Raw genomic sequence first — 49,641 nt, 5'->3', positions numbered from 1 at the left:
TCAAGTAACCAATGACTAAGCATAAAAATACCCTCATAATCAAAAGATGATAAGGGTATTGTGAAGCAACCAAAAGATCGGTCAACCGATCAAAAATACCTTAACTGATCGGTGTTAGCTACTACGGTTGGATTAACCGTGGTTTTAGCCCTGACAACATAAAAGCCTCCTGCTGTATCAATTGATTCAAGATACGATAACTTAAAATAACCTCTATCCGCTAAAAACAAGGTGTCGACTAACGATTTAGCATCAGGTAAAAAATCATATTCAGCTTGGCTATCAGGACTCACTGAGATTTCTTCGGGATAACCTTGAAGCACATCCCAACTCACATGAACCTCTATTGCCGCAGGACTTATTTTAGTAAAGCGACCTTTAAAGGTATCTTTTAAACTATCGTGCGCTGCGAACGAACTTCCATCTTGCAATACGATGCGTTTAAAGTCAGAAAGAGTGGCGTCTGTACCGAGTATTTGTTGCTGCCATTCATTTAACGCCACATCGACCAGTGATTTCATCAATAGGCTGAATTCAGGCTTACTCAGTTGATTGTGAAACGGTTTATATTGAACATCAGTTTCCGTCAACTTCACAAAATAGCGATGTAAATCTGTCACGGTGTTTACCGATTTATCGCCTAGAGCCGTTATTAACGACATGACTAATTCGAAAGGTTTTATTATTCGTTTACGGCTACAAAAACGGCTTGTTTTACCTATTTCGTTAATATTAAAATCGTTAAGCACTTTCGTTATTTTGTTTAACTCAGTATTATGTTTATTCATGCTCTGCTTTTGGGATAGATAGTGGTTTGGCGATTACTATCAGATCAAATTCAGAGCATGTTTTCAAGTTTTATTCCTTAAGATCCAACCTATGAGCATTTGCTATGTGGCTCTCAACCGCTGTGGGCACTACGACATTACCAGGCTTCAAATTGTAGAAACCCGTTACAGCAATGTGACGGGTTTTTTGCTGTCTGGGATTTAATAAATAGCCAAGAGCGCATACCGAACTCAGTAGTGAAACAAAACAGCTCGAAGGCGAGCCCCGCGGAAGGCCGCCCCGACACAAAGATAGTGTAGCATTTCACTGTGGCTCTCTACCGCTGTGGGCACTACGACATCCTACTGCGTAGCGCACCGACCTCAAATAGTAGAAAGCCCGAATCTAAAGATTCAGGCTTTTTTACGTCTGCAGAAAAGTAAAATGTGTACAATTAATGCACACTCATCTACTCCTAGAATGTAGCTCGGGCGAGCAAAGCGACTCCCGACGTTAAAATCATAATAAAACCCCCCCAATATCTCTGCACGCCAATAAGTGTGTAGCATTTGCTATGTTACTTTCTACCGCTGTGGGCACCACGACATCCTAATGCGTAGCGCACCGACTTCAAATTGTAGAGAGCCCGAATCTAACGATTCGTTCTTTTTACGTCTGCAAAAAAGTAAAATTCGCGTAATTAACACACACTCATCAACACCTATTACATAGGTCGGGCGAAGCGAATCCCGACGTTAAAAACACCTAAGAATCCTATAAACTAAATCGATAATTAACAATATATTTTAAAGTCTCTATTTCTAAATTTTATATAATAATACTGATAACAAATATAATTTTGCTTTGTTACTGGGTTTGATTTAGGATCAAATCAGTTTAAAACCAAGAACTAATAGCCTGTGTATAGATTATTAATTAGCGCCATATCCATTTTATTTTGTTTCTCTGCGTCGGCAGTTGAAGTAACTGATCTATATCAAGATATTTTAAAAGTGGATGATAAAACACGAGACACTCGATTAGCAGCGAGCCGTAAAGCTTTACTCAATGTTTTAGTGAAAGTAAGCGGTGATGAAACTGCGGATCAAAACAAACTAGCGCAGCAACGCACTAAAGATATTTCTGATTATATGCTTAAGTTTGAATATGACGAGAGAGCAAATGGACAATTGAAACTCGTTGTTAAATTTGAAGCTCGAAAGATCAATGCGTTAATCAAAGAGTTAAACTTACCTTTATGGGGAGTACAACGCCCATTAGTCGCAATATGGTTAGGTATTGAAGACAATTGGCGCAGAGAATTAGTAACACAAGAAAGTTACCCGCAGTTAGAACAGCTCATTTATGACAAAGCTGGACGCCGAGGTTTACCTGTCGTTGTGCCATTACTTGATTTACAAGATAGACGTTTAGTAGGTATTCCTGAGGTATGGGGTAACTTTTCAGAACCAGTAGAAGAGGCCTCTAGACGCTACAGTGCTGAGCGAAGTATTACAGCAAGAATGTATAAAGAAGCAGATAGCGAAAATTGGATTTTAGATTGGCGTTTTACTAATGATGATCAATTTGATTCAAATAGATTAACGGGCGATAAGCAGCAAATAGTGAGCCAAATGATCGATACCCTAGCACGAGGCCTTGCAAGCGAGTACGCTATTGATCCAAATGCTTATTATGAACAAGCCGCGGCCACGCTAACATTAAAAGGCACGCAAAGTTTTGTTGATATTGAATTAGCAAAGCAAAGATTATTGAACTTAAGCGTTGTTACGCAAGTTAAAATTGTTCGTAAAACACCAGAATTTGTAGAATTTAAACTAAACCACACTGGTAATCTAAGCGATCTTAAAAAAGGCTTAGGGCTCGACTCCTCATTTAAAGATTATGAGGATCCACGCGCTTTTTATCATGTTGTCGATAAAAATAGCCTAGAGTATCAATGGGTAACGCCATAATGATAATGTCTGAGCCGATGCAAATGGCATTACCGGTTACCTTACCGGATGACGAAACATTTGCATCGTACTTTGGTGGGGAAGATTCGTTAGAGGTTAACCATTTAAAAGATAGCTTTTCGAAGTTAGCTAAAAAGTTTCAGTATACTTATTTATGTGGGTTAGGTGATTCGGGTAAGTCTCACCTTTTGTATGCAACCTGCATTAAAGCTCAAGAGCGTGGCTTATCTAATATGCTGCTGTCTATGCGCGAAGTAGTTGATTTTGGACCTATGGTATTAGACGGCTTGGAAGCGCTTGATGTTCTATGTATCGATGATGTGCATTTAGTTGCAGGAAATGATGCATGGGAAAAAGCACTATTTAACTTTTTTAACCGATTTAACGAACCCGGTAAAATGTTAGTAGTAACTGCCGATTTACTTCCAAGTATGCTTAATATTACGCTGCCCGACTTAGAATCCCGTTTAACGTGGGGTACAACTTTTCAAATTCGCTCTATGAGTGATGACGATAAAGCCCAAGCACTAGTTAAGCGCGCTCATATGCGTGGCCTTGAATTAAGTGATGAGTGTGCACGCTTTTTATTAACGCGTTTAAGCCGTGATATGCGTGCTTTATTAGATGTACTCGACAAATTAGATCATGCATCGATGGCCGCACAACGAAAATTAACTATTCCTTTTATAAAATCAACGTTAAAGCTGTAGTAGGTCTAGAATCTAGACCCTGCTTTCAGTTATCATAAGCTATTATCAGAGCGTGTTTACCTTTCCTGATTGGAATTTGTTATACTGAAGAGTGTTTTAATCACGTTGCAAAGTTTGTACCATAGTATTTGTATACAAAACTAGAGCAACAAAAAAATAAGCCACCCACAGTAAAGCACTTCAGGCAGCATGTATTTGGTCTTTATTTAGCGTTATAGCATGATGATGTAGGAAACTACATCGCAGTGCTTAGCCTTGTTTAATAACCAATAACACTGTTGTAAAGCAATCTTGAAAGGCCAACACGCTCTTAAGCAATCACCTTCTGTGAAAGATCAGGTATCGAATGAACTTAGAAAACATATTAGCGCAAGCACTTGAGGCGGTAGCCAGTGCCAGTGAAATAGCGCAGTTAGAAGATATCAGGGTTAATTACCTTGGTAAAAAAGGCGAAATCACTAGCTTACTTAAAACGTTAGGTAAAATAGCACCTGAAGAACGTAAAGAAGCAGGCCAAGTTATAAACCAAGCTAAACAAGATGTACAAGCTGCTATTAACGAAAAGCGTGAGTTGCTAGCAAGTAAAGCACTTGAAGAAAAACTAGCTGCTGAAACTATAGATGTAACTCTACCAGGGCGTGTTATGCCTACTGGCGGTTTACACCCAGTTACGCGCACTATTGAGCGCATAGAAAGCTTTTTTGGTGAGTTAGGATTTGAAGTTAAATCAGGTCCAGAAATCGAAGATGATTTCCATAACTTCGATGCGCTAAATATTCCTGAGCATCATCCTGCTCGTGCTGACCACGATACCTTTTATTTCAATCCTAAATTAGTACTTCGTACACAAACAAGTGGCGTGCAAATTCGTACTATGGAAACTGAGCAGCCACCACTACGCATTATTTCTCCTGGTCGTGTATACCGTAACGACTACGACCAAACACATACACCTATGTTTCATCAGGTTGAAGGGTTAATGGTTGATACGGATGTTAGCTTTACTGAGCTTAAAGGTATTTTGCATGACTTTTTACGTAACTTCTTTGAAGAAGATATGGAAATTCGTTTTCGTCCTTCATTCTTCCCATTCACAGAACCTTCAGCTGAAGTAGATGTTATGGGTAAAGACGGTAAGTGGTTAGAAGTACTAGGCTGTGGCATGGTACATCCAAACGTACTTAAGTCTGTGGGTATTGACCCAGAAAAATACACCGGCTTTGCTTTTGGTATGGGTGTAGAGCGCTTAACTATGTTGCGCTATGGCGTAAACGATTTACGTGCATTTTTCGAAAATGACTTAAAATTCCTAAACCAGTTCCGTTAAGAGTGAAATAATAAAATGAAATTTAGTGAAAAGTGGTTAAGAGAGTGGGTTAATCCTGCTATTGATACGCAAGCTCTTTCGGAACAGCTTTCAATGGCTGGTCTAGAAGTTGATGGCGTTGAGCCTGCTGCTGCCAAATTTAATGGCGTAGTTGTTGGTGAAGTTGTTGAATGTGGACAACACCCTGATGCAGATAAACTGCGTGTTACCAAAATTAACGTAGGTGGCGATGAGCTACTTGATATCGTGTGTGGTGCACCAAATTGTCGTTTAGGTATTAAAGTTGCTGTTGCAACTGTGGGCGCTGTACTGCCTGGTGACTTTAAAATTAAAAAAGCCAAACTACGCGGCCAACCTTCAAACGGAATGCTATGTGCTTTTGTTGAGCTAGGTATTAGCGAAGAAGGCGACGGCATTATGGAATTGCCAAGCGATGCACCAGTAGGCACTGATTTACGTGATTACCTAGGTCTTGACGATAACATTATTGGTGTTGATTTAACGCCAAACCGTGGTGACTGTTTAGGTATTAAAGGCCTTGCACGTGAAGTAGGTGTTTTAAACAGCATTGACGTAAATGTATTAGATATCCCTACGGTTACTCCAACAATTGATGACAAAGTATCAATTGAGCTAGTTAATGAAAATGCATGTCCTCGTTACCTTGGTCGTGTGATAAAAGGCATTAATCTTGATGCAGAAACACCGCTTTGGATGGTTGAAAAGCTACGTCGTAGTGGCGTACGTTCAATCGACCCAGTAGTTGATGTTACAAACTATGTATTACTTGAACTTGGTCATCCAATGCACGCGTTTGATTTAAATGCGATTGAAGGTGGTATTAAAGTACGTAGTGCAGCCGCAGGTGAAGAGCTTGTTTTATTAGACGGTAACACCGCTAAATTGAACGAGACAACACTTGTGATAGCCGATCATAACAAAGCGCTAGCAATAGCAGGTGTTTTTGGTGGTGAGCAATCAGGCGTTACAGATAAAACATCTGACATATTACTTGAAAGCGCGTTCTTTAATCCTGTTGCAATCGCAGGGCAAGCACGTAGTTACGGTTTACACACTGATGCTTCACACCGTTATGAACGCGGTGTTGATTTTGCTTTGCAACATGATGCAATGGAACGTGCAACAGCACTTCTACTTGAGATTGTAGGTGGTCAAGCAGGCCCAGTAGTTGAAGCTGTCGCAGCTGACAAACTTCCAAAAGTGACTGAAGTACGTCTTCGTCGTGCACGTTTAGACCGTGTTATTGGTCATCATATTGAAGATGCTAAAGTAACTGATATTCTTACGCGTTTAGGTCTTGATGTTAAAGTAGAAAATGAAAGCTGGAGTGCGGACGTACCAAGCTACCGTTTTGATATTCGCATCGAAGAAGATTTAATTGAAGAAGTAGCACGTGTTTACGGTTACAACAGCATTCCTAACGTTGCACCAACTGCAAAACTTAAAATGACCACGCATAACGAAGCAACTATTGCGCTTAGCAAGTTCCGCAATACGCTCGTTACTCGTGGTTACCAAGAAGCTATTACATACAGTTTTGTAGACCCTAAAGCACAAGCTATTTTACACCCAGAGTGTAAAGCTATGGTATTGCCGCACCCTATTTCAATTGAAATGTCTGCAATGCGCGTAAGTTTAATGCCGGGTTTATTAGCGTCTTTGGCGTATAACCAAAATCGTCAACAGCCTCGTATTCGTTTATTCGAACATGGGCTTAAGTTTATAAGCGACGAAAGTGCAGAAAACGGTGTTTACCAAGTACCGGTTATTGGTGGTGTTATTACGGGTCTTGTAAATGGTGAGCATTGGGTTGAAGAAAAACGTAACGTTGATTTTTACGACCTAAAGGGCGATGTTGAAGCTTTACTTGCTATTACCAATGACGTAACTCGTTTTGAAATTAAAGCGGAGCAGTCAGATGGACTTCACCCTGGTCAGTCAGCAGTAATATATGTTGATGGCAAAAAGGTTGGTTTTTTTGGTGCTTTACATCCTCAAGCTCAAAAGTCGTTAGATATCAACAACGCAACTTTTGTTTTTGAAATTGAAATGTCAGCAATAGAAAAAAGAAATTTACCGCAAGCAGAAGGGGTGTCTAAATTCCCTTCAAATCGCCGCGACATCGCGATTTTAGTGGCAGACAGCGTTAAATCTGGTGACATTTTAAGCGTGATCGAAAAAGTTGGCGGAAATCAATTGGTTGACCTAAACTTATTCGATGTGTATAAGGGCAAAGGTATTGAGCCAAATTATAAGAGTTTGGCGATTGCTCTAACACTGCAAGCGGTTGATAGAACACTCGAAGAGAAAGATATCAATCTAGTAGTTGATAACGTGGTGGCCGAATTGGCCGAACAGTTTAATGCATCGTTGAGGGACTAGATATGGCGCTTACTAAAGCCGACATAGCTGAACACCTATTTGAAAAGCTCGGGATCAATAAAAAAGATGCCAAAGATTTAGTTGAAGCGTTTTTTGAAGAAATCCGCTCAGCGCTAGAAAAAGGCGAGCAGGTTAAGCTCTCTGGATTTGGTAACTTTGATCTTCGAGACAAAAAAGAAAGACCAGGCCGCAACCCGAAAACAGGCGAAGATATTCCTATTTCGGCACGTCGCGTGGTGACTTTTCGACCAGGTCAAAAGCTTAAAACCCGCGTAGAAGTGGGCACAAGCAAAGCAAAATAAAAAAAGGCAGCGTAAGCTGCCTTTTTATTTGCCTGAATAACCTAGTTATTATATTATACCAACCTGCATAAATCTTTGATCAATTTAACGGATTAAATTGCACTATAACGTCGTTAAAAATTTTTATTTACGACTGCATGGATGCAGGAGGTAGGAGGTAGAGCAATGCAGGGAGCAATTGCCGAGAACAACTAGATACAAAAATTTTTGCCTAGTTCTAGCGTAATTTCCTTAACGTTAAATAGAACCCATACATAAGCAGATTGGTATTAGGTTATTTTTGCGATTATAAATTAAAATTCTCGAGGCGATACAAAATCACCTGCCATTATTTGCTGAAATGTTTGCTCTGCAAGTACATCTAGGCCGTCTAAACTTTTACCATTTGTTATTAATTGCTGCTCAATTTCAAACCCATCAATATTTTCAATTCCCGACATTTGCGCTACTTTAGAAAATATATAAGCGTGCTTAAATTTATCATGTTTATAAAAAAGACTAATAAGTGATGTATACACTTCAGGGTTAGGTACGTTATCTTTTTTATTAAGTTCTAAAGTTTTATAAAGCAAATCTATGGTTTTTTCATCATCAAATTTAATATAGTAAGATGCTAGAAAAAACTGCATTTCGGCACTTTGCGTTACACTTTTGTCATTTCCTATAGCTAATAATTTAGTCAGTGCGCTCTGGTTATTATTTCGTGACCATTGGTAGTAGAGCAAACCGGGATGGTTTGTATTTTGGGTATCTTGATATAACCGAGTCATTTCTTTAATGCTCGTTAATTGACCGTCAATACGTGACGTTTTTTTAGCTTTTAACTTAATATGCTCTATTTTAGCAGCCACAGTTATGCATTGGTTATAAGATTCAAAGTTCTTGAGTAATTGGTATTTATTTTCATCAGTAGGGTCTTTGTATTCTATGTAACGTTTAATAATTACATCAGCGCGTTCATCCTTGCAGTGACTGTCTTTGTTTAAGTCGCTACAAAAGCCAGGTGTTTCTTTACACACTTTTGCGAGTGTCAACGGTTCTTCACACCCTGTCAACGTAAGCAAACCCAATAGTATACTTGCTTTTTTAAGCATCCCTTAACCCCAAATGAATATTTACTTTGTTATTCTAACGCAATCATTTAACGCCTAACAGTAGAGAATAACTTCAGATTAAATTAGAATAGCCCTGCCGAAGTGCATTACTCTCAAAATATAGTGCATTTTTAAAGGCTATCCGTTCAAAATGATAAACTTAGGTAAATAAAATGACCTCATCTCACGAGTTAGAATACACAAATAGTTGGCAAGAGCGCCAAGATTACGCAGAAAGCATGCAACCAATCATTGGTAAGCTTTACCGTAATCGTGGTATTGAAATCGCTGTATATGGCCGTCCTCTCGTAAATGCCAGTACTATCGATATTATCAAATCTCACAAAACTGTTGCTCAGTTTGAAGGCACTAAATTACGTTTACGCGAAAGCTTCCCATTTTTAGAAGCTATCAGCAAAATGGAATTAAACTCTGCACGTATTGATATTGGTAAACTTGCATATAGCTATTTGTTTACAGAAGCAGCTAAAGGCCGCTCAGTAGAAGAATTTGTAAAAGATGAACTTGCAGAAATAGCTGACTTACCAGCGAAAGAACCACGCGATGTTGTATTGTATGGTTTTGGTCGTATTGGTCGTTTACTAGCGCGTTTATTAATTGAAAAATCAGGTCCATATGCAGATTTACGTTTGCGCGCTATTGTTGTGCGTGGCGGTAAAGATGGCGACCTAGAAAAGCGTGCTAGCTTACTGCGTCGTGATTCAATTCATGGTCCGTTCAATGGTTCAATCACTATTGATAAAGAGCGTAATGCAATTAAAGCTAACGGTAGCTACATTCAAGTTATTTACGCCAACTCTCCTAGCGAAATTGATTACACTCAATACGGTATCGACAATGCATTAATTGTTGATAACACCGGTATTTGGAAAGACGAAGCGGGCCTTGGCCAGCATCTAGAGTGTAAAGGCGCTACAAAAGTATTATTAACAGCTCCTGCAAAAGGTAATATCAAAAACATCGTATATGGTGTTAACAACAAAGATATTTTACCTGAAGATAAAATTGTTTGTGCAGCAAGCTGTACAACTAATGCAATTACACCAACGCTTAAAGCATTAAACGATAAGTTTGGTATTAATAATGGTCATGTTGAAACTGTACACTCGTACACCAACGATCAAAACCTTATTGATAACTACCACAAAGCAGAGCGTCGTGGCCGTGCCGCAGCACTTAACATGGTAATTACTGAAACAGGTGCTGCAAAAGCGGTTTCAAAAGCATTACCAGAGCTTGAAGGCAAATTAACAGGTAACGCAATCCGCGTACCTACACCTAATGTTTCGCTAGCTATTTTGAACCTTAATTTAGCAACAAGCACATCGGTTGAAGAGCTAAACGCATTTTTACGCGATACAGCACTTCATTCAGACTTACGTGACCAAATTGATTACACCGCATCAACGGAAATTGTATCTACCGATTTAGTAGGTAGCCGTTACGCAGGTGTTGTTGATTCACAAGCAACGATTGTTGAAGATAACCGTATTGTTTTATATGTATGGTACGACAATGAGTTTGGTTATAGCTGCCAAGTAGTTCGTTGTATGCGCGATATGGCCGAAGTGTCATTCCCAAGCTTACCCCGCTAATTTATTTGCAGTGACTTAAAAGCCAGCATGTTGCTGGCTTTTTTGGTCGTGTATTATTTTTAAAGCGTATGCCTTGTGATAGGCTTTAATTAAGAAAATGTACATTCGTTTTACTATTTACAAAATAATGTCAGGTCTGTGAATTAATAAGCAGATAAACTTATTCAACCTAAAGGTTTTTTCATGAAAATCAGCAGCAATTTCGACAGTGGTAATATCAAAGTTATTGAAGCCACCGATCCTTTAAATATTCAATTAGAAATTAATAAAGATCACCAGTCTGAATTTTATCAGTGGTTTCACTTTCGTCTTGAAACAACACCTTACCAATTGCATAAGTTAAATATTAATGAGCTTGATAAATCAGCTTACCCAGATGGTTGGGAAGGGTATCAAGCCGTTGCATCATATGACCGTCAAACATGGTTTCGTGTACCATCAAGCTATGAAAATGGTACATTAAGCTTTGAAATTGAACCAGAGTGCGGCAGCGTGTATTTTGCTTACTTTGCACCATACAGCTACGACCGCCATTTAGATTTATTGTCTTGGGCACAAAGCCAAGGCGCTTGCCAATTAATCACGCTTGGTGAAACACTAGATGGCCGCGATATGAGTGTGCTTAAAATTGGTGAGCCAAGTGAAGATAAGAAAAACATCTGGATCACAGCACGTCAACATCCAGGTGAAACAATGGCGCAGTGGTATGTAGAAGGGCTATTGCACAAATTACTTGATGACGAAGATCCACATGCAGCTGCATTATTGTCAAAAGCAGTATTTTACGTTGTACCAAATATGAACCCTGACGGCAGCGCACGCGGACATCTGCGTACTAACGCTAAAGGCGTTAACTTAAACCGTGAATGGCAGACACCAAGCATGGAAAATAGCCCTGAAGTTTACTTAGTACTTAATAAAATGCGTGAAGCTGGCCTAGATATGCACCTTGATATACACGGTGATGAAGCTATCCCGTATAACTTTGTGGCAGGCAGTGAAGGTATTCCAAGTTACGATGCTCGTCTTAAAGGCCTAGAAGATAGCTTTAAAGCAGCGCTTTTAACTATTACTCCAGAGTTTCAAGATGAACATGGCTATCCAAAAGATGAGCCAGGCCAAGCTAACCTTACAGTAGGCTCATCAGCTACAGCTGAAGAATTTAAAGCATTAACGTACACAATTGAAATGCCATTTAAAGATAACAACGATTTACCAGATCCAGACTATGGCTGGTCGGACCGTCGTTCATATCAGTTTGGTCAAGATACATTAGCGGCTATTGTTAATGTTGTTGATAATTTAAGATAAAACGTTTATTTGAAGGGTATCAATAGTTTTGATGCCCTTTTTACTTTTAGTAAAACCCCTTTTACAAAAAATAATAATCATATAGCAACTTCATTCCAAAACGTTTTTAACGTTTCTTCGCCGCGTATCATCACCGTATCGGTACAAATCAATCTACTTTTCTTTAAATACTGCTGATGTAGTGCCTTACAGTAGCTACGTAATTAGATGTTTTGAAAATTAAGTGTTAACAAAGTTGGGGTACTTAAGTTAAGATTAATTAAATAATGAGTCGGGACGGGAAAGGTAAAACCTTATTTCGTGAAACTTATGTTGCGTAGTAGCTAAAGCAGAGTCTCGTAATTAAAAATAATAAATATAACTATAGAGGATATCCATGGAAGCTTTTGTAAGCGCTGTTAATGATGTTGTTTGGAGTAATGCACTCATCTATTTATGCCTAGGCGCAGGCTTGTTTTATTCAGTGTTAACTCGATTTGCTCAAGTTAGACATTTTAAAGAAATGTGTAAGCTATTATTTAGCCCAAACACGTCTGATAAAGGTATCTCATCTTTTCAAGCCCTTGCAGTATCGTTATCTGGACGAGTAGGTGTTGGTAATATCGCAGGTGTTGCAGCAGCTATCGGTTTTGGTGGTCCAGGTGCTATTTTTTGGATGTGGGTTGTTGCTTTTCTAGGAGCAAGTACCGCATACGCAGAATCTACTTTAGGCCAAATTTATAAAACAGAAGAAAACGGGCAATATCGTGGCGGGCCAGCATATTATTTTGACCGTTGTTTAGGGCAAAAATGGTTAGCTGTTTTATTTGCTGTTTCGGCAATTATTGCCTGTGGTGTTTTTCTGCCAGGCGTACAAGCAAATGCGGTAGGTAATGCGTTTACCCAAGTGTTTGGCGATGGCAATATGGTCACTACTAGCTTTGGTGACGTAGGTAGCTTTAAGTTAGTTGCACTGGCAATTATACTTATTGTTTTAGCATTTATTATTTTTGGCGGTATAAAGCGTATTGCGAATTTTACGCAAATAGTAGTGCCATTTATGGCGCTTGGTTACATAGTATTGGCACTAATCGTTGTATTTTTAAACTTAGATAAAGTGGGCGATATATTTTATCTAATTATTAGTGATGCATTTACTGCGCAGGCCGGTTTTGGTGCTGCTATTGGTTGGGGCGTCAAACGTGGTATATATTCTAATGAAGCAGGCCAAGGTACTGGGCCTCATGCAGCAGCTGCTGCAGAAGTAGACCATCCTGCTCAACAGGGGTTAGTACAAGCTTTCTCTGTTTATGTTGATACCATCTTTGTGTGTACAGCAACAGCGTTGATGATTTTAATAACGCAGCAATACAATGTTGTGGGTGAGTTACCAGCAGGGCAGTTTATTGTACAAAATGTTGATGCAGCCACTGAAGTAGGCTCAGCAGCCTTTACTCAAATGGCTTTATTTAGTGTATTTGGCAGTTTTGGACAAGCATTTGTGGGTATTGCATTGTTCTTCTTTGCCTTTACTACAATACTTGCTTATTACTTTATTGCAGAAACTAATATTGCTTACTTAAATCGTTACTTTAAAGGCAGTATCCCGCTTGTTATCGTGAAATTTGTGATTATGTTTATGGTTGCATACGGCATGGTCAACAATTCAGGTTATATTTGGACTATTGGTGATATTGGCGTTGGCTTAATGGCTTGGATTAACATATTAGGTATTTTAGCTATTTTCTTCGTAGCTAAGCCTGCTTTATTATGTTTAAGTGATTATGAAGAACAGAAGAAAAAGGGCGGAAAAATCATATTTGACCCAGTTAAATTAGGTATTAAAAATGCCACTTTTTGGGAAAAACGCCTAGCAAAACAGTCAAAAGACGCTGAGTAATTAAACTTAGTGAGTAACTTGGATGTTTATCGTTTCTAAATCACTTATTGGTTTAAATTCAAAAAAGACAACGAGAAATAAAACAAGTACAATAAAGGCGCCGAAAGGCGCTTTTTTTATGCGTAGTATGGAGAGAAGTATGGCGATTATTCGTTGCCCAAAATGTGCAAAATCAATTTCAGATAAACATAAACAATGTCCGCATTGCGAAAGTAACATTGCAGAGCTAAACGACGAGCAAGTTTTACAGCTTCAACGCGAACAGCGAATTAAAAAAAAGCAGATGTTTCTAAATCACTCCTTTTTGGCGCTTATCTTATTTTTAGGTGGTTTTTTCTGTTTGTACTTTTTACAACCGCAAGAAGAAACGCTTCAGTGGTATGCTTATACTGCCGCAATTGGCGTAGGTTGTATTTGGTATATTATAAACCGTATTATTTTAGTGACTCTAAAAAAGAAAAAATGACATGAATATCGACAATCTTGTACAAAATATTACTCCCGAATTATTCGAACGCTTGCAATACGGTGCTTCTACTGGCAAATGGCCAGACGGCACCGTTTTATCAGATGAGCAAAAGCAACAAACAGTGCAGTTGGTTATGTTGTATCAAGCAAAGGTGGCTCAATCTAATGAGCAATTTACGATTGGTGCTAATGGTGAAATGATCCAAAAGACAAAAGCTCAACTACAAAAAGAATTCAAATCAGACAACGAAATAGCTAGGTTTAGTGAACATGATCTTTAAGCACCTTTTTACACCGAAGTGGAAACACCCTAAGCAACAAGTACGTCTTGATGCTATCGAAAAATTAGACATTGAACGTGATGCAACCATATTAAACACGTTAGCACTTGAAGATAGCTCAGCTGAAATACGCCGCAAAGCACTACAAAAAGTAAACGATTTACCACTTTGGTGGAAAGCGTATAAACAAGATCAGGCATTAAAAGATATAGCAGAGCTGCAAATATCAAATGCTGTTTTAAATAGCGAAAGTGCACTAACACCGCAAATTAAAAATGAATATATTGAGCGCTTTGCGCCAGTAAAAACACTAGAAAAGTTAGCGTTTGCAGAAAAAGAGCTGCAAGTACGCGTTAAATTATTAAAACGTTTAGCAAATCCAAAACTAGTAGAAAAAGCATTTAAAGAAGGTAGCGAAGAGCTACAAACTCAATTAGTTGAACTTGTTATTACTCATCAATTAATTAAGCCATTAGTAAAACATGCGAAGGGTGGAGCAAAAGCAGCACTTGAAACGCATATTGAAAATGAACGTCTAGCAATAGAAAAGCCACTTGAAGTAGAGGGTGCAACACGTATTATTTTAGCGAAGTTAAATGCCTTGCGTGAAAAAACAGACTTTGGTGTTGTTAATCCACAAGCAGGCGAGCTAATGGCTCAATGGCAAGCACTTGAGCTTAAATGGTTAAGTGATGACCGTGTTAAGTTGCTTGATGAAAAATATACTTCGATTACCACTAAGTTAAATGCACACATTGAACAGCTACAAGCGGTACACGATAAAGAGCAGCAACAATTAGCGCGACAACAGCGCCAATTATTAGCACTTGCAACGCTTGAAGCGTTAAGCGAAGAAATTGAAAATGCCTTACAACTTGGTCTTGAAACACCAGAGCAAATCCAACAAGATTGGCTTGATGCAAAAGTAGCGCAAGCTAAGCACGCTATTAGCGAAACAGAGCTTGCTAATAACACGCAATCAAAACTTGCTGTAAGTAAGTTAGAAAAGTTATTTACTCAAGTTGCTAAGCTACCTGAGCTAACCGCTGCCATTAAAGAGTACAAGCTCGCTTTTACAGCATTGTGTGAAATTAAACCAGCAGAAGACTTAGCGCAGTACGATGCTACTTTAACTGAGTTTAATAATGGCTTTAAAGCAGCGCGTAATCATTTAAATATTTTAGATGGTGCACTGCAAAGTACGTTTAAAACACAGCTAAACGCGCATAAAAAGCAATTTTTAGCACCAATGAATGAACTCGTTAAGCCGCTTGAAAAAAACCAAAGCCAAGCAAAACGTAAAGCACGTGATGTTAAACGCCTAATTGAAGAAGGCCGTTTTAACGTTGCTTTTGGCGTATTTAAAGGGTTTGAAGAATTATTTAATACCCTTACTGAACAATACCAACAGCCACTTGTAAATATAAAAGCAGAGCTTGAAGCGCAACTTGCAGACGCTAAAGATTGGCAAAAATACGCTGCAGCACCAAAGCGTGAAGCTTTATTAGAAGAAGTAAGCGCATTAGTAAGTGAAGAGTGTACTGACCCACAACAACGTGCTGAGCAGGTAAAAGCACTACGTAAACGTTGGAATGAGTTAGGTCGTTTAGATACAGACGAAGAGAAGCAACAAGGCACTCAGTTTGATGAAAAAATCGAGCTGTTATTTGCACCTTGTCGTAGTTACTTCGCAGAGCAAGAAGTACAACGCGAAGCATCTAAAGCACAACGCGAAAGTATTATTAGCGATATGCATGCACTTCATTTACAGCCTACTGCTGAGGATGATTTTGATTGGAAGCAATATGAAAGCCAATACAATCGTTTGAACAAAGCTTGGCGCAGTGTAGGTAAAGTTGATCCTAAAACATACCGTACATTAAACGATCGTTATAAAAATGAGCAACAGCAAGTACTGGCTTTATTAAATGCATTTCATAAAAGTAATGCTGCACTTAAAAATGAGTTAGTAGAAAAAGCAGAGCAGCTGTCACACAGTGATGATTTAGCCGCTGCATGCCAAGAGTTGAAGCAAATGCAGCAACAATGGCAAACCATTGGTTTTGCAGGTTTAAAAGCTGAAAATGCGTTATGGCAAAAGTTTCGTCAGTTTAACGATGAAACATTTACTAAACGTAGTAGTGAATTTGAGCAGCAAAAACTTGAGCAAAACGAGTCGGATAAACAAGCCGTTGCAGAACTTACTGAGCTTGAAGCAGCACTTAGCGATGTAAATCAAAGAGCGCAACTACACGACCTAGAAACAAAAGTGAAAGGGTATGCACAGTTTAGATCGTTAGTGCCAAAAGTGACTAAGCTACTAGCGGCCATTGAAGATAAACTTGCATTGCTTACAAGCAAATCAGAGCAAGCTAATTTAGATGCATTAATTACAGCACTTGAGAACAATGAAGCGTTACCAAGTCAGTACCAAGCACCGCTTAAAACAACATTAAATACTGAACAGCTTATTACGCGCATGGAAATACTAGCGAACGTAAGTTCAACCGATAAGTCACTTAGAATGGCAGAACAAGTAGCCATGTTAGATGACAAGCATCGTGGTGAACATGCTGATTTAAACTATTATTTAAAACAGTTACTAGCGCTCAGTGGCGGTTCAGTTGAACCTGACACACTAATGCGACTTAAAGCGATACTTGCAGCTTAATACACTAGGGCGTGTTGACCTTTCGTGGTTGAATTTGCAGCAGACTGTTTGGTATTTAGGCAAGGCAGAGTCTATGTAGTGTGGTTATTCCCCATAAATAGGCGATAACGCAGCATAAATGCCAAACATGCGCTGCCCTTTGGGTTCTTTCTAGGGTCGATTAACTCTTTGTTGCTCGGTTTTGACTTAGCCCGCTAGGTTACAAACCTCACGCCGCGATTAAATCGACCCTAGATTGAACAAATTTCAATCCACAAAGGTCAACACGCCCTAGAACCAGTTTAATATATACTGGTTAGTATTTTAATAAGCCGCTTTAATAGCGGCTTTTTTATAAGCATCATTACTTCATTATAAATAAAAGGGTTCTCATGAGAATTTTAGTTATTATTGCAGCGTTATTTTTAACTGCCTGTAATACCACGCAAGGCATATCAGTATATTCATTTACTAACTCTGAGGTTGAGTCTGTACTTAGTAAACAATTACCAAAGTTAAGTGAGAAAGTAAGCTTAATGGGTTTGCCAGTTCAGTTTGATGTAAACGACTTAAGTGTGAATATTGGACCCGATAACCGCGATGTTGTTGTGCTTGGCGCAGATTCAAGCGCTGAAATTAATGCATTTGCACTAAAGTATCCAGTGCGTTTACAGCTTCAAATTGAAGGCAGCCCATTTTATGATAGTGAGAAAAATGCGGTGTTTTTACGTAATATTAAATTACTTGATTCGAGTGTAGATGCTGGTGGTTTTAAAGGTAATTTAGGCGCACTTGATAGCCAAGCAATGGAAGTGATTAATGCTTTTTTAGCGGTTAACCCTGTTTATACTCTAAATATGGATGACCCTAAAATAATGCTACTCAGTAAACTTCCACTTGATATGAAAATAAGCGAAGGTGCAATTAAGCTAGTACCTCGTCTATAAGTAGATCGACCTACTTAAAATATACGTACTTATTAGCCTGACTCTCAGGCTAATAAGGTTTTAATATTATGGCAGCTCCTCGAACTGTTCCCACCTCTCGACTTTCTCGCTTTGCTAAATTAGGCTCACTAGCAACAGGTGTTGCAACCAATATGCTAGTTGATGGTGCTAAGAGTGCATTAACGGGCAAAGGTTGGGATAACAAAAGTTTATTACTACAACCTAAAAACATTGAAAAGCTCGCCATACAGTTATCTCATTTACGTGGCGCTGCAATGAAGCTAGGGCAATTACTCTCAATGGATGCCGGTGACTTACTCAGTCCTGAATTAGCTCAATTACTTGCTTTACTGCGCTCAGATGCCAACCCAATGCCTCATAAGCAACTTGTAGCGGTATTAAAAGAGCAATGGGGAGATGACTGGCTAGCGCGTTTTTCTCATATTGAATTAAGACCTTTTGCTGCGGCTTCTATTGGGCAAGTACATTTAGCTTATAAGGAGAATGGTGAGCAACTGGCTGTTAAAATTCAATATCCTGGTATTGCAAAAAGTGTTGTGAGCGATGTCGACAATGTTATTTCGTTATTAACGCTTTCTCGATTATTGCCAAAAGATCTTAATATTAAACCGCTTATTAGTGAAGCCAAAGCGCAGTTATTGGCCGAAGCTGATTATACGAGAGAAGCGCAATATTTAATACGTTATAAAAATTCATTAGCAACTAACCCCCATTTTAAAGTGCCTAACGTATATCCAGAGCATAGTACGCAGCAAGTGCTTACCATGGAATATATAAAGGCTGAGCCGATTGAGAGTATTACAGAGCTACCTAATAGCCAGAAAAGTTTTGTTGCAGCACAGCTAATTGATTTGTTTTTTAAAGAGATGTTTGAATTTAAACTCATTCAAACAGACCCTAACTTTGCCAATTTTCATTATCAGCTTGATACACAAAAAATTGTTTTATTTGATTTTGGTGCAACGCGAGAAATATCATCTGAGCTTAGCCACGCTTATTTAGCCTTATTTAAAGCGGGCAGTGAAAACAACCGAGAAGGAGTGCTTAGAGCGGCTTTACACATTGGTTATTTTAAAAATGACTTAGTTGATGAGTATAAAAATAACGTTATCGATTTATTTTTAATGGCATGCGAGCCACTAAGATCAAATGACGAGTTTGATTTTAAAAACAGCGAACTAGCGCTCAAAATTAAAAATGCAGGGCTTGCCCTTAGTGCGCAATCTCAGAAATGGCATACACCGCCCGTTGATGCGCTATTTATTCACCGAAAACTTGCAGGACTTTACTTAATAGCCGCAAGGCTAGGTGCAAAAATAGATGTAAAAACGCTATTTCAGCACTATTTATATCGTTCTAATTTACACGTAAGTGCATTTTAAGTAATGAGTGCACTTAGTTTAAAAAATTGCCATAATGCTCGCGATATTTCGCGAGGTGCATTTATGATAAAACAATTTTTAAACGATCCTAAGTTATTGCTCAATGCAGTAGGTGAGGGCATATATGGTTTTGACCTATCGGGTAATGCTGTGTTTGTTAATCCTGCCGCTGAGCGCATGACTGGTTGGCGAGCAGAGGATTTATTAGGTAAAAAAATACATCAATATCATCACCATACTCATGCAGATGGTACGCCTTATCCTGCGGATGAATGCCAAATATATTGCACCATGTTTGATGGAAAACGTCGTGAAGTTAAAAATGAAATTTTTTGGCGTAAAGACGGCAGTTCGTTTGCAGTAGAATATACTTCTACACCGGTTTATCGAAATGATCAATTAATTGGTGCAGTAGCAGTATTTCGCGATATATCACAGCAGCAACACACACAAAATGCACTGCAAGAGGCACTTGAGCAAGTAAAGCATTTAAGTGAGCAGCTAAAAGATGAAAACAACTACTTAATTGCAGAGCTTAACGAAGACTGGCAAGACTCAGGGCTAGTTGGACAAAGCCATATTTTTCAAACCATGTTAGATCAAATAAAGCTGGTAAGTGAAACCGACAGTACAGTGCTTATACTTGGCGAAAATGGCACAGGTAAAGAGCTAGTAGCCCGTAACTTGTATCGGTTAAGTAAACGTAGCGAGCAAGCTTTTATAAAAGTAAATTGCGCTGCATTTACACCGAGCTTGCTAGAATCGGAATTGTTTGGCCATGAAAAAGGTGCGTTTACAGGTGCAAATGAGCGTCGTAAAGGGCGCTTTGAACTTGCTGATAAAGGCACCTTGTTTTTAGATGAGATAGCAGAGCTGCCGCTTGAGGCGCAAAGTAAATTACTCAGAGTACTACAAGAGCAAGAGTTTGAACGCGTAGGCGGCAGTAACACACTAAAAGTAAATATTAGAGTGGTTGCCGCGACTAATCGCGATTTATGGGGAATGGTACAAAAGGGCACGTTTAGAATTGATTTGTATTATCGGCTTAATGTATTTCCTATAAAAGTGCCTGCTTTAAAAGATCGAAAAGAAGATATTCCTTATTTATGCACTAATTTAATTACACAATTAAATAAACGACTGGGCAAACATTTAAAAGGGCTAAGTAAAAAAGCAATTACACAACTGCAAGCCTACGATTGGCCTGGCAACATTAGAGAGCTGCAAAATGTGCTTGAACGCGAAGCTATTTTATCTAATCAGGCTGTACTACAGCTAAGCCAACCTTTACAAGCAGGTGGTGAAGTAGTTATTAACCCTTCGCTTACGCTCGATGAAGCACAAAAGCAGCATATAATCTCTGTTCTCGCGTTATCGCACTGGCAAATATCGGGAGATAAAGGGGCTGCCGTTAAACTGGGTTTGCCTGAGAGTACACTGCGCTCAAAAATGCGAAAACTGGGTATAAATAAAGATTAGCGAGAATTCGTTATATATCGCGTAATTCGCTTTATATCGCGATTGTTGTTTTTGTTTATTTTAATAAGCATATAAATATCAATAAGGTAACTTAAGTTTCAGTTTGGTCTGAAAGTTGCAGTAGTTTGCTTAACACCGTCATAATAAAGCAAGTACTATGAAGTTTGATATTAAAGAAGAAGACATGATCATTAAGCCCTACAACAACGAAGGGCCAATTTATATCCGCGAGCAAAAAGGTTTTTTTCAGCGCATACGCCGTAATTTAGGCTGGTTGTTAATGCTAACTTTTGTTGCAATACCGTGGATCCAATACAACGGACAACAAGCTGTATTGCTTGACGTGGCAACACAAACATTTACTATTTTTGGTTTAACACTCCTTCCTCAAGATTTTATGATTTTAGCGCTGCTGTTTATGGCGGGTGCCTTTGCGTTGTTTTTTGTAACTAACTGGCTTGGTCGGGTTTGGTGTGGGTATACGTGCCCTCAAACAATATGGATGCTCATGTTTTCGTGGGTAGAGCAGCGTATAGAGGGCACGCGAAATCAGCGAATAAAGCTAGATAAATCAGAGTGGACGCTAAGTACTTGGCGTAAAAAAATAACTAAACACAGCGCATGGATTGTTATTTCTATTTTAACTGCCACCTCGTTTATGGCGTATTTTATTCCGGCTAAAAGTTTGTATATGGAGATGATCACGTTTGAATGGTCAGGTATTACAAGTTTTTGGGTGTTTTTATTCGCTTTTTGTACTTATGGAAATGCAGGGTTTTTACGCGAAAAAATGTGCACAATTGCATGCCCATATTCTCGTTTTCAGGCTGTTATGTTTGATAAAGATACGTTGCTTGTTACATATGACAGTAAGCGAGGTGAAAGCCGTGGTCCGCGTAAACGTAAAGCCGATCCAAAAGAGCTTAACCTAGGTGACTGCGTAGACTGTAACTTGTGTGTAGACGTATGCCCTGCAGGTATAGACATTCGAAATGGAATGCAATATGAATGTATAAATTGTGGTTTATGTATAGACGCTTGCGACGATACCATGGATAAATTTGGTTACGAAAAAGGCTTAATTAAATACGCGAGTGAAAAACAAATGGAAGGGGGGAAAACCAATCCATTTAGGTTAAAACTAGTAGGATATGGCGCATTAACGGCTTTGTTAATAATATCTATGTTTGCATGGATGCTGCAACGTACCCCTATAGAAGCTTCAGTATTACGCGACAGAAATGCGCTCTACAGAGTGAACTACGAAGGCTTAGTAGAAAACCCTTACACACTTACTATTATTAATAAAACCCAACAAGCACTGCATTACAGCATCGCTATAGAGGGTTTACCTGGTGCAATACTCTCAAGCCCACGCTCTACACTTGTTCAACCGGGTGTTATGAAAAGCGTACCAGTGACCGTAACAGCCGATGGTTACGATATTGAGCGTAAAGTGAGTAAGCTACAGTTTATTGTAACGGCGCAAGAAGACGCCAGTATTACCATAACCAAAGACAGTCAGTTTTATAAAAACTAAGATTGATAAAGCTTCATAAAAATACAAAAAATGCCCAAGTAGATATTCTCCTTGGGCATTTTTTATGTGCGGTTTTATATGCAGTTTCTATTGCGTATTTGCACCTATATATTTCAGTGCGCTTGTTATAACGGCGACTTGTGCCAAAATACATTCTTCATCTGTGGCTGTTGGGCTATCTGGGTACACTTCAGTGGTTGTTACGTATGGTGCATCAGTAAAGCCCATACATAAACCTAACTCTCGAGCGGCATAGTTAATCACACCAAATTGCTCTTGAGGTACGCCGATTAGCTGGTTATTTTCATCGCTCGGTGCAATATGGGTTACCTTTGCAACGCTTTCAATAATCACTTTTTGAAACTCTGGCTCAGGCTTTTTGGTGTCTGCAACTAAATAAAACCCATCAGGTATGTTCCAGTTAGTGTTAGTAGTGCCTTCACGCGCAGCAAGTGCGGGTCTAAATTCACTGTTATCACTATCTGTCGTTTCGTGTAAATCAATATGAGCGATTAAGTCAGTACCTAATGTTTTTACAAACGCCATAATAGCGGCTGATTCTTGAGCTGGGCTACCCTCGTAAAATGAGCGATTAGGATCAATAGCATCTGGGTTCCAACGGTTTATAGTCTCGTAACCCCAAGGGCTAATGCAGGGGGCAACAATAATATTAAACAGTTCGCAATACTGCATAGCCGATGTTTTAGCAAACCTAAGTGCGCCATGTACGCCACTTGTTTCGTAGCCATGTACACCACCGGTGATTAAAACAGTTGGTTTATTAGCATTAAAGTTAGGCGTTTTTAATATATATAATGGGTAAGTACCTGCGGCGTAATTAAGCTCGCCGTATTGCTCTATATCTAAGGTGTTTTTAAGATCATTAATTAGCGTTACGACTTCGTTTTGGTAACTACGTTTAATGTTTTGGCGTGCTAACCACTGGGCTTTATCGTTGTTATTCCATTTTTTGCCAGGTGTGCCAATCGGGTATGTGCTGTTAGTCATAATAAACCTTTATATCAATTATTATTAGCCCTCATAAAAATTAGGAGGGCAATTACAATTGGTAAAATTATTTAATAAAGGCATAGCTTAACGCTGAGTAAATTAGCGTGCAAATTAAAACGTTAAAGTCATATTTTTAATAGCGCGTGTTTGCTGTGCCTTAATATAGCTTTGGTTTGCATATTCACCTGAAATACTACCGAATCGATCGCGTTTAATATTAATTGTTAAATTACATGCTTTATTTTTATTTACTTGCGAGCTGTTAAACATATCTAAGCTTTGTAAATTTATTTCAAGGCGAGATGAATTAAGCGCAAAAAATGTTGACTGCAAAAGTGTTTCATTATTATTGGTAGTGCAACTACTGCTAAGTTCTACTTGGCTTGTACTGTTAGGATCAGTGCCATCTAATAGAACTGTAAGAGTGCTATTAATACCAAAATTTTGATCATTACTCGGGGTTAAAATAATAAAATTTAAAGGCAGTTCTGCGCTTGAATTAGCATTTATACCATCGTCTCGTATAAATAATATATCAAACTGCTGATTATCGTCTGTTGCATTTATATAAGCTTGGTAATCAACGTCTAAAAAATCGGTATCTTTTGTAAGTACAATGGCAGTGTTATTAACAACAGCCCTTAATGAGTCGCTCTCGCTTAAAACAATATTAGAGCCATTCGCATCTCCCGCATTTAGTTCTGCGTTAACACGCGTGCGGTTGCCGTCAGAAACCAGTTCAAAGCCAGCCCATATACCTTTTGTTTTTACTAAATCAGACTCTGTTTCTGATGTGCAAGCGCATAATGCGAAAATTAAAGCCGTTGTGGTAATGCATTTTTTAAGCATGTTAGCTCCTTTAAGCCACTTAATTAGGCAGTAAGTAATTGTTTAATTAAGAATAGTTTTTACAATTATTTGCAGTGGCCAGTTTGTATTTGTGCATTGTTACATAACAAGGCGTCTGTAAATGTTTAAATTTGTTAATGGTTGTAAATAAAACATTAAAACCTAAGTTTAAAAACCAATCCACTATTTAAATTGCTTACTAAATGAATACTAACTTAGCGCTAAATGTATTATAAAAGAGTGTGTTACAATCAATTAAAGTATATTTTCATATAGAGTATTATGGCGCAGTATATTGCTACTCCAAGTTGGCTAGGCCGTTTTTTTACCCGTATTAAACACGTAAGTATTGAACATGAGCACCTTGTTGTGCATTTTAGACGTGCTCCCGCACGAACATTTTTAATTAAAGACTTTTATAATTACTCAACACTTAAAAACCGTTTATTTAGTGCCAAAATTAATTTGTGCGACAGCAGCAATACATCAATTAGCTTTTTAAACAAAGCACAGGCTAATACTTTAAATACTGCCATTAATACGCAGTTTTCGGCCATGCTTGAGCAAAAGGTAAATAACGCCAAAACTTTGCTAAAGCGTTATGCTTTAGATGAGTTTTTACGTGATAGTTCACTAAATACACTTAATAACGATGTATTTTCACTTGTTAAACAGTACGCTCAAAGTACAAATACATGGCAACAACACTTATCGCCAAGTAGTCTTAAATTTTTAAATATACTGAGCACCACACCCAATTCCCTTGATGCTATTGCACAGTTGCGCCATAAATATGAAAAAAAACAACTGATACTTAAAAATGATTTTTTTAATCAAGTAGAGTCAAATCCATTAACAACAGAGCAGCGTTTAGCAGTAATACGCGATAACGACAAAAACTTAGTATTAGCGGCAGCAGGCACAGGTAAAACATCGGTGATGGTCGCAAAGTCGCTAGATTTAATAGCGTGTGATATTGCAAAACCCGAGCAAATTTTGGTGCTGGCCTATAATAAAACAGCAGCTAATGAGCTTAAAGAGCGCTTTATTAAACGCGCAACACATGCAAAATTACATACCAAAGCACCCACTATTTTAACGTTTCATGCGCTTGGGCTTAAACTATTACAAAGCGCTAAAAAGCCTGTTGAGTTGTCAAAATTTGCAACAGACCCAGTTCAATTAAATAGTTGGTTAACGGTATGGGTAAGTAAAAAAATACAAACCGAGCCACAATTTTTAAAAGTATTTGTAGATTTACTCCATGAGCCAATTGATATATTTAGCTTTAAAGATAATGCACAGTACGAGCGATACATACGCGATAACGAATACCGCAGCCTTGCGGGTCATAAAGTAAAAAGTTATCAGGAGGTGTTAATTTCAAACTGGCTGCATTTAAACAGCGTGCCGCATAGCTATGAGGTGAATTATCACTTTGCCCAAGGCACCGAGCTAAATAGGCAATATAAGCCTGATTTTTATATACCTCACTATGATATTTACTTAGAGCACTTTGGCATTGATAGGCAAGGTAATACACGTGCCGATATAGATAAAAAACATTATAACGAGCAAGTTGCATTTAAGCGCAAACTGCATAAACAAAATGGCACCACCTTACTTGAGACCTTTCATTACAACTGGGTAGAAGGAAAGCTAGAGCAAACCCTCGCAAAGCAATTAAAGCAGCATAATGTTGAATTAACACCTTTAAGTAACGACGAAATATTTCATACTTTAAATAACTCAGGGCAGTTACAGCAAGGCATTGATAAGTACATAAAATGTTTACAAGCTATTCGAGTGGAGCAACTAAATAATAAGCAAATAGCACAGCGCATTAAGCAAAGTGGTATTAAAAATTACCAGCAATATGCAAACTTGTTAGTGCAAATTCATGATGCTTATATAAATGAACTAAACGCGCAAAGTGCCATTGATTTTGACGACATGATTATTCAAGCAACAAAGGCGATAGTAAGCGGAGATTTTAATATTGTGTGGAGCCACATTCTAGTTGATGAGTTTCAAGATATATCAAGCGCGCGTATGGCTTTCATAAATGCCATATTAAAACATGGTAACGGAATACGCTTTACTGCGGTTGGTGATGACTGGCAAGCAATTTATCGGTTCTCGGGTGGTAATTTAGCGCTTACTACACGCTTTAATGAATTAGTGGGCAGCCACTCACTTACTATGTTGCAAAAAACATTTAGATATAACAATAGTATTAGTGAAGTAGCAGGGCGTTTTGTAATGCAAAACCCTGAGCAATATAAAAAGCAGATCAGCACACATACACAAGTAACCACACCACAAGTTATTTTATTAGACGATTTATACCAAGGTACTAAATCGATAGAAATAAAAGTACAACAGAGCATAAGCACTATTCAAAAAAATGATGCATCAGCGAGCATTGCCATACTTAGTCGATATAGATACATGTTAAATAGCGTGCAGCAGCATTTAAAAGATAAAAAGCATACAAACTCTCTTTATTTTTGGACATTGCATAGTGCCAAAGGGCTTGAAGCCGATTACTGTATTATTATTGGTTTTGAACAAGGTAAATTAGGGTTTCCGAGCGACAATCAAAATAACTTGCTGATTGAGTCGTTATTACCAAAGCAAGATGAATTCACTCACTCAGAAGAAAGGCGTTTGCTTTATGTAGGTATTACACGCGCTAAACATAAAGCGTATTTAATTGCCGACCCTTATGCATGCTCCGCATTTATAAAAGAATTAATAAATGATGATTACCCCATTCAAATTGGTTCCGCATTATTTAATAAGCCGCAACTAAAGCAAAGAGAATGTAGTACGTGCAGTGACGGGTTAATAGTGCCCAAAACGGGCCAATATGGTGATTATTATAGTTGTACTAACACGCAAATTTGCGAAACTAAATTGCGAGTGTGCAAAAGCTGTAGTAGCCCATCGGTAGATAAAAACACATACTCACAATGCGTGAATACAGAATGTAAAACGCAGCACCCAATTTGTGAAAAGTGTGGGCGCGAAATGCGTAAACGTAAATCTAAGCACGGTGAATTTTTAGGGTGCAGTGGTTTTGCTATTAAAGAAGACAACTGTAAAAACACACGAAAAATAAGTGCTTAACGGCTAATAAGCAGGTTTACACCTGTCTATTTTATAGAACAATGTAAATAAAAATTACATTCATTTTATTGATTTTAACAAGCTATCAATGTCTAATAGAATAATGAGCTTTAACTGTTGTTTATTATGCATTTTTTCAATAGATTCTTTTTATTAAACGACCACTATTCAGCCCCTGGTCAGGTTGCTAATTGGCGAATAAGTGCACTGCGCATTATTCTATCATTAGTAATGGTGTTATGTTTATCTGTGGCGTGTCACACGTACACAAGCGCTATTGAATTTAACTTAATTCATATTGTTGTATTAACAAGCAGCTTTCTTGCTACTGCATGCGGTTTACTTATAGCAAGTAAGCGTTTTTATCACTTTAGCGCTCATGCACTTTTAATCGCTATTGTGGCCGCTAGCGTGTCAATGAACTTATTTTTAACAGACTTAGAGCTTGCAAAAGTGGGCTCTATGTATATGTATTCTTGTCCGATAATTGCACTTATGCTGCTTGGTTATAGAACAGCCTTAGCTTATGGCATATTAAATATTGTGCCGTTTTATATGATCATAAATAGCGTTGATGTATCGGGTTTGACTGGCATAGCGCAACAACTTCCCGACGCGGACTTATACATTACAGGGCTTATATTTTTATTTTTTAACATATGTATTCCCCTTGCTGTAGCACGCACAATTGTGGCTGCTAAGCGTTTAAACAAAACAATGATAAGCGCTAATACACACCTTAAAGACAAAAATGAGCTTTATCGAAGCTTATTCACCGAATCAAATAAAGCCAAAATTATTGTTGACGAAAACCTTGTCATTACTGATTTTAATCAACATGCTATTGATATGTTTGGTATAAAAAAAGAATTAAAAGAAGAATGCGTTAACCTCTCACATTTATTTCCTACTTTAGCTTTTGACGATCCAAATGCGCAAAATAAAATTGTGAAGTACAAAAAAAGCTATTTTAAAGCCAGTTATCAGCAAATAACAATGAGCACAAACTACCGTGTATACGACTTTTACGATTGCACGCAAGAACAGCTCATTAAGCAAAGCTTGTCGATGATGGAGCTAGAAAACAAACGATTACGCTTTAGAGACTCGCGAACAAGGCTACCTAATAGAGAATGGTTTGAACTGCAATGCGATAGGCTAACAAGTAAGTACCAAAAAGGTTTTTATATTGTTGTTGCGCAAAGTGCAAATAGTGAATACTTAAATTTAAAGCTCACTAAAGCCGACTCTCAAGCCTTACTGATTAACGCATACAAGCGTTTAAAAGCGATGCCAGATGAGCCGCTGTTGTGTGCTCATATAGGAGTCGGAAAGCTCGCTTTTATAATTGTGGCAAACTCGCAAAACGAGCTTGAAGATAAGCTATTAATACAAATAAAAAATACATTAGATAAAAAATATAATGTGTTTGGCACTAAGTGTCAGCAATCATTTTTATTTGGTTTTGCAAAATATCCTGATCATGGAAAAAACAGCACAATAGTACTTAGCAATGCGTGCGAAGCACTTAAAATCGCAAACTGTAATACTCCACTAAGTGGGTATAACGAAAAACAGTCACAAGCTTTTATCGAAAAATACGAAATTTCAATGTTGCTAGACGAAGCGCTTCAACAAGGCGATTTGTCGGTGCATTATCAGCCTAAAGTAAATGCTACGGGTGAATGCATAGGGCTTGAAGCTTTAGCGCGTTGGAATAGTCCAATACTGGGTAATGTGTCGCCCGTGGTGTTTATTCCTATTGCTGAAGAATACAGGATGGTTAGTCGGTTAACTGATCTGATTATTCAAAAGGTGTGTGCTCAAATTGCCGATTGGACTAAAGCGGGTTTACCGAGTGTGCCGGTGGCAATAAATATATCTCTAATTGATTTTAGCCAAACCGATTTTATGTCAAAACTAGTTAAATACCTTGCCGACTTTAATGTAAAGCCGCCTCAAATAGAGTTAGAACTGACTGAAACTTCCCTTGAGGCTAACCAAGCCCATTCGTTAAAGCTTATGCAAACACTGCAATCGTGGGGTTTTACTATTTCGGTCGATGATTTTGGGGTGGGATATTCTAATATTGCACGCCTTGCCGACTACCCAATTAACAAACTCAAGTTAGATCGCTCATTAATAAGCCAAGTAACGAGCTCAAAGCGTCAAAAAAGTTTAGTTAAGGCAGTACACGCTATGTGTAAAGAACTTGATATTAAGTGTGTAGCTGAGGGGGTAGAAACCCAAGAGCAAGTAGCAATAATGGCGCAAATGGGGTGTAAAGAATTTCAGGGCTATTACTTTGCTAAACCAATGCCAGCCGAAAGATTTGCAGAACATGTTAGCCGCCATGGCTTAGTGTTTAACCCTAAAGAAGTGACAGCTCAACTTTAAATGTATTTAGTGGCCACTATATAGAACATGCTCACCTAAGAGCTATGCATGTTCTATAAAGCTAGCTTGGTTTTATCACCTAATTACAGAGCTGTTGGGCGTTTATAGTTATTTTGCACTGTTGCACAGCTCCCGATTTCCAATGCTGTATGTCTGATTGCGCAGTACAGCCTGCATCTTCAATTAAAGCAGTGTCAGCATCACATAAAAGTAATACGGCGTTATCATCTTGTACATCCACAATAAACGTGTACTCGTTAAAGGGCGTAAGTTTGCTTAAATCGTTATTAACGGCAGCTTTTAATAACTCATCAGAGGATGAATAGGGGGTTTCACTAAACTTTAAAGTGCCGTCTACAGCTGTAGCAATATCTTTTAATTGCGAGGCTAAATCGGCCATTATTTCTGGATTGTTATTTTTTGAAGTGTAACAACCGCTAAGTAATACAATTAAGCTTATGCAGAGTAAGTGTTTCATGCTATTTGCTCCATACCGTCATTGTGTTGTGCTCATCGTAGCCTGTGTCTAGGTTCCAGTTTTTAATTTCACTGTAATCAGTATCTAAAAATACGGCATTGGCAATAATGGTTATATAGCGCTGAATGTTGCTAACGGTAAAGTCAAAAATATCGTTGTAATGCATAGGCTCGTGCGGTGTTTTTAGTTGTTCAATAAAAGTGGAGTCTACTTCGTTTGGGCGAGGATAAAACAAACCTAAATCAGTAGCAACATGGCGTGCACAGGCAAATAACCGATAGCTTTCTTCAACATTATTTACTACAAGCTGAAAACCGTTATGCCATGAATTAAAGTTAGGCGCATGTTGTACTGCGTAGCTAGGGTGGACTTTTAATAAAGCATGTTGCCAAATTTGTGCAATATCGGTATCAAAATTATCGTCTTTGTTAGTACAAGACCCAATATTTTGTTGTACGCGATCAGCGTAGCCTAACTCACCTAAATTTAAACGCTGCCAAATAAACGCGTCTTGATTCATTTCGCAGGTACGGTGCGCAGTTTGGTTTTGCTCATAGGGGCCAACTTTTAATTCAACAACCGGATGCACCGTTATATCTGCAGCAACATGGGCCATATAACCGCATAACCAAGCAAAGCACTTTTCAAATGCTTCATCTTCAAGTGTTTTACAGTATTCAATCATGGCTTTAAGTAAATCCCCCGTGCGCTCGTAATGCATTAAATCGGCCCATGCATTTTGGCTAGGCTGCGCTACGGCTAAATAAGGGTAATCGGGGGCTACACAACCTAGTTCAAGGTATGCTTGGCGTTTGCTTAAAATAAGTTTTGCCTTTTTAGGCATATCCATTTTAGCGAGTGACTTGGTTTGCGTTGCAATATTAACCGCAGTAATGTGCGCAAAAGCACCTGGCATTGTCATATCCCTATGATTTATAAATAGGGGTACAGATTAACATTGAGACAGCGTTAAATAAAGTTAACTAAATGCAAGTATAGGGTGTTTAAGGCTATTAAATTAATTGTTCAACTAATTGGCCGTTTTCGTATAATTTAGCATATTGACGTTTGTGCTCTTCAAATAGGTAAGCTCTTAGTTGCTCTTGCCCGCTATGAATTTGAGTTATTTTTGCTGCAATCCCTAAGCTACTTTGCCTAACGGGTACTATATCCATTGATATACTTTCTTTGTTAGGCAAGTTAAAGCTCATGTGCTGTAATTTGTTTAAGCTTTTTCCATTTTTCAATGGTTTTAAAAATATGCCCGTACTGGAAATTGATTCAATATTAAAACCTTGGCTTTTAATATTTAGCTCACTCCAACGCCAACTTCGCTGAGTGCCCTTTGTATCAATTACCTCTGGTGCGCTCAAAGTGGGGTTAATTACACCTAACTCATCAATTTTTAATTGCAGGGGAAACCAAAGTTGGTAATTAGCAACTTCAGCAAGCAAAGTTAAATTTGCATGGGTAAAAAGGTGAGCTATACTCGCGGGTACAGAGCTTTTCATTGTAAGCATATGATTACGGGGAGAGCGCTGCTTTGTATTTGGTTTGAATAACTCAGCTAAAAAATTTACCTCTTCATTAGAAAAGTCCATATTTCACCCCGGTTACATAAAACAATGCACCACCGTAATTTAAGCAATGGGTTTGGTCAATAAATGGTCGGTTTAAATTTGTTTGGTCAATATTTACGAGGATAGGGGGCAAACTAAACAATGTATTTAAATGCAGTGCTTAACCCTATCGCTTTTCAGAGACTTGAATTATTTAACATTTATAAAAATATATTTAGGCGCAAGTGGCTAGCTGTTAAACTACAGCACATTAGTTTTATTATTTATATTAGAGTTTACATTATGATATGTGCATTTTTACGTAATCAACAGCCTAAATTACGAGTTATGTTAGTGGCGTTACTGGGTGCTGGTTTTTCAATAAATGCAGTGGCTCAAGAGCAAAGCCAAACTTTAATTTTAGTGGGCTCAGAGCTTGCAACTTGTACTAGCGCAAAGCTTAATAACTGCGAAAAAGAGACTGTTGTTGAAGGTAAATCACATAATCTATATAGGGTTAATAACTCTCAAATAAAAAACATCACGCAGCACTGGCCTAATAATAACATTGAGGCAAAAGCGGCTGTATTAAAAACACTTAAAGCCATGCAAAGTAAATCGTCAAATAGCGTATCAAAAACTGATTTACTCTGGCAGTGGCGCGATATAAACAACCAACAACTGCAAAGCCTTACCCAACAAGAATACAACTTTGTATTTGATATGCTAGAAGTACCGCTACTTAATAAAAATGGTGAGCGCTCTAAAGAACAAGTAAATACCGATTTTAATAACCAGAGCGCGACTAACAATATTTTGCAATTTGTATCGGGCAGTTTAAAAGTTAATAACGCAAATCCCACCATGCTTGCTATTACAGCATCGAGCCGAGACCCTTATGAGTCGGCAGATTTAGCGCAGAACCTTTTAGCACAATCAAATATAAGCACTCAATGGTTAGCACTAACCCCAGCGCTTGCTAAAGCGATTACGAGTAACTCGTGCGATGAATTACCTGTTCTCAGAAATACATTAATGAATGTGTATAACCGTGAAGCAATTTACCCCGATCGTACAAAAGCCGAATACGCTTTATGCAAAAGTGGCACTGACGCACTTGTATCACTTATTAAAAACAGTACCGGTGTGATGTTTAATAGCGGTAATGCAGCATTAATGCACAAGGTATTGTTTGATCAAAGCAACAATCCATACCCGTGGACGCAAGTACTGCAAAACCGCCCAGTTATAGTAGGTGAAGGAGCGGGCGCTGCAATCCAAAGTAAAATAACGGGCATGCTTACGAATACAACAAGCCTTGAGGCTCTTCGTAAAAGTGAAACTAACGCTAATGCTGGTGGGCTTGGTAGCTTTAACTTTGGTGTTATAGATACTCAATTTAGCGAACAAAACCGCACGTTTAGACTCGCAGCTGCGCTAAATAATAGCGAAGCGAGTAATACTAAAACACAAATGCAGCATGGCTTTGGTATTGATGAAAATACAGCTTTGGTTGTTATTAAATCGCCAGAAGTTAGTTTAATGACCGTAATAGGTAAAAGTGGTGTTGTGCACTTAACTGAGCAAGGCAAGCCTCAAAAAGAGGGTAATAACTATCGTTATTCGTACTGGCCTGCTAGTAGCGTAATTGATATTACCAACAATACGTTTACTCTGAGTGAGCGAACTATAAGCCAAGCGTTACCCGAGATAAAAATACCGCCATTACCAGTACAGCGTTTTGGCTCAATTTTAACAAATTCAAAACTGCGCTCACTTACTCAAGCTATGTGCCTAAGCCAAGAGCAAAGTACGGTAGCCCAACAAGATGAGTTTATAATTAGCCTTACAGCAACCAGTGACACGCAGTATCATCGCGTAAATGCAAAAGAGTTTGGTTGTGCGGTGAGCAAATTAAATCTTAGTGTAAAGAGGTTTTAAATTTTTGTGATAAATATATAACTAAAGCTATAGTTAATACCGGAGTTATAACTTTAGTTATAACTTTAGTTATAACCCATTGAATTTAATCTAATAATAATTATAAAGTCTTTATCTGAGCATAATCTTTACATTATAATATGTACTGTTTTTTACTCTTTATTATGCTCTCATAAAGGACTCACCTTGAATTTTTTTAGAAACTTGAACTTTAGAGGCAGGATCGTATTTGTCTCAATCATATTGCTTGTTAGCTCAATGACTTTATTGTCTTATTTTTCGTATCAGCATATGTCATCAACAACAATTAATTATGTTGATGAGTATGCAATTCAAAAAGTTTCTACTTCAGCATCCCAAATCGAAACATACTTTAATAATTTAAAAAATGGTCTTGAGAAGACGTCAACTCTATACGCTGATCTAAAGGCAACACCAAAAATAATGGCGGCATTAGATGTGTCTTTACGGACTTTGCCTGTGTCCGATTTGATTGTTGGCTTTGAAAACGGCGATACGTTTTCTGCTTCTCGAGGGCAATATAAGAAAGGAAGCTACGACCCTCGGACACGGACTTGGTATACAAAGGCAATGCGTGAACGTAGAACAATAGTAACTGATATTTATCGTGGAAAAACATCAGGCAAATTGATGGTCAGTATTTCGACCCCTTTTTTTGGTGATCGCGAAGGGGTTTTACTCGCTGACTTAGAACTAGATGTTTTTGATGAGTATGTAAAGGATGCCGTATTTACTGGTGCAGTGGCTGGCTTATACGATCAAAACAGCTTAGTCGTTGCATCTACAGGAGAAGTCGATACACCAGGACAAAGTAAACTTACTGACTTTGCACAATTAGCACCGCTGTTTCGTTATACCCGCGCACATAAAAGTGGTGAATTTAGCTTTAAGCTTAATAATACAGACAAGATAGCCTATTTTGAAAACATCACTTTATCTCAGAATGTAAGCTGGTTGTTAGTGGTCGCAATAGATAAAAAAGTGGTTTATCAAGACGTAAACGAGTATTTGGTAGAGTCAATTTTTACTAGCATCACGTTAATTTTAATTTCAGCGGGTATTCTTTCGTACTTATTAACTAAGTTATATCAACCGTTGCTGTATTTAAAAAGGAGAATTTATGAGCTATCTGCTGGAGAAGGTGACTTAACAAAGCGCTTACCCGTTGATGGTAATGATGATTTAGCCATAATATCATCTGATGTAAATACTTTCGTAGCAAATTTACAGACGATGATGCTTAACCTACAAACATCATCAAACAATATTAGCAGTAGTATTGAACAACTTGAGCGAGTTTCTGTTCGTAATCAATCTGCAATTTCACAACACAAAGACGAAACAGATCAAATAGTAGTTGCCTTAGAAGAAATGAGTGCAACATCTAATGATGTTGCAGCAAATACAGCCAATACTTTAAATTTTACAAATCAAACGAAAGATCAAATTTTAGAGTCAAGTAGCTATGTAAAAACTGCCACGGATGTCGTAACCACATTAGATAGCGAGATTAAAAGCTCAGTTAAGTTTATCCAAAACATGGAATCAAATATTAAGTCCATTACAAGTATTGTGGACATAATTAACGATATCGCGGAGCAAACTAATTTACTGGCTTTAAATGCTGCAATTGAAGCTGCAAGAGCTGGTGAACAAGGGCGAGGTTTTTCTGTTGTTGCAGACGAGGTAAGAGCGCTTGCCTCTCGAACTCAGATTAGCACTAAAGATATAAATCGCACAATAGAGCAATTAACTCTATCTACCAGTAATGTAGTAGAGCTCATGCAAATGGTTACTAAAAGTGGTAAGAGTGCTCTTAATAATACACATTTAACTCGTACTGAGTTAGAGCAAGCAATTATTAATATTTCTGAAGTGACAAGTTTAAATACAGAAGTTGCGGCTGCTACTGAACAGCAGGCAGCGGTTACCAACGAAATCTCTAAAAATATGTCGCACATCATTGGTATGGTAGGGAGCCTTTCAGAAAATGGTGCAACTCTTAATAGCCAAGCTGAGCAATTAGCTAAAGAGAACTTAAGTCTTACCAAAGCAATTGATACCTTCAAACTTGTTTAAATATTGGGAATAACCTGCTTTATATAATACCAATTCCATTAAGTATGTGATCTAAATTTTACGCCGAAAAAACAATTCAGCTCTAGGCGTGAATTGATGTAAGTGGTTGTTCCCTTTGCAAAATTTACAACAAAGAAATAAGTTTTTTTAGCAAGTAAAATAGATCAGCTATTTATTGGAATTGGTATAAGTAGGTTTAAAGGCATAGACATTCAACGTGTAAAGCTGACAATTTAAAGTGAAGGGTTTAAGTTTTTAGCTGTACTCTATAAAATAGCGTTCATAACGATTTAAAAGCTTTGCCAAGTGCAACGCGCGACTAAAAAGAGTTTTAAAATGAATAATGAAAATGACGTAATTGATACTTTAGCTGAGCTAGAAAGCTTTTTAATAGATGTCGAAAGCGGTGGTTTTGGACTTAAAGGTGTTGCCGGTGTTGGTATGGCTACTAATAACAAAGATGGCAGCCGTTTTGTTGCTGTGTTTGACGATAATCAAAAGCTACTTTTAGCACGCATGATTACAGAAGACGTATTCCAAACAGGGCAAGACATGGTACGAAATGGTGTAGGTCGCAAGCACTAGTACTTTAATAAAAAAGCGCTTAGAGCGCTTTTTTATTTTAATTTCAATAAATTGAAATTAAAATAAATGGCTTCATACAGATCCCACAAAAGCTACTTCAAGTTAATAACAATTAAATACAACCCCCTTAAAAACCACAAAACTTACCAGCTAAACTCTGTTTTATTAAGCGCGCTTAGATAAATAAGAGAGTGCTACAGATAAATTGTAGAATCAAAACAGATGAATTTTAACTATATTTTGAAGAGAAGTTTAACTTATTGATATAGGGATAATTAATTGGTCGGTATGGAGAGATTCGAACTCTCGACCCCTGCCACCCCATGACAGTGCGCTACCAAGCTGCGCCACATACCGACGTTGTATGCAATAGTACGTGTATTTTTTTAAAAATCAATAAGCGATTGTTTGTTTGGATGTTTATTACGCAAGAGGCATAAAATAGCACTCTTGCGCTGTATTAATTGGCTAGTCTTTATTTAACCACTTTTTGATCGAGTCATACATCTCGTCTCGTATTAATGGCTGGGCTTTTTTGTTAGGGTGTAAACTATCGTTTTGCATTAGATCAGATTGGCTGGCAATATCTAGCATAAAAAAGTTCATTAAATGCGCATTTGTTTCTTCGCTAACGTCTGTAAAAGTGTCTGTAAACATTTTGCTATAACGCGGACCGTAATTAGGGGGAATGTAAATCTCCATTAAGGCGGTCATCGCATTAGCTGCTTGGCTTTTTTGAATAAGAGACGTTAAGTTAGCTTGCATTTTTTTAACTGGGAAACCACGTAAACCGTCATTAGCACCTAGCTCAATAAGTACATGAGTGGGTTCATATTGCTCAAGCAATGCATCTAAACGACGTAGGGCGCCTCCAGATGTTTCGCCACTAATACTGGCGTTGATAAGTTCTATGTCGGTTTGTTCGTCATCGTATTTATCTTGTAACAATTTTACCCAGCCTTCTTCTTGTTGAAGTCCGTAGGCTGCACTTAAACTGTCACCGAGTATTAAAATCGTGTTGTCGGCTGCTGCGCTCAGCGGTTTGATAACTAAAAATAAAATGAATACTAAACGAAGGATTGAATGAGTCATATGTCAGCGCTTTCTCAATTAAATATAATTCAGGTTAATGGTTTGTCTAAAGTAGTCTCTACCTTTGAAGGTGAGCTGCCCATCCTCAGCGACATCAGCTTTAATGTCAAGCATGGCGAGTCTGTTGCTATTGTTGGCACGTCGGGCTCTGGTAAATCTACGTTACTCAGTTTATTAGCAGGGCTGGATACAGCAAGCAGCGGCGAAATATTTTTAGATGGTGAGCCATTACACAATTTAGATGAAGAAGAGCGTGCTGCACTGCGCGCGGCTAAAATTGGATTTGTGTTTCAATCGTTCATGTTAGTACAAAGCTTAACGGCACTTGAAAACGTTATGTTACCTGCAGAGCTTGCTGGCGAAAGTGATGCGAAAGAGCAAGCAATTGCTTTGCTTGAAAAAGTAGGTTTGAGCCATCGAATTGATCATTACCCGTCGCAACTCTCTGGCGGTGAGCAACAACGTGTTGCTATAGCGCGTGCTTTTATTGGTACACCTAAAATACTGTTTGCTGATGAGCCTTCGGCTAATTTAGACAGCAAAAACGGTAAAATGATTGAGTCGTTATTATTTGATTTAAACACGCAACACGGCACTACGCTTATTTTGGTTACTCACGATGAAGGGCTTGCACAAAAATGTGAGCATATTATTCAAATAGAAGCGGGTTTACTGGTAAAAAGCGAAGTAGAGGACGTTGCCGATGTGGGTTAAGTTAGCGCTTAAGTTATTTTCGCGAGAATTTCGCCGTGGTGAGTTAACCGTTATAAGCGCGGCTATCGCACTTGCTGTTTTAACCGTACTTACACTGTCGATGGTTACTGAGCGAATAGGGCAAAGTATTGCACAAAAAAGCAGTGCTTTTATTGCTGCAGATCGCGTTCTAGCCAGTGATCATGTGCTTGATACGGCCTTTATTACTCAAGCACAAAGCCAAAATTTAAAAACGGCTCAAATGGTGTATTTCGACACTATGTTGTTTGCCAATGACGAAATGCAGTTCAGCTCAGTAAAAGCAGCATCTAATGCATACCCGCTCAAAGGGCAGTTAAAAGTTAAAGATACCCTTACAGGTGAAACTAAAGTTGCCAATAGCGGGCCAGCGCCTGGTAATGTGTGGCTAAGTGAGTCGGTATTTTATAGTTTAAACATTGATATAGGTGCGCAAGTAGAGCTTGGCGCAGCATTATTTAATGTTTCAAAAGTTATTGTAGAAGAGCCCGACGCGCCATTTAATGTGTTTTCAAGCAGCCGTCGTGTGCTTATTAATATTGACGATGTGGCAAAAACCGAAGTTGTGCAACCGGGTAGCCGTGTTTATTACCGCCAACTTTATGCCGGTAGTGAGGCTGACATAAATAGCTTTTATGAGTGGCTTAAACCACAAATGAAAGAAAACCAACAATGGTACGGCGTTAAAGACCGCCAATCACCTATTTCAAACAGCTTAAACCGTGCAGAGAGCTTTTTATTACTTGCCGGCCTATTAGGTATTATTTTAGCTGCAGTGGCTATTGCTGTTTCAGCAAAACGTTATTGTGAACGCCAATACGACCCAGTCGCGATGATGAAAACATTGGGCGGTAGTCGCTCAATGATCCGCAAAATATACATGCTTCATTTATTGCTTGTGTGTGCAATGGCGGTAAGTATTGGGCTATTAATTGGTTATGGCTTGCAAGAAATAGCAACAAGTTACTTATCAAAAAGTATGGGCACAGAGCTACCTTTAGGTGGTTTTAAACCTTGGCTGGTGGCTATTAGCACTGGCGTAATTTGTGCTGTTATGTTTTCTATTAAACCGTTATTTGATTTATTTGATATTCCACCGCTTAGAGTGCTGCGCCGTAACTTAGGTGACAAGTTGGCAGTAAGCCGTGTGCATTTAGGCATGAGTGCGCTAACTGTGTTTTTATTAATGTGGTTATTTAGTAACAACATAAAAATAACGCTTATTTTGTTTGCCTCAACACTTGCGCTAATTGGTGTGCTGTTTTTAGTATCTAAATTAATATTTGGTGGCGGCCGAAAGCTTGGCTTAAAACCGGGTAACAGTTGGTCGCTTGCAATTGCATCTATTCAAAAGCGTGCAAATGTGAACGCGGTACAGTTAATTAGTTTTTCGTTAGCGATTAAATTACTGCTGTTTTTAGTGGTACTTAAAAACGACATGATATCTGATTGGCAGTCGCAACTACCAAACGATGCGCCTAATGCGTTTTTAGTTAATATTGCGCAAAATGAGCTTGAGCCAATTAATGAATATTTAGCTCAAAAAGATATTCAAGTATCAGAGTTTTATCCAACTATTCGTGGGCGCGTAAATGCGGTGAACGGCGAGTTGGTAGCGCGTTCTGTATCACTGCAAGATAACGAGAAAAAAGACGAAGAAGCACGTGCCGGTATTGGCCGTGAGCTAAACCTTACATGGCTTAAGGATGTACCAGATCAAAACGAAGTAACACAAGGCGCGTGGTTTGGTGAAAATGCAACAGCCGAAGCCTCAGTAGAGGAGTCGATGCTCGAGCGTTTAGATGTTGAAATAGGCGACACGCTTACATTTTTAATTGGTTCGCAGTCGTTCGACGCTAAAATTACCAGTGTTCGTAAAGTTAATTGGGCTACGCTTAAACCTAACTTTTTTATTATTTTAAGCCCAGATGTACTTGCAGATTTTCCGGCAACGTATATTTCGTCGGTACGCATAAACCCAGAGCAAAAGCGTGACTTTAGCCAGTTACTGCGCACTTACCCAACTATTACAGCCATTGACATTGATAACTTTGTTAAGCAAATACAAACAACTATTTCGCAAGTATCGCTCGCCATTGGCTTTGTACTGGCTATTGTTGTGCTGTGTGGAGCGCTTGTACTTATATCGCAAGTGCAAGCTAGCTTGGGTGAACGTATGCAAGAAATTGTAATACTTAGAACACTTGGTGCTAAAAGCCGATTAATTAAAAACGCGACCCTGTATGAGTTTTTATTACTCGGTGGTTTAGCCGGTTTAGTTGCCGCATTTTTTAGTGATATAGCGCTTTTAATTGTGCAGCAACAAATGTTTGATTTAGCCGGTAAGCTACACCCGCATATATGGATTATTGGGCCGGTAGCGGGCGGCGTATTTGTAGCCGGTTTAGGCTATTTAATGATTGCCCGAACACTTAAACAAAACACTCAAGGATTAGTGCGTGCCCTAGGGTAAGCTTAAACTAACATGCTCCTTTAAATGCCCACCTAACATGTGGGCATTTTTGTTTTCTTTGTACTGGTAATTTATACAGTGCTCTGGCATTATTAGCGTAATTTAAAAATAACAATAATGAGAATGCAAGTTTGGCCATTATTTTAGGGATCGATCCTGGTTCACGTTTGACCGGATATGGCGTTGTTGCCCACCAAGGTTCTAAATTTACATACTTAGGCAGTGGCTGTATTAAGTTAGCCGATCATCCTTTTCCGGTTAGGCTTAAAATGATTTACCAAGGCATTACACAGCTTATTGAGCAGTTTTCGCCAGAAACCTTTGCCATTGAAAAAGTATTTATGGCGCATAACCCCGATTCTGCTTTAAAACTAGGCCAAGCTAGAGGCGCAGCTATTGTGGGCGCTGCAATGGCCGACTTACCCGTATTTGAGTATTCAGCAAGGCAAATTAAGCAAGCGGTAGTAGGAAACGGTGGCGCAGATAAAACACAAGTGCAACACATGGTAAAAAATATTTTAAAACTACCCGGTACACCACAAGCCGATGCAGCTGATGCACTGGCTATTGCTATTTGCCATGCCCATTCAGAACAAAATTTAATTAAACTAGCGGGTAGCGCAAGCAAAACCGTTAGAGGACGTTTAAGGAAATAACTATGATAGGCCGCTTAAATGGTATTTTAGTCGAAAAACAGCCACCAGAAATCTTACTCGAAGTAAGTGGTGTAGGTTACGAAGTACAAATGCCAATGACCTGTTTTTACGATTTACCAAAAATTGGTGAAAACGCGATTGTTTACACTCACTTTGTAGTGCGCGAAGATGCTCAGTTATTATTTGGTTTTAATAATAAAGTTGAGCGTGCCTTATTTAGAGAGCTATTAAAAGCAAATGGCGTAGGACCAAAACTTGGTTTAGCTATTTTGTCGGGTATGTCGGCTAAGCAATTTGTGAGTTGTGTGAATAACGAAGACTCAACATCGCTTGTTAAATTACCGGGTGTAGGTAAAAAAACAGCCGAGCGTTTAGTACTCGAAATGAAAGACAGATTAAAAGATTGGGGCAATGATTTATTTACGCCATTTAGCGACAGCGCAGTAATAGAGCCAATGAGCGATGCGACAATAGCTAATAACGCAGCCGATGATGCCGTATCGGCACTGCTTGCATTAGGTTATAAATTGCCACAAGCTCAAAAAGCAGTAAAATCGATAAGCAAACCCGATATGTCTACTGAGGTTCTTATTAGAGAATCTTTAAAATCAATGTTGTGAGTAACCCATGATTGAAGCGGATCGCTTAATTGATGCGACTGAAAAAACAAATGAAGACTCTATAGATCGTGCAATAAGGCCTAAACTTTTAGCCGATTACAGAGGCCAGCCTCATGTTAAGCAGCAAATGGAAATTTTTATTGAAGCTGCTCGAACCCGTGGTGAAGCGCTCGATCATTTATTAATATTTGGCCCTCCAGGGCTTGGTAAAACCACGCTTGCAAACATTGTGGCCAACGAATTACACGTAAGCATTAAAACAACATCAGGCCCAGTACTTGAAAAAGCGGGCGATTTAGCCGCACTACTTACTAATTTAGAAGAAGGCGACGTACTGTTTATTGATGAAATACACAGACTAAGCCCGCAAGTTGAAGAAATACTCTACCCAGCGATGGAAGACTACCAGCTTGATATAATGATTGGTGAAGGCCCAGCTGCGCGTTCTATTAAATTAGATTTACCAGCATTTACACTCATAGGTGCAACCACGCGAGCAGGCTCACTTACATCGCCACTACGTGACCGTTTTGGTATTGTGCAGCGATTAGAGTTTTATTCAGTAGAGGATTTATCACATATAGTAGGGCGCTCTGCACATTATCTTGGTTTAGAAATGTGCGACGACGGCGCAACCGAAATTGCACAACGCTCGCGCGGCACACCGCGTATAGCTAACCGCTTATTGCGCCGCGTACGTGATTACACACAAGTAAAGTCTGACGGCACAGTAAACGCCGAGGTAGCTAAGCAAGCCCTTGATATGATTGACGTAGATAAAAGCGGTTTTGATTATATGGACCGAAAATATTTACTCGCCATAATTGAAAAATTTATGGGCGGCCCCGTAGGGCTCGACAATGTAGCGGCTGCTATTGGCGAAGAGCGTGAAACAATAGAAGACGTAATAGAGCCATTTTTAATTCAGCAAGGGTTTATTCAGCGCACACCCCGTGGGCGAATAGTGTCAGACAGCGCATACCATCACTTTGGTTTACTTCCTAAAAAAGACTAGCCTCATCATATACATTACTTGCTGTGGTTTATTGCGCAGCAGGTAATTGACTTAGTATCCCTTTCTTTCAAATATTTATACGGCTGGTATTTTACCCAAAACCTCAGCACACTGTTGCAAATGTTATTTCAAAATACTTATACGCTTTATAGTTAACTGTTAATTCACAGGGCGTTAAGACTCGCGAAGCTATCCTGCGTACCATTCAAACTAGTAACCGAATTACTTATTGTAAAATAGGTAGGGCAATTATTAGTTTATAAATACAGTGTGTAGCGTAGTAAATTGCAGGCAAAAAAAAGCCCGCAAAAAATGCGGGCAAACAACAAGTTGAAGGAAGTAATCTAGGGAACTATGTTTTACTTAATTTGGTTTATCCACAAAGAGTAAAACAATGTAATACGATAAAATATCCTATTACTAAGAACTTGGCTTAATGAAACTATCTCATTCAGTGCGCTAGCTCGGTATGGGGTAATAATACGTAAGAACCTTTATTTGTTCAAACTAGAAAATTTGTATTTTCGGATTAGAAAAACTAATTCGTCGAATTTTATTGTTGTTTATATCTTGAGCGTTAATTAATCGTTAAATTTATAAGTTAATGAAATTTATGGTTTAAGTTATATCTTATGTTGTGGTGCGGTATTAGTTTTACTATTACGTGAAGGTAAAGCTTATAAATTTTGAGTGTTTATGCTCTTATTTTGAATAAACGACGCATTTTATGGCGTTTTGCTTATATATTTACGCATATTTATAATTAGCGAGCCTAGGGTCTGTTGATCTTTGCGGATTAAAATTTGTTCAAACTAGGGACTATTTAATCACGGCGCGAGATTTGTAACCTAGCGGGCTCGATAACTGCTCCTGCGTTATTCTACTGACTTACATCCATGTAAGAATAAGTAAAAATCGAGCAATAAAGAGTAAATAGCCCCTAGGAAGAACCCTTTGGGCAGCGCCTGTTTGGCATTAATGCTACGTTATCGCCTATTTATGGGGAATAACCACACTGCATAGGCTCTGCCTTGCCTAAATACCAAACAGACTGCTGCAAATTTAGCCTTGAAAGGTCAACAGACCCTAGTTAAAAGATTAAATAAAATACTGAGGCAAAGGGAAATGCCAACTAAAGCTGTTTTTTAACGTTTTTTGTTGCCTATTCATAGCAATACCGTTGTCAGCTTGAAATGGACTAGATACACTAGATGCAACTTTTGACCGTGTAAGCGGTCATATTTACACAAATTAATCAATTTGCCGTATTTTGAAATTACTTAGGAGTTTAACGTGGGATCAGGGCTTAATTTTTTAGATCTAATTTTAGAAGCAAGTTTGCTTGTTCAATTAGTAATGTTAGGGCTAGTTGCCATGTCTGTAATGTCGTGGACAATTATATTTCAGCGTAAAAAAGCAATATCGGATGCTCTATCAAATGCTAAGAAGTTTGAGCAAAAATTTTGGTCGGGTATTGATTTAAGCAAATTGTATAACGAAATATCGTCACGCAGCGGTCAGTCTCAAGGTATTGAAGCATTATTTACTTCGGGCTTTAAAGAGTTTGCTCGTCATAAAAAGAATACATTTCAGAGTGCGAGTATTGTTATGGAAGGTACGCACCGCTCTATGCGTGTTGCGCTTTCTCGCGAAATTGAAAAAATTGAATCTAGCTTATCGTTTTTAGCAACGGTCGGCTCTATAAGTCCGTATATCGGTTTGTTTGGTACTGTATGGGGTATCATGAATGCCTTTATTGCACTAGGTGAAGTTAAGCAAGCTACATTACAAATGGTAGCACCTGGTATTGCAGAGGCACTTATTGCGACTGCTATGGGTTTATTTGCGGCGATCCCTGCTGTTATTGCTTATAACCGTTTTTCAAACAGTGTTGAAAAGCTTGAGTCTCACTATATTAACTTTATGGAAGAGTTTGCTAATATTTTACACCGTCAAGCAGCTACACAAATAGAGGCACAAGCGAATGTATCAGCGTAAAAAGCGCCGTCCGGTCGCAGAAATTAATGTAGTACCTTACATTGATGTAATGTTGGTACTACTTATTATATTTATGGCTACAGCACCGCTTATTACACACGGTGTAAAAGTTGATTTACCTAAAATGGAAGAGTCTGATTTAGTTGATACTAAAGATGTTCCACCCATTATTGCTTCAATAGATGCAGAGGGTAAATATTATGTGAGCGTAGGTACCGATCCTGAAGAACCTATGGAAGCACTTGACGTTGCTGCGGTTATAAAATTACAGTTAATGAAAAATCCTGATGTACCAGTTATGATTAAAGGCTCGGGTAAGGTGTCGTATCAAGAAGTATTATTACTAATGGATTTTTTGAAAAATGCAGGCGTACCGTCAGTAGGGTTAATGACTGAATCCTTTGAGGGGAAGTAGCTGTATGAATAGTTCAGTAGTAAAATCGATAGTGCTTCATTTAGGTATTGGTGGTTTTTTGTATGCATCTGCAAACATTCATCCGCCAGCGCCTAAGGTAATGGAAGTAACGCTTAATTCGGCTATACCTACGCCAGATAAAGCAGTATCGGCTGTTACAGTTGATCAAAAACAAGTTGAGCAAAAAATTGCTGAACTTAAAAAGAAAGAAAAAGATAAAAAAAGTGCAGAAGATAAACGTATTCGCGATTTAGAGCGCAGAGCGGCGAATGCGCGTAAACAACGTGAATCAGAAGCACGTAATATTAAAAAATTAGAGCAACAGCGTAAAGCTAAAGAGAAAGAAAAAGCGCAAGCCGAGGCAGAAGCTAAAAAAGCACGCGCAATTGAGAAAAAAGAGCGCGCTAAAGCCAAGCAAGCCGAAAAGCAAAAGCAAGAAGCTGAAACTGCAGCAAAAGCAGCTGCTGATAAACGTAAAACCGAAGAAGACGCACTTAAAAAAGCAGAGGCTGCGCGTAAAAAACGTGAAACCGAGGCAAAAGAGCGTGCAGCAGAGGCAGAGCGTAAGCGCCAACAAGCGATGCAAGAGCAAATGTTACAAGAGCAACTTGCCAAAGAGCAGGCTGCCCGTAGTAAAATACGTCAGCAACAAGTAGTGAGCGAAGTTGATAAGTACCGAGCGTTAATTATGGCGCGTATTCAGCAAAACTTACTGATTGATCAAAAAATGAAAAACCAGCAGTGCCGAGTCAATATTCGCTTAGGCTTTAATGGTTTAGTAACGCAAGTTAAGTCATTAGGTGGCGATAAGTTAGTATGTGAAGCTGCATTAAGAGCAGTACGCATGGCCGACACATTACCGGTATCTAAAGATAGAGACGTATTCGAACAACTTAAGAATATTAACTTAACAATCAAGCCAGAATTTTAAAGGAATGATATGTTCAACAAAATAAAAATAGCCTGTTTAGTTTTACTGTTTGGATTTCAAGGTGTTGCTAATGCTGCGCTTGAAATTGTAATAACAGAGGGCGTAGACGGTGCAAGGCCTATTGCGATAGTCCCTTTTAAATATCAAGGTGTTGGTCTAATACCTGAAAAATTAAGCGGTGTTATTGCTGCTGATTTAATGCGCAGTGGTAAATTTAAACCTGTAGAAGTGGCACAAATGCCGCAACAGCCAAGTAAAGACAGCGAAATTGATTACGCGTCTTGGGTTAATAAAGGGGTTGAAGCTATTCTTGTTGGTGAAGTAGAGCAGCAGACTGATGGCCGTTACTTAGTACGTTATGAGTTAATTGATGTGATCCGTGGCCAAATTACCGGTGGCAACACGCAAATGATGAGTAATGGCAAACTAGTTAAAAGCCAAGCTCATGTTTTAGAAGCACGTGAAAGTGTTATTAGCGAAAGCGGTTTTCGTCGTTACTCGCACCGGATCAGCGATGTTATTTACGAAAAACTAACGGGTGAAAAAGGCGCGTTTTTAACTAAAATTGCTTATGTAATAGTACGAGATAATGACCCTAAACCTTATCAGTTAGTGGTTGCCGATTACGATGGTTTTAACGAGCAAGTATTACTTCGCTCAAAAGAGCCGTTAATGTCGCCGGCATGGTCACCAGATGGTACTAAGCTAGCGTATGTAACGTTTGAAAACCGTCAAAGCCAAATTTACATTCAAGACATATACACAGGTAAACGCGAAATTGTAGCAAGCTACCGTGGTATTAATGGTGCGCCTCAGTTTTCGCCAGATGGTAAAAAATTACTGTTAGTGCTTTCAAAAGATAAAACAGGCGCAACAGAAGTTTACATGCTTGACTTGGCTACCCGTAAAGAAACACGCTTAACAAATCACCGTAGCATAGATACTGAACCATCTTGGTACCCAAATAGCCAAGATATTGTGTTTACATCTGAAAGGGGTGGTAATGCTCAGATTTATAAGTTAAATTTAAAAACAGGTAGGTCACAACGACTTACCTTTGATGGCGATATGAACCTTGCGGGTTCTATCTCACCAGATGGAAAAGAATTAGTGATGGTTAACCGTACCAACGGGCAGTACCATCTTGCTAAGAAAGAGCTGGCTACAGGTGCGTTCCAAGTACTAACGAGAACACGCCTAGATGAATCACCGAGCATAGCGCCAAATGGTTCGATGATTATATATAGCACGCTTCATAATAATAAACAGGTACTTGCGCTAGTATCGATGGACGGCCGCTTTAAAGCACGGTTACCTGTGCTAGACGGACAAGTAAAGGCACCAGCTTGGTCGCCATACTTACAGTAATATTACTGGTTTACTCAAAATAGGAATCTACTCAATGCAACTTAACAAAATACTTAAAGGCCTGCTAATTGCTGTGCCAGTAATGACATTAGCAGCTTGTAGCTCATCTTCAGATATTGACGAAGGTGCTGCAAACCAATCAAACCAAGGTGTTGTTGAGCAATCAATGAATACTGATACGGTTGAAGTAGCTACAATTTCTCCTGAGCAACAAGCTGAAGAGCAACTTCGTCAAAAGTACGAAGCACTTCGTCAAGAGCAAGTAATCTACTTTGATTTTGATACTGCAACAGTTGAAAGCAAGTACGCAGACTTACTTCGTGCACATGCTGAGTTTTTAGTTCAAAACCCATCAGTTAAAGTACTAATTGAAGGCCACGCAGATGAGCGCGGTACGCCAGAGTACAATATTGCACTAGGTGAGCACCGTGGCCAAGCAGTTGAAAAATACTTATTAAGCTTAGGTGTTTCAGCTAGCCAAATGTCAGTGGTAAGCTACGGTGAAGAGAAGCCAATGGTTAAGTCTCGCACTGAATCAGCTTTCGCTAAAAACCGCCGTGCGGTACTAGTTTACTAAGATAAGAGATATTATGAAGCCGAAAATTATTTTGGCAGCCATGATCTTGAGCGGGAGCACCCAGTTAATGGCTGCTCCCGCTCCTGTTTCAGAAGCTGCAAGTTCACAATCAAGTATTGAGAAGCGATTAGCGTCGCTTGAGAATATGATGCAACAGCGTAACTTTTTACAAGTAGAGTTACAGCAACAGCTTAATTTGTTACAAGACGAAGTGAGTCAAATTCGCGGTGTAACTGAAGAGCAAAGCTACAAGCTTGAAAAAGTACTGCAGCGCCAGCGTGAGTTGTACCAAGAAATCGAAAACCGCGTTAGCCAAGCTTATACACAGCCAGCAGCTCCGGTAGCCGATCAGGCGCAGCCAAACGATGCACAGACCTATAGCAGTGACTTATCTGAAAACGAAGCGTACGAGCGTGCTGTTGCGTTAATAATGAAAGATAAACGCTATGATCAAGCAATTCCTGAGTTTCAAACGTTTTTAACTACTTATCCAAATTCTGTATATGCGTCTAACGCACATTATTGGTTAGGCCAGTTGCTTACGATTAAAAATGATGGTGTAAAAGCGGTAGAGCACTTTAAAGTGGTTGTTAACGAATTTCCAAATTCTAATAAGCGCCCAGATGCAATGCTAAAGTTGGGCACACTTTTACAAGATCAGGGTTCAGCGGCGCAAGCACAAAAAATATTGAGCGATCTTATCAGTCAATACCCAAGTACAACGGCTGCAAAACTAGCAACTGATCGTTTAGGGAACTAGCGATTAAGTTTTTAGTTAAGACGACCAAACTACATGAAAAGTCTCGATGAATCTTGGATTTGCATGTAGTTTGAGCACAAACGGTTTAATTTTGTGCATCTAGACATAAAAACTTAAAAAAAGAGACAATTTCGGTTGCACTCATTTTATAAATAAGTATTATAAGCGCCCGCAGCAAACGAATGGTTACCCCACTCGAAATGCGACAAAAAGAGCGGGTTATTAGCTCAGTTGGTAGAGCAGTTGACTTTTAATCAATTGGTCGATGGTTCAAATCCATCATAACCCACCATTCTTTGAATGGTCTTTTATCGGCGGATTTACGTAGAATACTAAGTTGTTATAAAACGCAACGTCAGAGCGGGTCATTAGCTCAGTTGGTAGAGCAGTTGACTTTTAATCAATTGGTCGATGGTTCAAATCCATCATGACCCACCATTCTTTGTTCCTTGTGAATAGTGTTTGGTATCAATCGGCGGATTTACGCAAGCTTTAACTTAGCAATAAGTTAGCAACTGGAATGGGTTATTAGCTCAGTTGGTAGAGCAGTTGACTTTTAATCAATTGGTCGATGGTTCAAATCCATCATAACCCACCATTCTTTATTCTTTTGAATAGTGATTGGTTCCAATCGGCGGATTTACGTAAAATAGTGAGTTGCAATTAAACGCAACAATAGAGCGGGTCATTAGCTCAGTTGGTAGAGCAGTTGACTTTTAATCAATTGGTCGATGGTTCAAATCCATCATGACCCACCATTCTTTATTCTTATGAATAATGCTTGGTATCAATCGGCGG

General features: G+C 38.7%; 38 protein-coding genes, 5 tRNA genes and 1 pseudogene. 35 read left to right on the top strand and 9 right to left on the bottom strand.

All coding sequences use genetic code 11. The features are described 5' to 3' along the window. Nucleotides 1-116: 116 nt before the first annotated feature. A pseudogene (locus I6F49_RS15175) lies at nucleotides 117-788 on the bottom strand (IS4 family transposase); the annotation flags it as partial. 900 nt (nucleotides 789-1,688) lie between these two features. Between I6F49_RS15175 and I6F49_RS15170 the strand changes: the two are divergent. The 5 genes from I6F49_RS15170 (at nucleotide 1,689) to ihfA (ending at nucleotide 7,486) form a co-directional block, all read left to right on the top strand. Continuing rightward, nucleotides 1,689-2,744: a DUF2066 domain-containing protein gene (locus I6F49_RS15170; RefSeq protein ID WP_166420797.1), complete on the top strand. Its 1,056-nt coding sequence runs from the start codon at nucleotides 1,689-1,691 to the stop codon at nucleotides 2,742-2,744. Continuing rightward, nucleotides 2,744-3,454 carry a DnaA regulatory inactivator Hda gene (gene hda / locus I6F49_RS15165; protein ID WP_197181207.1) on the top strand — a complete coding sequence of 237 codons (711 nt, stop codon included), beginning with the start codon at nucleotides 2,744-2,746 and terminating at the stop codon, nucleotides 3,452-3,454. Before I6F49_RS15170 ends, hda begins: the two co-directional genes overlap by 1 nt. A 346-nt stretch (nucleotides 3,455-3,800) precedes the next feature. Further along, a complete protein-coding gene (pheS, locus tag I6F49_RS15160) occupies nucleotides 3,801-4,781 on the top strand; it encodes a phenylalanine--tRNA ligase subunit alpha (protein ID WP_002960692.1) in 981 nt (326 codons plus the stop codon). 15 nt (nucleotides 4,782-4,796) lie between these two features. Further along, nucleotides 4,797-7,184 carry a phenylalanine--tRNA ligase subunit beta gene (gene pheT / locus I6F49_RS15155; protein ID WP_197181206.1) on the top strand — a complete coding sequence of 796 codons (2,388 nt, stop codon included), beginning with the start codon at nucleotides 4,797-4,799 and terminating at the stop codon, nucleotides 7,182-7,184. 2 nt (nucleotides 7,185-7,186) lie between these two features. Next, nucleotides 7,187-7,486, top strand: coding sequence for an integration host factor subunit alpha (gene ihfA, locus I6F49_RS15150; RefSeq protein ID WP_002960690.1), 300 nt, complete (start codon nucleotides 7,187-7,189; stop codon nucleotides 7,484-7,486). A gap of 293 nt (nucleotides 7,487-7,779) precedes the next feature. Here the strand turns inward: ihfA and I6F49_RS15145 are convergent, their stop codons facing one another. Further along, the gene (locus tag I6F49_RS15145; protein ID WP_197181205.1) at nucleotides 7,780-8,580 is read right to left on the bottom strand and encodes a DUF2989 domain-containing protein; all 801 of its coding nucleotides are present in this window, start codon (nucleotides 8,578-8,580) and stop codon (nucleotides 7,780-7,782) included. Between the two features lie 173 nt (nucleotides 8,581-8,753). On the opposite strand from I6F49_RS15145, the gene I6F49_RS15140 reads away from it, so the two are divergent. The 10 genes from I6F49_RS15140 to ccoG all read left to right on the top strand — a co-directional run bounded on the left by I6F49_RS15140 (nucleotide 8,754) and on the right by ccoG (nucleotide 22,154). Continuing rightward, on the top strand, nucleotides 8,754-10,196 hold the full coding sequence (locus I6F49_RS15140; protein WP_197181204.1) for a glyceraldehyde-3-phosphate dehydrogenase: 1,443 nt from the start codon (nucleotides 8,754-8,756) through the stop codon (nucleotides 10,194-10,196). Between the two features lie 183 nt (nucleotides 10,197-10,379). Then, complete coding sequence (locus I6F49_RS15135) at nucleotides 10,380-11,507, top strand: M14 family metallopeptidase (RefSeq protein WP_010554015.1); 1,128 nt, start codon at nucleotides 10,380-10,382, stop codon at nucleotides 11,505-11,507. Nucleotides 11,508-11,883: 376 nt separating this feature from the next. Continuing rightward, entirely contained in the window at nucleotides 11,884-13,386 is a 1,503-nt protein-coding gene (locus I6F49_RS15130; RefSeq protein ID WP_197119429.1) for an alanine/glycine:cation symporter family protein, read from the top strand. A 139-nt stretch (nucleotides 13,387-13,525) separates the two neighbouring features. Next, a complete protein-coding gene (locus I6F49_RS15125) occupies nucleotides 13,526-13,852 on the top strand; it encodes a hypothetical protein (RefSeq protein ID WP_024593065.1) in 327 nt (108 codons plus the stop codon). 1 nt (nucleotide 13,853) lies between these two features. Continuing rightward, nucleotides 13,854-14,135, top strand: a complete 282-nt coding sequence (locus I6F49_RS15120) for a YeaC family protein (protein WP_007378333.1) — start codon at nucleotides 13,854-13,856, stop codon at nucleotides 14,133-14,135. Continuing rightward, nucleotides 14,125-16,806 carry a DUF349 domain-containing protein gene (locus tag I6F49_RS15115; RefSeq protein WP_197181203.1) on the top strand — a complete coding sequence of 894 codons (2,682 nt, stop codon included), beginning with the start codon at nucleotides 14,125-14,127 and terminating at the stop codon, nucleotides 16,804-16,806. Before I6F49_RS15120 ends, I6F49_RS15115 begins: the two co-directional genes overlap by 11 nt. 371 nt (nucleotides 16,807-17,177) lie before the next feature. After that, complete coding sequence (locus I6F49_RS15110; protein ID WP_197181202.1) at nucleotides 17,178-17,732, top strand: DUF1439 domain-containing protein; 555 nt, start codon at nucleotides 17,178-17,180, stop codon at nucleotides 17,730-17,732. 68 nt (nucleotides 17,733-17,800) lie between these two features. Next, nucleotides 17,801-19,135 (top strand): ABC1 kinase family protein, encoded by a 1,335-nt coding sequence (locus tag I6F49_RS15105; protein WP_197181201.1) that lies wholly within the window; start codon nucleotides 17,801-17,803, stop codon nucleotides 19,133-19,135. Nucleotides 19,136-19,198: 63 nt separating this feature from the next. Next, complete coding sequence (locus I6F49_RS15100) at nucleotides 19,199-20,614, top strand: sigma-54 interaction domain-containing protein (RefSeq protein WP_197181200.1); 1,416 nt, start codon at nucleotides 19,199-19,201, stop codon at nucleotides 20,612-20,614. 157 nt (nucleotides 20,615-20,771) lie between these two features. After that, nucleotides 20,772-22,154: a cytochrome c oxidase accessory protein CcoG gene (gene ccoG / locus I6F49_RS15095; protein WP_197181199.1), complete on the top strand. Its 1,383-nt coding sequence runs from the start codon at nucleotides 20,772-20,774 to the stop codon at nucleotides 22,152-22,154. An 87-nt stretch (nucleotides 22,155-22,241) separates the two neighbouring features. Here ccoG and I6F49_RS15090 read toward each other — a convergent pair whose 3' ends face one another. Further along, the gene (locus I6F49_RS15090; protein ID WP_197181198.1) at nucleotides 22,242-23,162 is read right to left on the bottom strand and encodes a M14 family metallopeptidase; all 921 of its coding nucleotides are present in this window, start codon (nucleotides 23,160-23,162) and stop codon (nucleotides 22,242-22,244) included. Nucleotides 23,163-23,276: 114 nt separating this feature from the next. Continuing rightward, entirely contained in the window at nucleotides 23,277-24,014 is a 738-nt protein-coding gene (locus I6F49_RS15085; RefSeq protein WP_197181197.1) for a hypothetical protein, read from the bottom strand. Nucleotides 24,015-24,296: 282 nt separating this feature from the next. On the opposite strand from I6F49_RS15085, the gene I6F49_RS15080 reads away from it, so the two are divergent. Together I6F49_RS15080 and I6F49_RS15075 are read left to right on the top strand one after the other, a co-directional pair. Next, nucleotides 24,297-27,146, top strand: coding sequence for a UvrD-helicase domain-containing protein (locus I6F49_RS15080; RefSeq protein ID WP_197181196.1), 2,850 nt, complete (start codon nucleotides 24,297-24,299; stop codon nucleotides 27,144-27,146). Nucleotides 27,147-27,272: 126 nt separating this feature from the next. Next, the gene (locus tag I6F49_RS15075; RefSeq protein WP_197181195.1) at nucleotides 27,273-29,543 is read left to right on the top strand and encodes a sensor domain-containing protein; all 2,271 of its coding nucleotides are present in this window, start codon (nucleotides 27,273-27,275) and stop codon (nucleotides 29,541-29,543) included. A 79-nt stretch (nucleotides 29,544-29,622) separates the two neighbouring features. Here the strand turns inward: I6F49_RS15075 and I6F49_RS15070 are convergent, their stop codons facing one another. The 3 genes from I6F49_RS15070 to I6F49_RS15060 all read right to left on the bottom strand — a co-directional run bounded on the left by I6F49_RS15070 (nucleotide 29,623) and on the right by I6F49_RS15060 (nucleotide 31,622). Then, complete coding sequence (locus I6F49_RS15070) at nucleotides 29,623-30,021, bottom strand: hypothetical protein (protein ID WP_166379417.1); 399 nt, start codon at nucleotides 30,019-30,021, stop codon at nucleotides 29,623-29,625. A 1-nt stretch (nucleotide 30,022) separates the two neighbouring features. Beyond that, the gene (locus tag I6F49_RS15065; RefSeq protein WP_197181194.1) at nucleotides 30,023-30,937 is read right to left on the bottom strand and encodes a zinc dependent phospholipase C family protein; all 915 of its coding nucleotides are present in this window, start codon (nucleotides 30,935-30,937) and stop codon (nucleotides 30,023-30,025) included. Nucleotides 30,938-31,034: 97 nt separating this feature from the next. Then, a complete protein-coding gene (locus tag I6F49_RS15060; RefSeq protein WP_197181193.1) occupies nucleotides 31,035-31,622 on the bottom strand; it encodes a hypothetical protein in 588 nt (195 codons plus the stop codon). A gap of 261 nt (nucleotides 31,623-31,883) precedes the next feature. Between I6F49_RS15060 and I6F49_RS15055 the strand changes: the two genes are divergently transcribed. The 3 genes from I6F49_RS15055 (at nucleotide 31,884) to I6F49_RS15045 (ending at nucleotide 36,206) form a co-directional block, all read left to right on the top strand. Then, on the top strand, nucleotides 31,884-33,521 hold the full coding sequence (locus I6F49_RS15055) for a cyanophycinase (protein ID WP_197181192.1): 1,638 nt from the start codon (nucleotides 31,884-31,886) through the stop codon (nucleotides 33,519-33,521). Between the two features lie 258 nt (nucleotides 33,522-33,779). Next, the gene (locus I6F49_RS15050; protein WP_197181191.1) at nucleotides 33,780-35,621 is read left to right on the top strand and encodes a methyl-accepting chemotaxis protein; all 1,842 of its coding nucleotides are present in this window, start codon (nucleotides 33,780-33,782) and stop codon (nucleotides 35,619-35,621) included. A 336-nt stretch (nucleotides 35,622-35,957) separates the two neighbouring features. Beyond that, nucleotides 35,958-36,206: a hypothetical protein gene (locus I6F49_RS15045; protein ID WP_024593050.1), complete on the top strand. Its 249-nt coding sequence runs from the start codon at nucleotides 35,958-35,960 to the stop codon at nucleotides 36,204-36,206. Nucleotides 36,207-36,486: 280 nt separating this feature from the next. Here the strand turns inward: I6F49_RS15045 and I6F49_RS15040 are convergent. Then, nucleotides 36,487-36,563, bottom strand: a tRNA-Pro gene (locus I6F49_RS15040). Between the two features lie 111 nt (nucleotides 36,564-36,674). Beyond that, nucleotides 36,675-37,298, bottom strand: coding sequence for an arylesterase (locus I6F49_RS15035; protein WP_197181190.1), 624 nt, complete (start codon nucleotides 37,296-37,298; stop codon nucleotides 36,675-36,677). On the opposite strand from I6F49_RS15035, the gene I6F49_RS15030 reads away from it, so the two are divergent. The 15 genes from I6F49_RS15030 (at nucleotide 37,299) to I6F49_RS14960 (ending at nucleotide 49,601) form a co-directional block, all read left to right on the top strand. Continuing rightward, complete coding sequence (locus I6F49_RS15030; RefSeq protein WP_165728877.1) at nucleotides 37,299-38,012, top strand: ABC transporter ATP-binding protein; 714 nt, start codon at nucleotides 37,299-37,301, stop codon at nucleotides 38,010-38,012. Further along, complete coding sequence (locus tag I6F49_RS15025) at nucleotides 38,002-40,503, top strand: ABC transporter permease (protein WP_197181189.1); 2,502 nt, start codon at nucleotides 38,002-38,004, stop codon at nucleotides 40,501-40,503. The genes I6F49_RS15030 and I6F49_RS15025 overlap by 11 nt, the downstream gene beginning before the upstream one ends. A 131-nt stretch (nucleotides 40,504-40,634) precedes the next feature. Then, nucleotides 40,635-41,159 (top strand): crossover junction endodeoxyribonuclease RuvC, encoded by a 525-nt coding sequence (ruvC, locus tag I6F49_RS15020; RefSeq protein ID WP_002960649.1) that lies wholly within the window; start codon nucleotides 40,635-40,637, stop codon nucleotides 41,157-41,159. Nucleotides 41,160-41,161: 2 nt separating this feature from the next. Next, nucleotides 41,162-41,779 (top strand): Holliday junction branch migration protein RuvA, encoded by a 618-nt coding sequence (ruvA, locus tag I6F49_RS15015; RefSeq protein ID WP_002960647.1) that lies wholly within the window; start codon nucleotides 41,162-41,164, stop codon nucleotides 41,777-41,779. Nucleotides 41,780-41,786: 7 nt separating this feature from the next. Next, nucleotides 41,787-42,794: a Holliday junction branch migration DNA helicase RuvB gene (gene ruvB / locus I6F49_RS15010; protein ID WP_007580382.1), complete on the top strand. Its 1,008-nt coding sequence runs from the start codon at nucleotides 41,787-41,789 to the stop codon at nucleotides 42,792-42,794. A gap of 1,293 nt (nucleotides 42,795-44,087) precedes the next feature. Continuing rightward, nucleotides 44,088-44,792, top strand: coding sequence for a protein TolQ (tolQ, locus tag I6F49_RS15005; protein ID WP_007580384.1), 705 nt, complete (start codon nucleotides 44,088-44,090; stop codon nucleotides 44,790-44,792). Next, nucleotides 44,779-45,207 carry a protein TolR gene (tolR, locus tag I6F49_RS15000; RefSeq protein WP_149592638.1) on the top strand — a complete coding sequence of 143 codons (429 nt, stop codon included), beginning with the start codon at nucleotides 44,779-44,781 and terminating at the stop codon, nucleotides 45,205-45,207. The genes tolQ and tolR overlap by 14 nt, the downstream gene beginning before the upstream one ends. A 4-nt stretch (nucleotides 45,208-45,211) precedes the next feature. Continuing rightward, nucleotides 45,212-46,138: a cell envelope integrity protein TolA gene (gene tolA, locus I6F49_RS14995; protein WP_166420819.1), complete on the top strand. Its 927-nt coding sequence runs from the start codon at nucleotides 45,212-45,214 to the stop codon at nucleotides 46,136-46,138. 9 nt (nucleotides 46,139-46,147) lie between these two features. After that, nucleotides 46,148-47,506: a Tol-Pal system beta propeller repeat protein TolB gene (gene tolB / locus I6F49_RS14990; protein WP_197181188.1), complete on the top strand. Its 1,359-nt coding sequence runs from the start codon at nucleotides 46,148-46,150 to the stop codon at nucleotides 47,504-47,506. A 34-nt stretch (nucleotides 47,507-47,540) separates the two neighbouring features. Continuing rightward, nucleotides 47,541-48,083 carry a peptidoglycan-associated lipoprotein Pal gene (gene pal / locus I6F49_RS14985; RefSeq protein ID WP_149592635.1) on the top strand — a complete coding sequence of 181 codons (543 nt, stop codon included), beginning with the start codon at nucleotides 47,541-47,543 and terminating at the stop codon, nucleotides 48,081-48,083. Nucleotides 48,084-48,096: 13 nt separating this feature from the next. Continuing rightward, a complete protein-coding gene (ybgF, locus tag I6F49_RS14980) occupies nucleotides 48,097-48,843 on the top strand; it encodes a tol-pal system protein YbgF (protein WP_197181187.1) in 747 nt (248 codons plus the stop codon). Between the two features lie 216 nt (nucleotides 48,844-49,059). Beyond that, nucleotides 49,060-49,135, top strand: a tRNA-Lys gene (locus I6F49_RS14975). Between the two features lie 70 nt (nucleotides 49,136-49,205). Continuing rightward, nucleotides 49,206-49,281 (top strand) — tRNA-Lys (locus I6F49_RS14970). A gap of 84 nt (nucleotides 49,282-49,365) precedes the next feature. Then, nucleotides 49,366-49,441 (top strand) — tRNA-Lys (locus tag I6F49_RS14965). 84 nt (nucleotides 49,442-49,525) lie between these two features. Next, nucleotides 49,526-49,601 (top strand) — tRNA-Lys (locus I6F49_RS14960). Nucleotides 49,602-49,641: the final 40 nt, after the last annotated feature.

Source organism: Pseudoalteromonas sp. SWN166 (assembly GCF_015864485.1).
Taxonomy (GTDB): Bacteria; Pseudomonadota; Gammaproteobacteria; order Enterobacterales; family Alteromonadaceae; genus Pseudoalteromonas.
Note: the sequence above shows the minus strand (reverse complement) of the source record. Positions and strands in the feature narration are given on the sequence as shown.

Excerpts from the sequence above, each read along its gene's own strand:
- I6F49_RS15060 (WP_197181193.1), bottom strand. The coding sequence starts at position 31,622 with ATGGACTTTTCTAATGAAGAGGTAAATTTTTTAGCTGAGTTATTCAAA.
- ruvB (WP_007580382.1), top strand. The coding sequence starts at position 41,787 with ATGATTGAAGCGGATCGCTTAATTGATGCGACTGAAAAAACAAATGAA.
- tolR (WP_149592638.1), top strand. The coding sequence starts at position 44,779 with ATGTATCAGCGTAAAAAGCGCCGTCCGGTCGCAGAAATTAATGTAGTA.
- I6F49_RS15100 (WP_197181200.1), top strand. The coding sequence starts at position 19,199 with ATGATAAAACAATTTTTAAACGATCCTAAGTTATTGCTCAATGCAGTA.
- I6F49_RS15050 (WP_197181191.1), top strand. The coding sequence starts at position 33,780 with ATGACTTTATTGTCTTATTTTTCGTATCAGCATATGTCATCAACAACA.
- pheT (WP_197181206.1), top strand. The coding sequence starts at position 4,797 with ATGAAATTTAGTGAAAAGTGGTTAAGAGAGTGGGTTAATCCTGCTATT.
- ybgF (WP_197181187.1), top strand. The coding sequence starts at position 48,097 with ATGAAGCCGAAAATTATTTTGGCAGCCATGATCTTGAGCGGGAGCACC.
- tolA (WP_166420819.1), top strand. The coding sequence starts at position 45,212 with ATGAATAGTTCAGTAGTAAAATCGATAGTGCTTCATTTAGGTATTGGT.
- I6F49_RS15075 (WP_197181195.1), top strand. The coding sequence starts at position 27,273 with ATGCATTTTTTCAATAGATTCTTTTTATTAAACGACCACTATTCAGCC.
- pheS (WP_002960692.1), top strand. The coding sequence starts at position 3,801 with ATGAACTTAGAAAACATATTAGCGCAAGCACTTGAGGCGGTAGCCAGT.
- I6F49_RS15120 (WP_007378333.1), top strand. The coding sequence starts at position 13,854 with ATGAATATCGACAATCTTGTACAAAATATTACTCCCGAATTATTCGAA.
- I6F49_RS15130 (WP_197119429.1), top strand. The coding sequence starts at position 11,884 with ATGGAAGCTTTTGTAAGCGCTGTTAATGATGTTGTTTGGAGTAATGCA.
- I6F49_RS15025 (WP_197181189.1), top strand. The coding sequence starts at position 38,002 with ATGTGGGTTAAGTTAGCGCTTAAGTTATTTTCGCGAGAATTTCGCCGT.
- I6F49_RS15110 (WP_197181202.1), top strand. The coding sequence starts at position 17,178 with ATGAGAATTTTAGTTATTATTGCAGCGTTATTTTTAACTGCCTGTAAT.
- I6F49_RS15125 (WP_024593065.1), top strand. The coding sequence starts at position 13,526 with ATGGCGATTATTCGTTGCCCAAAATGTGCAAAATCAATTTCAGATAAA.
- I6F49_RS15145 (WP_197181205.1), bottom strand. The coding sequence starts at position 8,580 with ATGCTTAAAAAAGCAAGTATACTATTGGGTTTGCTTACGTTGACAGGG.
- ihfA (WP_002960690.1), top strand. The coding sequence starts at position 7,187 with ATGGCGCTTACTAAAGCCGACATAGCTGAACACCTATTTGAAAAGCTC.
- I6F49_RS15140 (WP_197181204.1), top strand. The coding sequence starts at position 8,754 with ATGACCTCATCTCACGAGTTAGAATACACAAATAGTTGGCAAGAGCGC.
- I6F49_RS15115 (WP_197181203.1), top strand. The coding sequence starts at position 14,125 with ATGATCTTTAAGCACCTTTTTACACCGAAGTGGAAACACCCTAAGCAA.
- I6F49_RS15105 (WP_197181201.1), top strand. The coding sequence starts at position 17,801 with ATGGCAGCTCCTCGAACTGTTCCCACCTCTCGACTTTCTCGCTTTGCT.
- I6F49_RS15035 (WP_197181190.1), bottom strand. The coding sequence starts at position 37,298 with ATGACTCATTCAATCCTTCGTTTAGTATTCATTTTATTTTTAGTTATC.
- hda (WP_197181207.1), top strand. The coding sequence starts at position 2,744 with ATGATAATGTCTGAGCCGATGCAAATGGCATTACCGGTTACCTTACCG.
- I6F49_RS15090 (WP_197181198.1), bottom strand. The coding sequence starts at position 23,162 with ATGACTAACAGCACATACCCGATTGGCACACCTGGCAAAAAATGGAAT.
- I6F49_RS15135 (WP_010554015.1), top strand. The coding sequence starts at position 10,380 with ATGAAAATCAGCAGCAATTTCGACAGTGGTAATATCAAAGTTATTGAA.
- ccoG (WP_197181199.1), top strand. The coding sequence starts at position 20,772 with ATGAAGTTTGATATTAAAGAAGAAGACATGATCATTAAGCCCTACAAC.
- ruvA (WP_002960647.1), top strand. The coding sequence starts at position 41,162 with ATGATAGGCCGCTTAAATGGTATTTTAGTCGAAAAACAGCCACCAGAA.
- I6F49_RS15055 (WP_197181192.1), top strand. The coding sequence starts at position 31,884 with ATGATATGTGCATTTTTACGTAATCAACAGCCTAAATTACGAGTTATG.
- pal (WP_149592635.1), top strand. The coding sequence starts at position 47,541 with ATGCAACTTAACAAAATACTTAAAGGCCTGCTAATTGCTGTGCCAGTA.
- tolB (WP_197181188.1), top strand. The coding sequence starts at position 46,148 with ATGTTCAACAAAATAAAAATAGCCTGTTTAGTTTTACTGTTTGGATTT.
- I6F49_RS15045 (WP_024593050.1), top strand. The coding sequence starts at position 35,958 with ATGAATAATGAAAATGACGTAATTGATACTTTAGCTGAGCTAGAAAGC.
- I6F49_RS15085 (WP_197181197.1), bottom strand. The coding sequence starts at position 24,014 with ATGCTTAAAAAATGCATTACCACAACGGCTTTAATTTTCGCATTATGC.
- I6F49_RS15065 (WP_197181194.1), bottom strand. The coding sequence starts at position 30,937 with ATGCCAGGTGCTTTTGCGCACATTACTGCGGTTAATATTGCAACGCAA.
- I6F49_RS15070 (WP_166379417.1), bottom strand. The coding sequence starts at position 30,021 with ATGAAACACTTACTCTGCATAAGCTTAATTGTATTACTTAGCGGTTGT.
- I6F49_RS15030 (WP_165728877.1), top strand. The coding sequence starts at position 37,299 with ATGTCAGCGCTTTCTCAATTAAATATAATTCAGGTTAATGGTTTGTCT.
- I6F49_RS15080 (WP_197181196.1), top strand. The coding sequence starts at position 24,297 with ATGGCGCAGTATATTGCTACTCCAAGTTGGCTAGGCCGTTTTTTTACC.